Source organism: Gemmatimonadaceae bacterium, from assembly GCA_019752115.1.
Lineage (GTDB): Bacteria > Gemmatimonadota > Gemmatimonadetes > Gemmatimonadales > Gemmatimonadaceae > Gemmatimonas.
In genome coordinates this window covers 1-57,671 of sequence record JAIEMN010000038.1, presented here as the reverse complement: position 1 = coordinate 57,671, position 57,671 = coordinate 1, and the positions used below count along the sequence as shown (strand labels likewise).

Here is a 57,671-nt window from a genome sequence, read left to right as displayed (position 1 = left end):
GCTGACTGTTGAGCAAACCGATGCGCCGCCCGTTGCGCGTGGCGTTGAGCGCCACCGCGACCACGGTGTAGGCCGGCTCCTGATACGACGACAGCCCCTGGCTGGTAAAGCGCCACGCCGCACCGAATGGGTCACGCACCTCGGCCACCTGCCCGATGTCGAGCCCCGTGGTGAGTTCGCGCCGCCATGGCGTGGCGATGAGCGCCACCGCGGTCACCGCCACGCCGACCAACGTCAGCAGGCCGCCAACGCCGGCGCGCGAGGCGGCTCGCGTCGCCGTCCCCTGCCGAGACGCCAGCCAGCCCGTGAGCGCCAGCAGCACCAGCCCAGCGCCGGTGAGCACGAGAACGAACAGCGACGGCGACGCCGCCACGGCACGGATGCTCGCGGCAATGCCACTGCGCGCCCGCACGACCGCAAACACCGCCAGCAGAAACGTGAACGCCACCAATGCGGCCAACCACACCGCGGCGCGTACACGATCGGCACCACTCACCAGCAGAAACAACAGCGCCGACAACGCCACCCACGGGAGCACCGGCGCACTCGCGTACGGCTCCCAGGTGAAGAAGTAGCCGAACCAGCCGAGTTGCTGCTGCGCCCACCAACACCCGATCGTGATGGCGATCGTGAGCGCACTCCACGCGACCAGCACCCAGCGCTGCACCAGGCCGCGCCACACCTCGTGTTCCGCCTCCGCGTCAGCGTCCACCGGCGGCGAGGCGGAACGAAACCAGTGCGCCACGGTGAATCCGAACGGCACGCTCGTGAGGGCGAGGCCGAGCAGCATGAGCGGGGGCTGCCACAGCATGGCCTGATGCAGCAGCTGCGGATCGAGCCCGCGACCTTCCTGCGGCGCCGACGCCAACCGCGCGAAGGGCGACACACCGAAACAGAGGGCCGCGAGGCCGGCCACACTCACCGCCGCCACCGTCGCGGTGCCGATCGGAAGCAGCGGGCGTCCGCGATGCAGCGCCACCGCCGCGGCGCCGCACACGCCAACGAGCGCAGTGAAGAGCAGCAGCATCCCCGCCTGCCCGGCCCAGAGCGCGGTGATAGCGGGTTGGGTATCGAGCATCAGACTCGTGAACTGCGCCACGTAGCGCAGCGTGAAGTCGTGCTGCACCAGTGCCTGCCCCAGCGCCAGCACCGCCAGCACCGAGGCACCGGCGCCGGCCACATAGCCCACCAACCCTGCCGGTCCCGCCCGCCGCGGCCCCACCACGAGCAGCGCGGCCGAGGCCACCATCATCAACAGCGCAAACCAGAGCGCTGCAGCGCCCACCGCCATCATGCGGTATCGGTGTCGCGGGCCCAACTCAGCGCGGCGCGCACGGCACGGCGCCATCCGCCGTAGCTTGCCGTCGCCGCCGCGGCACCCGACGCCGTTGGCGCAAAACGCGCGAAGTGGCGACTCGCCTGAAATTCCGCGCCGTTCGCCCAGACGCCGACGGCCAATCCAGCGAGCCCCGCCGCCCCCAGCGCCGTTGTCTCGACGAGATCGGGACGTTCCACGGGCACGCCAAGCACGTCGCTCTGGAACTGCATGAGCCAGTCGTTGGCCGACGCACCACCATCGACGCGCAACCGCTCGAACGCCACCCCGCCATGCGAGCGCATGTCACCGAGCACATCGCGGGTGGCGTAGGCCATCGCTTCGAGGGCGGCGCGGGCCAGATGCGCCCGCGTCGTGCCCCGCGTCAGCCCCACGATGGTGCCACGGGCGTTCGGTTCCCAGTCGGGCGCGCCCAGACCCACCAGTGCGGGCACGAAGTACACCCCGTCGTTCGACGCGACCGAGCGCGCGAGCGCTTCGGTTTCGGCGCTCGCGTGAATGAGCCCCAAGCCATCGCGGAGCCATTGCACAGCCGCCCCGGCAATGAAGATCGATGCCTCGAGCGCGAAGACGGGCGCCCCCTGCTCATCGCAGGCGATCGTGGTGAGCAATCCGCCGCCGGGCGCGGGCCGCTGCGCGCCCGTGTTCAGCAGCAGAAACGCCCCGGTGCCATAGGTGTTCTTCCCCGCCCCGGGCGCCCATCCCCCCTGTCCGAACAGCGCCGCCTGCTGATCACCGGCGATCCCGGTGATGGGGATCGTCGAACCCAGCGTTGCCGCCGTGGAGCGCCCGCATTCGCCACTCGACGCCACGATCCGCGGCAGCACTTCCATGGGGATCCCGAACAGCGCGCACAGCTCCGGTGACCACGCGCGGGTATCGAGATCGTACAGCATCGTCCGCGAGGCATTCGTGTGATCGGTGACGTGCGCCTGCCCGCCGGTGAGATGCCAGATGAGCCAGCTGTCGATCGTGCCCGCACACAGTTCGCCGCGTTCCGCACGCGCGCGATGATCGCCCTGCGCCAGCAACCACTCGAGCTTCGTGCCGCTGAAGTACGGATCGGTCACCAACCCCGTGCGCGCGGCGATCATCGCGGCGTGGGGCGCGAGCTCGGCGCAGCGCGCGGCGGTCCGGCGATCCTGCCATACGATGGCGTGATGCACCGCACGGCCGGTCGCGCGTTCCCAGAGCACGATCGTTTCGCGCTGATTCGTGATGCCGATGGCCGACGGCACGTCGCCGGTCGCTGCCTTGGCGTGCGCCATGGCCTCGCGCGCGGCGTCGAGCGAGCGTTCGAGAATCTCGTGCGCGTTGTGCTCCACCCACCCCGGCTGCGGGTAATGCTGCGTGATCTCGCGATAGGCCCGGCCAATGACGGCGCCGTCGCGCGCGATGACGAGGCACGTGGTGCCGGTGGTACCCTGATCGATGGCGAGGACGCAGGTCATGACGGGGTCCGCATGTCGGTGAAGGGAGGCGTGACGAAGCCGCGATCGGTGAGATAGCCGGTCACGAGCGCGCGGGGGGTGACGTCGAAGGCGGGATTCCAGACCCCCGCACCAGCGGGGAGTTCGCCGAGCTCGGCGCTCGCGCGATGCTCGATGACGATGGCGCTGCCGGTGGGCGTGGCCGGATCGATCGTGCTCCAGGGCGCCGCCACATAGAAGGGGACGTGATGCGCGTGCGCCGCGAGGGCGACGCCGTATGTCCCCACCTTGTTGGCGACATCGCCATTCGCGGCGATACGGTCGGCACCGACGATGACCAGATCCACTGCGCCGGAGGCGAGCAGCGAGGCCGCCGCGCCATCCGGCAGGACCTGCACGGGAATGCCGGCCCGGCTCAGCTCCCACGCCGTGAGGCGTGCCCCCTGCCGCAACGGGCGCGTTTCGTCGGCGTAGACATGCACCGATCGGCCGGCAGCCTTGGCGGCGTACACGGGCGCGAGGGCGGTACCGGTGCCCGCCGTAGCGAGCGCGCCGGCATTGCAGTGCGTCAGCACCTGCGCGCCGTCGGGGACGATGGCCAGCCCGTGGGCACCGATCGCGGCACACATGGCCGCATCCTCGGCGCGGATCGCCTCGGCTTCCAGGGCCAGCGCGGTAAGCAACGCGGTGTCGGGGTGCGCCGCCGCGTGCGCCACCAGCCGACGCACCGCCCAGGCGAGATTCACCGCCGTCGGGCGGGCCGCGATCAGCCGCTCGGCGTAGCCCTCCAGCAGTGCCCGCGCCCGGGCGCCATCGCCGTCACTGTCGCGGGTGAGCGCCACCGTGAGGCCGATGGCGGCGCCCACCCCAATGGCCGGCGCGCCGCGAATGGCGAGGGTGACGATGGCGTCGATGGTCTCCTCGAGCGCCACCAAATCGCGCACCACCTCCTCCGAGGGGAGGCGGCGCTGGTCAAGGATGCGCAGGGCGCGCTGGTCGGGGGACCACCCGACGGCAGGAACCGGAAGCACGGCTGGAAGGTAGCGCCGGGACCATGCCGGCGTGGGTAGATTTCCGCCTCCCCATTCCCGCCGACGCCGAGCCATGTCCTACCAGTTCCTGCTCTTTGATGTCGCCGATCGTCTTGCCACGATCACGGTGAACCGCCCCGACAAGCTGAACGCGCTCAACGATGCGACGATCGCCGAACTCGGGCGCGCCATCGACGAGGCCATCGCCCGTACCGATGTCGCCGGCATTCTGCTGACGGGCGCCGGCCGGGCGTTTGTGGCCGGGGCGGACATTTCGGAGCTCGAGTCGCAGTCGCCGCTCGAGGCGCAGCGTCGTGCGCGGGCTGGCCAGGTGATCTTCCGGCGTTTCGAAACGAGCCCCAAGCCCACCGTCGCCGCGCTGAATGGCTTCACGCTGGGTGGCGGCTGTGAACTGGCGATGGCGTGTCACTTGCGCATCGCCAGTGAGAAGGCCAAGCTCGGCCAGCCGGAGGTGAAGCTGGGGATCGTGCCGGGCTACGGCGGGACGCAGCGCCTGCCGCGCCTCGTGGGGCGCGGGGCGGCACTCAAGCTGCTGCTCACCGGCGAGATGATCGATGCGGCCGAAGCGTATCGGCTGGGGCTGGTGGATCAGGTGACGGCGCCGGAGGCGTTGCTCGACACGGCGCGGGCGCTGTTGCAGACCATGATTGCCAACGCACCGCTGGCGCTCGCCGGATGCATCGAAGCACTCGACCGCGGGCTCGATACCGACCTCGACGCGGGGTGCACGATCGAGTCCGATTTCTTCGGCTTGCTGTCGTCCACGGCGGACATGAAGGAAGGGATGCGCGCGTTCCTGGAGAAGCGCGCCCCGACGTTCACCGGCCGCTGAGGCAAGCGACGCCGCCGGCCCGCCCCACGTGCTCGTTCGCCTCATCGCCCGGGAGTATCGCAACTTCGCGGCGCTCGACCTCGCCATTCCGGCGAGCGGGCTCGTGATCATCGGCGAGAACGGCCACGGCAAGACCAATCTGCTCGAGGCGGTGGCGTATCTCGCGCTGCTGCGGTCGTTCCGCGGCGCGCGCGACGCGGACGTCATCCGCTTTGGGGCGCCGGCCTTTCACGTGCGCGCGTCACTCGCCGCGCCGTCGGCCTACGACGCGGTGAGCATCGGCTACGAACGCAGTACGCGTCGCAAGCGCACCACGCTCGACGGTGTCGAGCAGCCACGGCTCACGAACGCCCTTGGCGCCTTGCCCAGCGTGACATTCTCGCCGGCCGACGTGGCGCTTGTTTCGGGCAGTCCCGGCGAGCGCCGCCGGTATCTCGATGTGTTGCTCGCCCTGTCGCAGCCGGCGTACCTGCAGGCGCTCCAGCAGTATCGCGCGGCGCTGCTCCGTCGCAACGCGGCGCTCCGCGTGGCGCAGCGCGATGGCGGGCGCGGCGACCACGCCGCGCGGGTGAGCGTCTGGGAACCGGCGCTGGCGGAGAACGGCGGCTTTCTCGTCGCCGCCCGTCATGCGTTTGTGCGGAATCATCGCGAGCGCTACGTGCAACTGTGCACGGCCATCGGCGAGCGGGAGGCGGCGCTGCTTCGCTATCAGAGCGTGGGCGGTGAGAATGGCGACGCGCTGGCGGCGAGTGCCACGGCCCAGGGCGACGCGCTGGCCCGGGCATATGCCCAGCAGCGGAGCACCGAACTCCGTCGCGGCACCACGCTCGTGGGGCCGCATCGCGACGAACTGCTGCTGCATCTGGGCGGGCGCGAACTCCGGACCTTCGGCTCCGCGGGACAGCAGCGCAGCGCCGCGATCGCCCTGCGCCTGCTCGAACTGGCCACGCTGCGCGACGCGCTCGGCTACGCCCCATTGCTGCTGCTCGATGACCCGTTCGCCGAGCTGGATCTCGGCCGCGCGTCGCGCGTGCTGCATCTGCTGGAGGACGCGGGTGCCCATCAGGTCCTGCTGGCGGTGCCGCGCCAGGAAGACATCCCCGGGGCGTTCACGCGGCTGGCCCGCTGCACCATGCGCGACGGTGTCGTGTCGGAGGCCGCATGACGCGCATGGGGGACGGCCCCAAGCGGGCGCCCACGAAGCTGAGCGATGTGGTGGCCAGCGTGCTGCAGCATGCCGGGCTCACCGATCGCGTCGCGCAGGCCAGCGTGATTCCGGAGTGGCCAGCGCTGGTGGGCGTGCAGATCGCGTCGGTCACGGAACCGGTGTTGTTGCAGCAGGATGGCACGCTCTGCGTCGCGGTGACGACGCACGCCTGGATGCAGGAACTCACGCTGTTGGAGCCCCAACTGCTGGCCGCGCTGAACCGCGATCCGGCCCGGCCGCCGATCGCCCGGCTCCGCTGGATGCTGCGCCGCTGAGCCGGGGCCGCCGGCCGCCGTGTAAGTTGTTGTTTTTCAATACCTTACACATTGACCCGCGGGTTGCTTCCCAAGGCCGGGTTCAGTACATTTCGGGGTTGTGTTTCCGGGCCAGTTTTTGGCCGTCCAACCTTCGGGAAAAGTCCCACCCATGGCGAACAGCAGCGAAGAGCAGAACGAGTACGGCGCGCAAAGCATCACCGTCCTCAAGGGGCTGGAAGCAGTCCGCAAGCGCCCCGGCATGTATATCGGGTCGACGTCGGCGCGCGGCCTGCATCATCTCGTGTATGAAGTGGTCGACAACTCGATCGACGAAGCCCTCGCGGGGTACGCGAATCGGGTCGTGGTCACCATTCATGCCGACGATTCGATCAGCGTCGAAGACAACGGTCGCGGCATTCCCGTGGACATGCACCCGATCGAAAAGATGCCGGGTGTCGAGTTGGCCATGACGGTGCTGCACGCCGGCGGCAAGTTCGACAAGGACACGTACAAGGTGTCCGGCGGTCTGCACGGCGTCGGCGTGTCGGTGGTGAACGCGCTCTCCGATGTGCTCAAGGTGTGGATCAAGCGTGACGGCAAGGAGCACTACATGGACTTTGCCCGGGGCACGACCACCACGAAGCTCAAGGTCATGCGCTCGGTGCCGAAGTCGGAGACCGGCACGAAGGTCTGGTTCAAGCCCGACGGCACGATCTTCCAGGAGACGACCCGCTACGAGTGGACGACGCTCGCCAGCCGCCTGCGCGAACTCGCGTTCCTGAACAAGGGCATCCAGATCACGCTCCGCGACGAGCGGCCGGATGAGTTCAAGGACGGCCAGCCGCGCGAGGAGGTCTTCTTTGCCCGTGGCGGCCTCAAGGAGTTCGTCACCTTCCTGAACGGCAACAAGAAGCCGCTGCACGCCGACGTGGTCTACATCGACACCACGCGCGAAGACATCGGCATCGAAATGGCGCTGCAGTACAACGACAGCTACGCCGACACCGTCTTCTCGTTCGTCAACAACATCAACACGCACGAAGGCGGCACGCACCTCACCGGCTTCAAGAGCGCGCTGACGTCGGTGATCAACAAGTACATCCAGGAAAAGTCGAATCTCAACAAGAAGGACAAGGAGACGCGACTCTCGGGTGACGACGTGCGCGAAGGGCTCACCGCCGTGCTGTCGGTGAAGGTCCTCGAGCCGCAGTTCGAAGGGCAGACCAAGACCAAGCTCGGCAATTCGGAAGTCGAAGGGGCGGTGCGCAGCGTGATGAACGAGCTGCTCACGCAGTACCTCGACGAGCACCCCAAGTCGGCCAACGCGATCATCGACAAGGCCATGTCGGCGGCGCGCGCCCGTGAAGCGGCCCGCAAGGCCCGCGACCTGACGCGCAAGAAGAACGCGCTCGATGTGGCGGCCCTCCCCGGCAAGCTCGCCGACTGCTCGCTCTCCGACCCGCAGCTCTGCGAGATCTACCTCGTCGAGGGTGACTCGGCCGGCGGTTCGGCCAAGCAGGGGCGCAAGCGCGATTTCCAGGCGATCCTGCCACTCCGCGGCAAGATCATCAACGTGGAGAAGGCGCGCTTCGACAAGGTGCTGAACAACGAGGAAATCCGCACCATCATCACGGCGATCGGCACCGGCATCAAGGACGAGTTCGACCTCGCCAAGACGCGGTACCACAAGATCATCATCATGACCGACGCCGACGTCGACGGGGCGCACATCCGGACGCTGCTGCTGACGTTCTTCTACCGGCAGATGCCGGAGCTGATCGACGCCGGCTACATGTACATCGCGCAGCCGCCCCTCTACCGCGTGGCGAAGGGCAAGGAAGAGTTCTACGCCTACTCCGAGAAGGAGCGCGACGCCTTCGCCGAACGCCTCGGTGGACCGGAGGGCAAGGGGAACATCATGATCCAGCGCTACAAGGGTCTCGGTGAGATGAACCCCGAGCAGCTTTGGAAGACGACGATGGACCCCGAGACGCGCACGATGCTGCGCGTCACGATGGAAGACGCGGTGCTCGCCGACCAGACGTTCCAGACGCTCATGGGCGACGATGTGGAGCCGCGCCGGTTGTTCATCGAGTCGAACGCGAGGTTCGTGTCGAACCTGGATATCTGACGAGTTTTTTTGGCCCTTGAGAGGCGAGAGGCGAGGGGGAGTTCGAGTGATGTGACTGAGTACTCAGTCTGCCCACTCCAACTCCCACTCGCCTCTCGCTTCTCGAAGGCAACCCCTCACCACTCTCCTCACACCTCACCACTCACCGCCCAAACGGCGACGAAAACTTGGAATTCGTCAGAAACGCCGTATCGGTGAAGGTTTTCATGAACGCCACGATCGCGTTGCGTTCGTCGAGCGACAGGTTGAGCCGCAGCGGCTGACCGCCGGGAGCGCGGAGCCGCGGATCGAGCCCGGCGTTGTTCTGGACGCCCGTGTTGTAGAAGTCCACGACTTCCTCGAGCGACCGGAAGCGGCCGTCGTGCATGTAGGGCGCGCGGACCGCGATGTTGCGGAGCGACGGGGCCTTGAAGCGGCCGTTGCCGGCACCCGCATCGGTGATGGCCGCGTCCAACCCGGTGTTGTGGACCTGATCGGACACGTGCGCGCTGGTACCATGACAACGGGCGCAGCCGGCACGACCAGCATACAGCGTCTGTCCGAGTTGCTCCTGCGCGGTGAGCACGCTGAAGTCCGGGCCGGCGCCATTCGCGAAGGCCTGATCGAACTTCGCGGTGGCCGACACGAGGCTCCTGACGAACTGCGCCAGCGCGCGGCTGATGCGATCGCTCGTCACCTCGCTCGTGCCGAAGGCCGCGGAGAACAGGGGCGCATAGAACGGCGTGGCCTCCACCTTGGCGACCAGCTGATCGAGCGTGAGCCCCATCTCGGTCAGGTCCTGGATGGGCCGCAACACCTGATCTTCGAGTGAGGAGGCACGCTCGTCCCAGAAGAAGCGCGCGGGCTGATACCAGCGCGCGTTGCTGAGCCCCATGCTGTGGCGACCGGTGAGCCCCCCGGCAAAGCCGCGGCTGAGGCGCGCGGTATCGCTGAAGGCCAGCGACTGTATGTGGCACGACGCGCACGCCACGCGATCGTTCGCCGAGAGCCGCCGATCGTAGAAGAGCACTCGTCCGAGCGTGGCCCCCGCGTCGGTCGTGGGGTTCGTGCTGGGCATGTTGTCAGCGGCGCGCGTTGCCGCGTCATTCAGGAAGTGACGCGGCAGCGGGGCACTCACATCGCTGTAGGCAAAGGTCGTCGCCGGGAGCGTCGGCGTTGCAACATCGGCGCTGAAGACCGCGATGCGAAACGTTTGCGAGGCGGTGCGATTCGTGGTGTCACGGGCGGTGACGGTCGCGGTGATGACACCCGGCGTGGTGGGCGTGCCGGTGATGTCGCATCCCACCGCCGTGAGACCGTTCGTCGCGCCGCTGAACGTCACGGTGTAGGTGAGCCCCGTCCGACGCGGATCCGAAAAGACCGTGTTGCCGCGGCTCGCGTCGTAGCGGAACGGTTGCCCCACCACCCCCGCCTGGGTGGGGTTCGGCGTGTTGACCGCGATGGGGTCCGTGCTCACCGCCGGCGTGGTCGGCGTGACCGGCGTCGTCGGCGTGGTGGTACTCGTATCGGACGCCGTTGGCGAATCACCGCCACACGCGGCGAGGACGAGAGGTACCGCGAGGGCAAACACGCGCGCCGGACGGGCGCGCCGGGTGGTCACAGGAACAAGGGCCATGATCGAATCCTCATCGATTCCGAAGCGATTCTGCGGGACGTGCTCGGATTTGCGAAGAGGACACCAGTGGCGGCCGACACCCCAGCCCGGCAAAAAAGAACGCACCGCGAACAAATCGCGGTGCGTGACCCAACCCGACTCGAACGCGATTACGGCGTCGTGTACTGCCCCTTCGCCTGGCGGCTCAGCTGGCTCGAGAAATTGAGCGCCACCGTGATCAGGGCGCTGAAGAGCACCGTGAAGGCGATGTAGCAGATCGTCGCGACGGTGGGCTCCATGCCGCCGGTCGGCTTCGGCGTGGCGGCCATCATGAGAACGGCGTACAGGCCGAGCAGCGGCAGGACGGCAGCCGCGCACACCATGCTGAGAAGGCGATTCGTCGACGGAGAAAGCATCGCGGGAAAAGCGGGGGCGCCAGGCGCCGTGGAGCGCAGGCCGCCCGACGGCGGCTGCGGGAGCAAAGTTATGCGGGTCTGGGCTCAACTGGGAGTGGGGCCCGGACGGTTCCGCCGAGCGGTCCGCTCAGGCGTCCTCGTACCGCTCGACCCCGGCCTCGGTCACCCGGTGCGAGATCAGCGGGAGGGGCGGATCCCCCTCGTCGGCGATCCGAATGGCCTCGGCGAGCGCCGCCCGCCCCTTGGCCACCCCGACGGCGTCTCGGGCGAGGATCGTGGCCAGGGGCTCCCCGGCCCGCACGATATCCCCAGGCCGGGCGGTGATCACGAAGCCGACCGACGGGTCCACCAGATCCTCGACCCGGGTGCGCCCACCGCCGAGCGCCGTGATGCCCCGCCCGACCGCGCGCGGTTCGACCTGGGCCACCACGCCGTCACGGACCGCCCGGAAGATCTCGCACTCGTTGGCCTGGGGCAGCAGCGACGGGTCATCCACCACGCGCGGGTCGCCCCCCTGCGCCTCGATGATCTGCTGAAAGCGCACCGCGGCCTTGCCGCTCGAGATCGCCACCTCCATGCGGCGGCGTGCGTCATCGCGGGTGGTCGCGACGCCGGCGAGCACGAGCATCTCGGCGCCGAGCGCATAGGTCACCTGCATGAGATCCGACGGCCCTTCGCCACGGAGTGCCATGATCGATTCTTCGACCTCGATGGCGTTGCCACAGGCGCGCCCCAGCGGGCGGTCCATCGCGGTCAGCAGCGCCACCACCGGGCAGCCGTGATCGGCCCCCAGCGCAATCATGGTTTCGGCCAGCGCGAGGCCGCGCTCGAGCTCGGGGAGGAACGCGCCCGAGCCGCGCTTCACGTCGAGCACGAGCCCGGTGAGCGACTCGGCGAGCTTCTTCGACATGATGCTCGCCGAGATGAGCGGAATGCTTTCGACCGTCGCGGTCGCATCGCGCAGCGCATAAAGCTTGCGATCGGCCGGCGCGATCTCGCGCGTCTGGCCGATGAGGGCGCATCCCAGCTGCTCGAGTTGCGCCGTGGCGGCGGCAAGCGTGAGGTCGGTGCGGAATCCCGGAATGGACTCGAGCTTGTCGAGCGTTCCGCCGGTGTGCCCGAGCCCACGCCCCGACATCATGGGCACCGCCGCGCCGCAGACGGCCACCAGCGGGGCGAGCACCAGCGACACCTTGTCGCCCACCCCGCCGGTGGAGTGCTTGTCAACGCGCCCGGCACGCAGGTGCGTGAGGTCGAGCGTCGCCCCACTGGCGAGCATCGCGTTGGTGAGGGCGACAATCTCATCGCGGTCGAGCCCGACGAAATAGATCGCCATCGCGAGCGCCGACATCTGATAGTCCGGCACGTCGCCCGCCGCATAGGCACGCATGAGCGCGTGCCACTCGGCGGACGTGATGCGGCCGCCGTTGCGCTTCCGTTCGATCAGCCCACGAGCTTCCATGGGCAGAACTTACCGCGGGTGCCTACCCTCGCCACCCCTCCACGATCTTTCGCCCGCGGCGCATCTTGCGCCGGAGCAGGCGCCGCGCCTCGCGGTCCGCGTCGTCCCACCAATCGGTGACGGCCGCGCTACCCGTGCGCGCGAGTCGCTGTGCGCCGCGCCGCAGTCGCTTGCGGGTGACGGTCCCGCTGTCCGGCGCCAGCAGCAGCGCCGCGCCGGCGCCGATCACCGCGCCCAGCAGGAGCCCCAGGCCAAGGGTGCGCAGGTGCTCCGAGCGCGTGTCCTCCTCCTCGGGGCCCATCACCATGTCCTCACGCTCGTCTTCGTGCGCGTGCATCGTGTCGTGTGTCGCGTCGTCCATCGTGCGCTCCTCCGTGAGGCCGGGCCTCAGCGAACCCGGCGTACTAGATTGTGCCGCATGCCCACGCCCACCGCTGCCCAGATGCAGCGCGCCGCCGAGCTGCGGGAGACGCTCGCCCGCGCGCAGTACGAGTACTATGTCCTTGATCAGCCCACGCTGGACGATCAGGCGTACGACCGGCTCTTCCGTGAGCTGCAGGGTCTTGAAGAACAATACCCCACACTGCGCACGGAAGATTCACCGACGCTGCGCGTGGGCGCGCCCGTGCAATCGGCGTTCCATACCCATCGGCATCTGGTGCGCATGCTCTCGCTCGACAACGCCTTCGATCAGGGCGAACTCGAAGCCTTCGAGCAGTCGATCGAGCGGGTGGTGGGCGATGCCGTCCACAAGAGCGGCTACACGGTCGAGCTCAAGATCGACGGGGCGGCGGTCGCGCTCACCTATCGCGATGGCGTCCTGGTGACCGCCGCGACGCGCGGTGACGGGACCGAGGGCGAGGACATCACGGCCAATGTGCGCACCATCAAGGGCGTGCCGCTCCGGCTGCGCGGAAGTGACCATCCCCCACTCATGGAGATCCGCGGGGAGGTCTATCTCCCCTTCGCCGGCTTCGAGCAGATGAACGAGGCCCGCGTGGCCGCCGGCGAGCCCGTCTATGTGAACCCGCGCAATGCGGCCGCCGGCTCCATGCGCCAGCTCGATCCGTCGATCACGGCGCAACGTCCGCTGCGCTTCTTCGGTTACGCGGCTGTGCTCCCCGATGGGACCGCACCGGCCAGAACGCAGTGGGCGCTCCTGGAACAGCTCGCCACGTGGGGCATCCCAGTGGCGCCGCATCGCGCGCGCTGCCACACGATTGCCGACGTCGCCGCGTGGGCGCACACGATCGAACATGAGACGCGCGCGGTCCTGGGGTTTGCCATCGATGGCGGCGTGGTCAAGGTCAACGACATGGCCCTGCAGGACGAGCTGGGCATTCGCAGCGACCGGACGCCGCGCTGGGCCATCGCGCGGAAGTTCGCGCCGGACATGGCCGTGACGCGCCTCAACCAGATCGATGTGAACGTCGGCCGCACGGGGGTCCTCACCCCGTTCGCGGTGCTCGAACCGGTCGATGTGGGCGGCGCCACCGTGACGTACGCGAGCCTGCACAACGCCGATCAGATTGCCGCCAAGGATCTGCGCGAAGGCGATCAGGTGCAGGTGGTGCGCGCCGGTGATGTCATTCCCTATGTGCTCGGGCCCGTGCCGGAGAAGCGCACCGGCGAGGAACGCCCGTGGGCGATGCCGTCGCACTGCCCGCGCTGTCAGACGCCCGTGGTGCGCTACGGCGACGACGTTGCGATCTACTGCCCGAATGTCGCCTGCCCCGGGCGCCAGCTCGAAGGGCTGGTGCACTTCGCGAGCAAGGACGCCCTCGATATCGACGGGCTGTCGTACGCGCGCATTCAGCAGCTGCTCGCCGCGGGCTACGTGCACGATTTCGCGGATCTGTTCGACGTGACCGTGCCGCAGCTGGTGGCACTCGAGCGCTTCGGGCAGAAGAGCGCCGAGAACCTGGTGGCGGCGATCGCGGCCGCGAAGGCGCAGCCCCTGTCGCGCCTGCTCTTCGGCCTCGGCATCCGTCACGTGGGCGCGCAGGCGGCGCAGCTCCTTGCCCGCCATTTCGGATCGCTGGATGCGCTCGCCGCCGCCACGCCGGAGCAGTTGGGCGAGGTGCGCGGGATCGGTGACATCATCGCGCAAAGCGTGGCGAGCTACTTCTCCGACGACACGGCCCGGGCGCTCGTGGAACGGCTGCGCGTGCGCGGCCTCACCTTCACCGAGCCCAATGCGGTACAGGCCGACGGCGCCCTCACCGGGGCCACGGTGGTCCTCACCGGCTCGCTCCCCACACTCTCCCGCGGGGATGCGACGGCGCTGATTGAACGGGCCGGCGGCCGGGTGACCAGCAGCGTCTCGAAGAAGACCACCTTCGTGGTGGCCGGCGAAGAGGCGGGGAGCAAGCTCGACAAGGCGGCCGAGCTGGGCATCGAAGTGATCGACGAGGCGGAGCTCATACGGCGGGCATCGATCGTCACAGCGCCGGTGTCTTGACGTGACCGCCCCAGTGGGCGAGCGTCACAGGGACATGACCCTCTCCGCCACGCTTCCGACTGCCCCCGGCGGCGCCTCGCGCGCCGTGAGCATGCCCGTCGAATTCCTCGCGGCGCTGCGTCAGGGGGTGCTGACCGCCCACGCCGGGTCCGCGGGAATTTCCGTGGACGCCGTGCGCGACGCCGGCTATCAGGCCGGTCAGGCGCTCTACGACCAGTTCGTGCACTGGCTCGCCGGCCAGGGTGAACCGAACCCGACGGAGCTGGCGGACACCCGCTTTCCGATGCTCTTCGAAGCGTTCTTCCACGCCCATGGCTGGGGGCGCGTGGAAGTCACCCCGTTGAGCGATGCGGTGGTGATGCTCGATGCCGCGGAGTGGGGCGAAGCGACCGATGCCGATGGGGGCTGCCTCGTTTCCACGGGACTCTTCGCGGGCTTCCTCGGCAAGCTCGCTGGGGCGCCGCTCAGCGTGCTCGAGGTCGATCCGGGGAGCACCGCGCCCGGCCGCTGCCGCTTCCTGGTCGGCTCGGTTGACGTGCTGGGCTACGTCTGGGAAGCCATGCAGCGCGGCATTCCCTACGACCGCGCCGCCCACTCCGCCTGACCAGGACAACGCACGAGATCGGGGACAACAACGAGGGTCAACGCGCGCGTCAGTCCTCGTCAGTTGTCCCTTTTTTCGTTCGTTGTCCCCTTCAGAGCAGCCCCTCGTACTTCGGGTTGGGCTGCAGCTCCCCGTCGATCAGCACTTCCCGATCCCAGGGGAGCACGATCATCGCCTCGGTCGCGAGGGCGTGGTAGTCGGGGGCAAAGCTCCCGGTGCGGAAGCTGACGGCCGTCCGCACTTCACGCGCGCCGGCATTGACCACCGAGCCGACTGCCAGCCGCAGCGTCTGCCCCGAATCGCACGTCTCATCGACGATCAGCACACGCTTGCCGCGCACGTCGGCCGGCGCGGCCCCGAAGACGGCCGGTGTCTCCCGCACCTGCTCGGCGCTGTAGCGACGCGAGATCAGAATCGAGTGGAACGGCACATCGAGGATCGCGGCGACGGCGGCCCCGGGCACAACACCGGCGGTGGCGACCCCGACCACAAGATCGGGCATCCATTCACGCGCCACCCGCACCGCCAGAGCACGCGCCAGCTCACCAAAGAGTGGCCAATCAACGATCATGACGCCCTTCGACGGATCGGGGGCGTACGGCTGCGGTGTCGGCATCGAGGACTCCAGTGAGGGGCTATGCGGAGTGTAGCCCCCGCAGGGTCCCGCTCGCAACGCACGAACCGCCGACAGCGCCTTGTAGTGAACCGGACCCACCGATAGGTTTGCTTACTTGCCCGAGTTTCCTCTCGTCTCCGATCCTCTTGCATCGGTCGCGGTGATTCGCATTTCCACTCAACATCCAGCGCGCGCATGAACTGGCTGCGGCGTCTCGTGGGTGGCTCGTCCGGTCGTGATGCACGACAGCCGGACTTCCTGACCGAGGCTCTCGATCTTGAAGCGCGTGGTGATTACGCCAACGCGCTGACGTCGTATCGACTCGCCCTGCGCGAGCGACCGGACGATCTGCGCGTGCTGCAGAACATCGCGATTGCGTTCTCCAAGACGGGGCAGCCCGAGGAGGCCATCCGGACCTATCGTCGTGCGCTGCAGCTCGATCCGGATCTCGCCGGCGCGCACTACGGCCTCGCCTTCCTGCTGCTCAAGCGTGGCGATACCGCGCACGCCGCGATGCACCTGGAAGGCTTCCTGCGGGTGAACACCGGCAACGACGCCGAGTCGGCGAAGTTCCGCGCCCACGCCGAGCGCACGCTGGCCATGCTGCAGGAGCAGACCCACGCCGGTGATACGGCGGCGATGGATGCGCTGCCGGACGGGACGGCGGACAGCGACGCGCCCTCGCACGACGCCGTCGACGGCGAGGGCTGACGTGGGACGCGTGCTGTCGGTGGTGAGCCAGAAGGGCGGTGTCGGCAAGACCACCACCGCCGTCAATCTTGCGGTCGCGTTCGCGCGGCGCGGGCTCAAGACGCTGCTCGTCGACACCGATCCGCAGGGCGCGGTGCGTTATGGGGTGGGGCTGCGGCGTGGCCATCCGACCGTGGGCTTCGATGACTACCTGCGCGGCGAGAAGACGCTGCGCGATGTCATCCTGCCAACCGCCCTCCCGTGGCTGCGCGTCATTCTGGCCGGCAGCGTGAGCGATGCCTCCGATCACACGGCGTTCCAGGAGGCTGTGGGCGCATCGAACATGTTGGCTGATCTGCTCGCCATCGCGCGCGAGCGCTGCCACGTCGTCGTGGTTGACACTCCGCCCGGGCTCGGCGTGATCACCCGCCGCGTGCTCGCGGCGAGCCAGCATGTGGTGGTACCGCTGCAGTGCGAGCCACTGGCGCTGCATACGACGCCGCAGATCCTGCGCGCCATTCAGGATGTCATCGCCGAAAACGACGAGCTCACGCTCGAGGGCGTCCTGCTGACGATGCACGAGGCGGGGAACCCGGCGACCGAACGGGTCGTACACTACGTCCGGGAGCATCTCCCGCAGCATCTGGTGTTCGATACGCCGATTCCGCGCACGCCGGCGACCTCCGACGCATTCGCCGCCGGACAGCCCGTGGTCCTGCGCGCACCGGCCGATGCGGCCAGCCAGGCGTACATCAACATCGCCACGCAGCTCGCCGAACGGTTCGCGTAGCGGTGGCCAAGGGAAGCGCCGTATGAACCCGAGCGAGGTCACCATCACGCGACGTCGAACGATGCGGGCCGCCGCCTGGCTGCTGGCGCTGTCGGCGGCGGCGCTGGGGGCCGCCTGTGCCGATGTGAGCTCGTCACCCGAGTCGCCGGCGTCGATCGAGATGGTGGACTTCCCGTTTCCGTCGGTCGTGGTGGGCGATACGCTGCGCGATGTGAACGGCGCGGTCGCCCGCGTTCGCGCCATCGTGCGCAACGCCACCGGGGACACACTGGCGGCGGCCGGTACCCGCTACCTGTACGCCGACTACAATCGCGACTCGGCGCTCGCCGTTGACTCCCTCACCGGTCTGGTGGTGGCGACGCGCGCGGCCACCGGGGACGCCCGCATTGCCGCCCGCGCCGGCGCCTCGCTGCAGGTCATCAAGAAGCTGCTCGTGACCGTTCGCCCCGACACGGTCAGCGCGGGCAAGGTGTCGGCGGTGCTGACGACCGCCTTTCCGGACACGGGCCGCGCCAAGGCCTCGGCGAACACGACCGACGCGCTCCCGGTCCTCGTACAGAACCGGCAATCAGCGACGCCGGCGGGCGTGAACGGATGGATCGTGCGCTTCACGCTGGTGCGCCCCGCCAATCCCACGAACGACACCACGCAGGCGGCCTGGCTCGTGAATGACAACGGCACGGCCAGCGTGATCGACACCACCGACTCCGGCGGCAATGCCGGCCGCAAGGTCCGCATCCGCGCGGCCCAGTTTCCCGCCGCCGGCACGGATTCGGTGGTCGTGCAGGCCACGGTCACGTACAAGGGCAAGGCGGTGCCCGGGTCGGGCGCGGTGGTGTCCGCCCAGGTGAAGCGCGGCACCTCGTAACTGGGCCCTCGCGCCGCCGATCGCGTCGGGCGAAGTTTCGGAGGACCGCGTCCCTGCGGGGACGCCCTGCCCTTCCCTGATTTCGCCCGCCCTCCATCCTGGCGCGGCGTCCGATCGATTCAGCCTTGCTGGAGATGGCGATGACATCCGTTGCGGCACCCGCATCCACTCCTGTTGCGCCTTCGGCCGGGTCGGCGCCTCTGCCCTACGCCCGTGGCGGCCAGCGCCCCGCGCCGGGCACCATCAACGCGCTCTTCTTCGATGCCGTGGAGCGGCATGACCGGAAGGATGCGCTCCTGGCCAAGCGGAACGGCGTCTGGGAGCCGATGTCGCACCGGACGATTCTGGAGCGGGTGCGTCGAACGGCGCTCGGGCTCGCCCGGCTCGGCATCGTCGCGCAGGACCGCGTGTCGATCCTGTCGGAGAATCGCCCGGAGTGGCTCATTGCCGACTACGCCTGTCTCTGCAGCTCGGTCACGGATGTGCCGATCTATCCGACGCTGCCCGCCGAGCAGATCCCGTATCTGCTGAACGATTCCGGCGCGCGTGCGATCTTCGTCTCCACCGCCGATCAGGCACGCAAGATTGCCGCGATTCGCGCACAGGTCCCGAAGCTCGAGTATGTGATCGGCTTCGCGGCCACCAAGGAGGACGGCTGCGACATGACGCTGGCCGAACTCGAGGCACTGGGGGCGCAGGACGACAGCAGCGACCGCGCCACGGCCTTCAAGCAGGCGGCGCTCGCCGTGTCCCCCGATCAGCTCATCACGCTGATCTACACCTCGGGCACCACGGGCAACCCGAAGGGGGTGATGCTCACGCAGGACAATGTCTACTCGAACTGCATCGCGGTTCGCGATGCGCTGCATGTCAGTTCGAGCGACCTCGCGCTCAGCTTCCTGCCCCTGAGCCACATTTTCGAGCGCACCGGCGACTACTTCCTCTTCTCGATGGGCGTTCGCATTGCCTACGCGGAGTCGATCGACACGGTGCCGGTGAACATGTCGGAAGTGAAGCCGAGCTTCATGATGTCGGTGCCGCGCCTCTACGAAAAGATCTATGCGCGCGTTCTCGAGAATGCCGTGGCCGGCGGCGGGCTCAAGAAGCAGATCTTCTTCTGGGCAAAGGCGGTGGGTGACCGGTGGGCCGACGAGCGCCTCGCCGGGCGCGAGCCGGGCGGTCTGCTCGCCTTCCAATACGGCCTCGCGAAGAAGCTGGTCTTCTCCAAGCTGCAGGAACGGACCGGCGGCAATCTCAAGTTCTTTGTGTCCGGCGGGGCACCCCTCTCGCCGGAGATCGCCAAGTTCTTCTACTCGGCCGGTCTCACCATTCTGGAAGGCTACGGGCTCACCGAAACGTCGCCGGTGATCTCGTGCAACACCGAGAGCGCCATTCGCATCGGCACGGTGGGCAAGCCCATCGCCGGCGTGGAAGTCATGATCGCCGCCGATGGCGAGATTCTCTCGCGCGGTCCCCACATCATGCGCGGGTACTACAACAACCCCGAGGCCACCGCCGAGGCGATCGACGCCGATGGCTGGTTCCATACGGGCGATATCGGCGTCCTCGAAGATGGCTTCCTGCGTATCACTGATCGCAAGAAGGACATCATCGTGACGGCGGGCGGCAAGAACATCGCGCCGCAGCCGATCGAGAATCAGCTCAAGACGAACAAGTACGTCTCGCAGGCGGTGATGATCGGCGACAAGCGGAAGTTCCCGATCGTGCTCGTGGTGCCCAACTGGGACAACCTCGAGAAGTGGGCGGCGTCGCAGAACATCGTGTGGACGTCGCGCGCCGAGCTGCTGCAGATGCCGACGATCAACGCGAAGATGGAGAAGGAGGTCAAGGCCCAGCTGGCCGGCCTCGCGAGCTACGAAACGCCCAAGAAGATCGCGTTGCTCGAGCACGACTTCAGCATCGAGCGTGGCGAGCTCACGCCCAAGCTCAGCGTGAAGCGCAAGGTCGTGACCGAGCGCTACAAGGCCGTCATCGACGGCCTGTACGCCGGCGCCGACTGACGTCTGACGTCTGACGTCGCCCTTACGCGCGCCGGCGGAGTTCGATCAGACCGCTGGCGCGGGTGGTGGTCTCCGCCACCCACTCCTGGTCATCCCGGGCCAGCAGGGTGAGCGTGGCCGGGAGCGGGACCGAGGCGGGGGCAACGATGCGCCCGCCCACCCGCACGGCGCGCACGATGCTGGCGAGCATGGCGTCGCCGGCGTGGACCGCATCCACCGCCGCCGCGGCCAGCGTCTCCACCCCCAGCGGCAGTCGAGGCGCCCCCCGGAGGCGTGAGAGCAGCGGCACGGTTGGGGCTGCGTCGGCCGGCGCGTCCAGCCACAGCTGCGGGGCCTCGATCAGAGCCGCCAGCCCCGCGCCGGCCCGCGCGTAGGCGCCCGTGAGCAGCACGGGCAACGGGCTCCCGGTCACTCCCAGCAACGCGGCCAGCCGGTCCACCTCCGGCGCGCCGGCCCCGATGGCAGGCACCGGCCCCGCGAACTCGGCGATGCCGTCGCGGATGGCGACATCCGCCCCGCACACCGGGCAGGCCAGATCGGCGGTCACCAGCTGCGGGCCGTCCGCCCGCGTGACCATCGCCACCAGCCACGACTCGTCGTGCGGGTGGGGGCAGCGGAGGGCGTCCAGCAGGTCGCGGTGCATGCCGAACGATAGAGCCGGGTGACGCGCGCGACGAGCCGTCGTGGTCGTCGGCGCGAGCCGTCAGGACCGGCTCAGGCGCAGTTCGTCCACATTGACGTGCGCCGGGCGCGTCACGGCCCACAGCACCGCCTCCGCGACATCATCGGGGCGCAGCATCGCCGATCGCGGCGGGAAGCCGGGCGTGTTGTCGGGATCGACGGGATCCCAGATCGGCGTATCGGTGGCCGCCGGAGACACCAGGGTGCAGCGCACCCCACTCCCCGTCAGCTCCTCGCGGAGCACCTCGTGCACGGCGCGCCCCCCGAACTTACTGGCGGAATACGCGCCATTGCCGCCAAAGATGCGGCGGTCGGCGACCGAGCCGATGGTCACGACATGGCCGGTCCCGGCCGCGCGCATGGCCGGCAGGACGGCGTGCAGCACGCGGAAGGGCGCCACCAGATTGGCCTGCACCGTGGCCTCGAACGAGGCCGGTGTGGTGTGCTCGATGGACGCGAGCGGAAAGATGCCGGCGTTGCTCACCAGCACGTCCACGCGCCCCCCCAGCGCCGCGATGGCCGCCGGGATCACCGCCGCCACCTGTTCGGCATCGGTGAGGTCCACCACGTGCACCGACGCCGCCTCGCCCAATTCGGCTGCGAGCGCGTCGAGCTCCGCGCGCGAGCGTGCGCACAGCGCGACCTGCGCGCCGGCCTGCGCCAATCGCCGGGCGACCGCGCGGCCGATGCCGCGCGAGGCGCCCGTGACCAGTGCCGTCCGACCACGCAGGCTCACGCGGGCCTCAGTACCCCGTCGGCGCGTGCGCCAGGCGGAGGAACTCGCTGCGCGTCTTGCTGTCCTCGCGGAACAGTCCGCGCAGCGACGAGGTGATGGTGCGCGAGCTCTGCTTCTCCACGCCACGCATCATCATGCACAGATGGACCGCCTCGATGACCACGCCCACGCCCTTCGGCTGGAGCACGTCCTCGATGGCATCGGCGATCTGCTCACCGAGACGCTCCTGCACCTGCAGCCGGCGCGCAAACACTTCCACGACGCGCGGCAGCTTGGACAGCCCGACGATCTTGCCATTCGGGATGTAGGCGACATGCACCTTGCCGAAGAAGGGCAGCATGTGATGCTCGCACATCGAGTACATCTCAATGTCGCGCACCATGACCATGTTCTCGTGATGCTCCTCGAACAGGGCGTCACCGATCACCTCGGCGGCCGTGAGCTCATAGCCGCGCGTCAGCCACGCCATGGCTTTCGCCACGCGGCTCGGCGTCTTGAGCAGCCCATCACGCGAGGGGTCTTCGCCCAGCAGCTCGAGCTGCTTGCGCACCATCTCCTCGTACTCCACCAGGCGATCGTCCACAACGACAATATCGTCGGGATCACTCATCGCGAGGCCGCTCCGCGGTGACACGGCGGCACGGATCACGTCACTCCCCCTCGTAGTCGACATAGTTGTTCTCGGTTTCCCAGAGGCGCAGGCGCACCAGCGTCGCCGGTGCAATCGCGGGCGCGAGGACGCGCCACATCTGCACCACCACGTTCTCGGTGGTGGGGTTGATTCCCTGCATGTAGGGTACGTCGAGATTGAAGTTCCGGTGATCGGTCAGGCTGATCACCTCGCGCTCGACGATGTCCCGCAGGTGTCCCAGGTCGATGACATATCCGGTCGTGGCATCGATCGTCCCCTTCACCGAAACATCCAGGTGATAGTTGTGACCGTGCCAGTTGGGATTGTTGCACTTCCCGAACAGCCGGGTATTCTCGGCGTCCGAAAGGGCGGGGTTATGCACGCGATGAGCCGCGTTGAAGCGCAGCCGGCGTGTCACCGTGACGTTGGGCATGGATATTCAACCGGTGAGAAAGAAGACGAGTTCCCTCCCCTTAGAAACCGGCCGCCCGGGAAAGACAAAGGCCCCGCCACTGGGACGGAGCCTTTGCTGAAGAAACGGGAACGAAGAGGTGATCTTGAAGCCCAAAGAGAACAAATAAAGCGCTCACCGTGCTGCCGCCTTCCCCGCACTGGGGCATGACGTTGACCCGTTTGTTGCACCTTGTCTAAGGACTTATCGGCTCAAGAAGTAAAGCTCTCCGAACCCGCGTTTCATCAGTACGACGCCCAAGCTAGACCGGGGTCACACCCCGCGCAATACGAGATTGCACTAGATTGGGGGATGGACCTGACGCTGATCGCCGGAATTGTGATGCTGGTCGCGTGGGCGACCCTCACGCTCACCACCGAAGCACCGGGCTTCGTTCACCTGTTGCTGACGGCCGGTGTATTTCTGGTCATCTGGCGCATTGTCGTGCGCGGCACCCCGAACGGTCCGGACGCGAAATAGGGCGTCGGCGGCCGCCCGCTCAGATCTCCCAGTTTGACAACACCATCCCGTCAGCAGGCGGGACTTCGCTCCACCCGTGCACACTCATGCGCAGGTCGGTCCAGCGAACACGGGCGCCCAGCGCCATCAGCGTGCGGTACGCCTCCGGATAGTCCCCCTGCAGCCGGATGGCGACGCGACGTGTCCCAGCCCGGCGCGCGGTATCGGTAAGGGCGCCCAGCATGCGCGGCAGTTCCGCGCGCCGGCTCAACACGAGCTTGAGCACGCGCAGTTCGTCGCGGACGCGCCCCTCCACCAGCGGCGCGGTGTGATACACGGCAAAACCGGCGGGCGCGGCCGCATCACCCAGCAGCACCGTATCGCCGAGTTGCAGCTGCTCCGTGAGTTCGAGTTCCCTCGAGAAGTCGTACCCCGGCATGACCTGCGCGGTCAGTGCGCGACAGGCCTCCACCGTGGCGATCTGTTCCGCAGACGATCGCTGTGACAGCAGCGGCGCCGGCCGGTCCCCGAGCTGCGCATCCAGCGTGAGCGTGACGGTGAGGTGGCCGGGAACAAAGCCGAGATTCGAATAGAAGCCGATGTTGTCCATCGTGCGCGGCATCGTCTCGAGGCCAATGACGCGCACCTTCTGCAGACGCAGCCAGCGCATGCCGCTCTGCACGACGATCTTGCCGAGCCCGGCCCCCTGATGATCCGGGCGCACGCACAGCGGCCCCATCCATCCTTCGGTACCGGAGTGATGCGCCATGTTGAACGCCGCAATGCGCCCGCGCTCATCGCGCCAGCAGAGCGCGCCGTCGCCCGCATCGGCCAGCGCGTACCGCCAGATACTCGGGTTGAGCGGCGGCACCCGCACGCCGGTCATCCCATCCTTGCGATAGCGCTCGGTGAACGCCTCGGCGAACACCTCGTTGAGTTGCGGGATGTCCTCGGCAGTGGCGACGAACGGGCCCTCGAGCGGGCGCGAGGCGCGAAGCGGGCGGGAGGTCACGGCCATCCGGTCAGGCTCCGGCGAAGAGCGAATCGACCAACGGCTCCGGCTCGATGAGCGCCTCATCGGCCGCTGCCCGGCCGGTGGCGGTCGAGACCACGCTGCACCCGCGCGCCTCGTCGAAGCGCACCTGCACGAGACGATCGAGCCCCTCACGCACCTGTTCGATGTGCGTGATCACGATGACCTGTTCGAAGCGATCATTGAGCCTCCGCAGCAACTCCACCACATTCGCCCGTCGCGTTTCGTCGAGCGATCCGAAGACCTCGTCGAGGATCAGCAAGGAGAAGGCCTGCCCGGCCCGTTCGGCGATCATCTGCGAAATCGCCAGCCGCAGCACCAGGTTGCACAGGTCCTCCTCACCGCCCGAGATCACCGGCTTCGGCACGCCGTTCTCGATCACCAGCAGGCGATATTCCTCGTCGAACTCCAACGAATTGTACCGCCCGTCGGTGAGGTCGGCGAGAAAGCCGCTGGCGATCTCGGCGAGCTCGGGACGCAGCTGGAAGTTGAGATCGGTCCGCAGATCGGTCAGCGCCCGATCGAGTTCATCATGCAGGCGCTTCTCGGTTTCGAGCACATCCAGCGCGCCTTGCAGTCGCGCCAGTTCGCGCCGCCCGTGCTCGGCGGCATCGAGCGCCATCCGGGCCCGCTCCGCTTCGGCCGTCGCGGCCACCGCTTCGAGCTCGGCGCGGCGCGCTTCCGCGGCGGCCGCTTCGTACGTCTCCCGCACCCGCAGGTAGGCCGGCTCATCGATCCCGAGGCTGCCGTGCTGATCCTGCAGCGCCAGCACGCGCGTGCGGGCCGCCTCCTGCGCCGCCAACGCCCGCGTCTGCTCGGCCCGCACCTGAGGCTCACGCTCGAGGAGCGCGCTCAATCGGGCCGACCGCGTTTCGAGCGCCTGCAGCTCGGCGACCTCGCGGCGAAGCGCCGCGTGGCGGTCGGCATCATATCCGGCCGGGACCTCGGCCAGCTGACGCGTCGCCTCCGCCATGCGCTCCGTGACACGCACCCGCTGCTCCGCCACGGTGGCCGCCTCGGCCAGCGCCGCCTGGATCTTCGCGTAGCGTCGTTCGGTGGCCGCCAGCTCCTGCTGCTGCGTGCGTCGGCTGGCATCGAGCCCCTCGACCGTGGCCGGGACGGCGCTCAGCTGCTCAACGCGCTGGCGATAGTAGTTCCCATCGATGCGCACGGTTTCGAGCTGCTCGCGCACGAGGTCGAGCACCCCCTGATAGCTCGCACCGAGCGGGCGATTGCAGGTCGGGCACGGACTGTCTTCGCCGAGCCCCTCGAGTGTGTCACGCTGCTCGGCCAGTTCGGTGTACTGCGTGCGGAGCGCGTCGAGACGGGTTTCGGCCTCCTGCCGATCACGCGCCCATGCGGTGCGTTCTTCATCGAGCTGCCGCTCGGTTTCGGCGAGCGCGTTCCGCAACGCCTGCAGTTGCTGCTGCGTTTCCCGCTCCAGCGCGGGCGCGCTTTCGAGGCGACTCGCGCGTTCGGTGAGCTTGGCCTCTTCCTCGGCCAGCCCCTTCACGCGCTCGAGCAGGGCCAAGCGCCCCGATTCAGCGGCCGCCAGCTCATCGAGCTGGCGCAGCGCCTCGCGGACCGGATGGAGTGCCTGCAGCTGTTCGCGGACCGGCACGAGATCGGCATGCGCCGCCGCAATCGTGGCGAGATCGCGCTCCAGCCGCTCGATGTCACGCGCCGCGGTTTGCGCATCGTTCTCCGCCACGCGCAGCTCCGACAGCAGCTGCTGCGCCTGCTCCCGCTGCGCCTGCGCATCGCGCCACTGCGGCGCCACGGCGTCGAGCGCCTCGGCGGACACGGTACGCGCCTGCACGGCCTGCTCCGCCCGCAACCGACCGGCCGCCACGCGCGCTTCGGCATCGGCCATGGCCCGCCAGATCGCATCGGGATCGGGCATCCCCTGGCGCACGCCGTTGATCTCGGCCACGAGTGCCCGTCGCCGTTCCCGCGCGAGCTCCTGCGCCCCACTCAGGCGATCGTAGCCGAGCACGCGCGAGAGGAAGCGCGCGCGATCGGCCGGCCCGAGCGTCTTCATGACGTCGAGTTCTTTCTGCTCCGTGAAGTACGTGTGAAAGAACTCCGTGCGCGTCATCCCCAGCCGACGCTGCAGCAGCTCGGTCACGCCGGTGATCGTGTTCGCGATGGGCGTGTCGGCACCATCGAGAAAGCACTCGGCGTTTGTCAGGCCGCGCACCACGCGATACCGATGGTTCGCCAGCTCGAAGACCAGCTCGACCTTCACCGACGCGCGGGGGGCCGCACCGGTGAAGCGAATCGAGTCACGCGTACCGCGCGCCGCCGGGTTGCCATACAGCGCCCAGGCGATGGCTTCGAGAATCGTGCTCTTGCCGGAGCCGTTGGGCCCGATGATGCCGGTAAGGCCGCGCTCGAAGGTGAGCGTGGTGTCGGCGTGCTGCCGGAAGTTCTGCAGACGGAGCGAGAGAAGACGCACGCTCAGCCCTCCAGCACGGGCATCGCGGCCATGGCCGCGTCTTCCGCCTGCTGCAGATACTGCAGCCCGAGCGTCACGAGCGGTTCCCGTTCCACGCCCGCGGGCAGCACGCGCTCGCGCAGCCGTTCCGCGAGCACCTCGTGCAACGTCTGGCGACGCCCCGGCCCGCCGTCCCCCGAGCGGCGACGGGCAATGGGGTCGGGGCGACGGGCATCGAGATGGAAGTGCATGGCGCGCTTGCGATAGTCGCGCAGCGCGGCGTGATCGAGTTCGCGAACGATGTGCCGCGGCACGTTGCGGACGGTGACGCGCACGACGCGATCGTCGATGCCCCCCGGTGCCGTGTCCACGCGGGCCAGAATCGCCTTGTCGAGATCGGCGGCACTCATGCCGCTGGCATCGATCGGCTCAAGGTCGAGCAGCGGACGCGCGGGCGGCACCGGGTGAAAGTGATGCGCCCCCGATACCAGATCGTGTTCGATGAATCCCTTGCCGGGGACCCGGTGCTCCCGCTCCTCGCGCAGTTCGCCCCACGGATTGCTGCTCGTGTAGTCGAGTGACCCGCTGTAGTAAGCGCCGGGCGCGACTTCCCGATACACGTGGTAATGCCCGAGCGCGACGTAGCTCCAGCGGTCGGCGTGCAGTTCGTCGGGCGGAATCTCGATGGCCGCACGATCCGCCGGCGCCGCATGGGCCGGCAACACACCAGCGACTTCACCATGCAGCAGCAGCACCGTGTGCTCGTACCCCTCCGGGGGGAGCAGTGGCGGGCGATCGATGCCCGGCACGTCGGGGACCGCGAGCACGGCCAGAGACCGATCGGCGAAGGTGAACAGCTCCGCCTTCGCATCGGCCACATACACGCCAATCTCACGGAAGAGGCGCAGGATGCACCCGGTTTCCGCGGTCCGCGGGGCATCGTGGTTGCCGGCGACCATGACGATCGGCGTATCCGGCAAGGCCTCGCGCAACAGGTTGAACACGCGGTACGCGTGCAGGATGGCCGGATTCGACGGCCGCACCGAGTGGAAGATGTCCCCGCCGATGACGATGAGCTCGGGGGCGAGCGCCACGATCTGTTGCGCCGCCCGCTGCACGGTTGCCGCCACATCCGCCTCACGCTGATTGATCCCGGTGGGCGTGAGTCGCTGGTATTGGCGGAAGCCGAGATGCAGGTCGGCGAGGTGCACGAGGCGCATGGCCGGAAGATAGCGGGGGGGCGCTCGGCGCCACCGGGCTGATCATGCGGCCGAATGCCTGCGCGGACGCGTTCGCGGACGCGTTCGCGGACGCGTTCGCGGACGCGTTCGCGGACGCGTTCGCGGACCCGTTAGCGGACGCGCACCCGCTGCTCGATGCGGAGGTCGAGGAGCATCGGGGTGGTGCGGGCGGCCGGCCCCGACACGACCTCCGAGACGACGTCCATCTCGGTGGTGGCGTCCATGATCCAGGCACGCACCCGATCGACGCGCATACTGCCGCGAATGGTGCCGGCCGTGATCACCCGCGTCCCGGGCGGCAGTTCCCGGGCGGCGCCGTCGCGGCGCAGGCGCCCCGTGATCGAGATCCAGGCCTCACGCCCGCCCCGGGTCAGCGAATCCAGTCGCAGCTCTGCCTGCACCACGCCGTCGGTGTGATAGCCGGTGAGCGGGAGCGACGGCAGCGGGAACTCGCGCCGCCATGTCGCGCCGGTCCGAACCGGCCCCTCGGGGAGCAGCCCCGGCAGGCTTCCCAGCGTCGCACCGAGATCCCGGGCGCCGGCCGGGGGGTCGGCAATGCGCATCGCGCCCGCCGGGGTCACCTGGACGCGCACACGCCGGGCCTCGTCGGCGAGGGGCATGCGCTGCCAGGCCGGATCGGCGGCGTCCACACTGGCCGGTGGAATGGGCGGCGCGCCCGCCCACATAGCGATGGAGTCGGTCGTCGCCACGAGCGTGGTGCGCTGCAGGTCACTCGATTCCACAAACGAGTGCGCGTACAGCTGCACCCGCGTCATGCGGGCACGGTCGGCGCGTGGCCCGTACTCGGGCGCGTTCCCGCGCGCCGGACGATCCGTACTCGGGCTGCCGAGGGCCGGCGAGCTGGCATCGCCACGGCGCGCCCGCATCGTGACCGCCTGCTCCACCTGCAGACGCAGCGTATCGCCCACGCGGGGGCGCACGACGAGAGCGACGGGCCCCGTCGCCGCGCCCTGCGCAGAGACGGCGGCGCCCGGTACGAGCACTGCGCAGAGGCAGGCCCAGACGCCAGCCGCGCTGGCCGTGCGCCGTTCAGCCACCGTACTCGTCGGGGGTAAAGGCGCGCAGCGGGCGCGGACGCGGCGTCACCGATTCGGCCTCCGTGGCCGTCGGCCGGGCGCGGCGCGCCAGCTCGCGCGTGAAGGCCGCCTTCACGTCGTCGGGGCGCAGCCGCAGCACCGCATTGCGCGCCGCGAGCACTACCGGCTCATCGTAGAGCAACGTGGTCTGCTGCACCCACCCCAATTCCACGCGGGCGTCCAGCCGCCGCAGGTCACGGGTCACGGCCTGCGCGACGGTCGGCTCCGGGGCCTGCGGATAGCGTTCGACACCGGTACGCCCGGACATCACCGCCGGCCGCGGAAAGCGCACGAACACGGGCTGCGTGAAGTGCGGATGCCGCACCATCAGCTGCCCCTTGTCGAGCGTAGCGAGCCGCGCCTTCACCGCGGGACTCAGCACCTGATACCCGGGATGCGCGAGCTCGTCGGCATCCATGCGCCCGTACACCGTGGTCCCCGCATTGCCCGTCACGCGGCGATGCACCTGCGACCGAAACTGTTCGGCGCCGAAGAGCACGAGGCCCAGGTAGCGGCCGCGCTCCGCGATGTCGAGCAGCATCTTGCGCACGTAGGTGTCCGGACCGTCATGCGGCGCATACTTGTTGAGCTCATCCACAAAGACGATGACGTGATCGACGCCGAGATCGCGGCGCTCGAGATGCTCGCGCAACTTGGAGACGACCCGCGCGAAGACGAGATCCTGCGCGTCCTCTTCCACGTTGGCGACATCCACCACGTACACCGTGCGGTCGGCAAAGCTCCCGAAGGGGAGATCCGACGCCAGGCCGTCGTCCGTCACCAATCCGGCGCAGCGCGTGGAGAGGTTCGACAGGCGGTTGCGCACCTTGCGGATCGTGGCCGCATGGTGGGTCCGCCAGGTGTCGCCATTGGATTCCTCCAGCACGCGCAGCACGTCCCGGAACCACGCATCCAGATCGGCAAAGCTCTGCACGCGGTGCGTGCGGGTGAAGCGCGGATCGGTGAAGTCGCGCCCCACCACGCGCTCCCGAATGAAATCGATCAGCGCGTCGGCCTTGGCATCCACATCATCCTTGTTGAGCAGCACCTCGGCGAACTGCAGCACTTCGGTGAGCCCCCACGTCAACGGCGTCACCGACTCGGCGAGATCGGGATGCGAACGCAGCGTATTGAGCGCGTGCCCGCGTGCAGTGTAGGGGGCGAAGTACTGCACCTGCTGGAAGGGCGTGGCCGGCACCTGCAGCAGGTCGTACAACTCGCGATCGGCATCGTCGATCTGGCCTGGCTGATCGAGGAAGCAGAGGTCCGGCCCCTTCACGTTGAAGCAGACGGCCGCAATGCGGCCGCGATGGGCCGGAAAGTGGGCGAACGTCGCCTGCAGCAACCACTCCACGGCACTCGTCTTGGTGGCGAGCCCCGACACACCGGAGATGTTGAGATGGGCCGCTTCGGGGCCCACCAGAAAATCCGCATCCACGAAGATCGGCGAGCGCATCCCCCCCGCCTTGTACACACCGATCGGAATACCAGTCGGCGTCGCGCCGCGCAGATAGGCATCCATCCGCAGCGCCACCGCCACGTCGGCATCGTCGGCGAGATAGACCGCACCCATCGGCACCGGCTGCAGCGGCTCTTCGGGCACGTGACGCAGCACCTGCGCGGTGTAGAGGCGGATCTCGGTGCGCGCGGTGGGCACCGGCGGCCCATCGGCGGGCACCCCGTCGTATCCCAGCACATCATGCAGCGGCGACTGCACATCGGAGTAGCTCACCGCCTCGGTGACCACGCCGTAGACGCGCGGGATGGCGGCCTCCACCGGAATGGTGCCCTCCACCCGCACGATCGTCCCGATGCCGATGGGGGCATCGAGCGCGGTCCAGAAATGAAACGCGTGCGGCGTGTTGGGCTGACGCTCGGTGGCAACCACCCGCCCCAGTGGCGCGGGGTTCACGGGCGTCGGGGATGCGTGAGAAGCAGTCACAGCGCGCTACCGAAGAGGCGGAAAACCGCGGACGACAGATCAGACACCGAGCACGGCCTGCAGATACGATTCAACCGCGTGCACGCCGTAGCTGAGCGTATCCCAGCGCGCGTCGGGGAGCGAGAGCGGCGCACGTTCCAGCAGAATGCCCGCTGACAGCCGGTCACAGTGCGCCGTGAAGGCCTCCCAGTCGGCGTCCGCCACCGGCGGGGCCACTTCGACGCGCACCAGGCCAAAGAGCGGATCGGCCGCCGCACCATCGCGCAGTCGCAGGTACCAGCTCGCGACCGCCCGGCGCGCGGCGTGCCCGACGAGAAACGCGGGCGACCGTTCGCCACTCCGCAGCGAGAGCACGGCGGACACGGCCGCCTCGTCGCCGTAGAGCGTGGTATGAGACTTCACCACGCCAAACGCGCGGGCGCCGGCATCGATGGCCAGATTGCCGGCGATGCCCCCGTCGATCCAGAGCCACGGGTCGGGTGACGCGGCCGCGCCAGGGTGCAGGCCCTCCGCCTCGGCGACCCAGGCGGCGGCGAGTTGGCGCTCCAGGCGTTCGCGCTCCAGTGCCACCAGTTCGAGGGCGCGGGCGCGCAGGGCATGGGGGTGCAGCAGCACCGGTCCGTTGCCGGCGGCGGCTGATGCATCAATCACCGGCAGGCCACTCTCGGCGAGCTGGGCAAACGCGGCTTCACCGACGCGATCGCGCGCCACGAGGAGCATCCGCGCCACCCGTGGCGCATGCCACGTCTGCAGCTGGCGGTCCACCCGTTCGCGAATCGCGGCCGCCACACTCGCAAAAATGACGGGGGCATGCCCGACGTGTCCGAGCAGTCGACTCCGCTGCACGCCATCGAGGAACGCCCCAACCAGCGGTGCGGCGGCCGGCGTGAGCCGGCGGGCGCCGGGGGGCTCGAGCGGGGTACAGGCCGCGATGACCGGCGGCTCACCGCCCGACAGACTCAGGCGTTCGAGCGACGGGCCATCGAGTACTGGCGCTCCGCCCGCGAGCAGCGGCCGAAGGGCCCGCAGGGCGTCCGGCAGTGACGGAAGAGGCGGGGCAGCGGTCACGTGGGGGAGGCTATCGCGCCCCGTCCCCGCGCACAACGGCGCGCACACCCGGCGGCGGCGCGGCCGTAGACTTCCGGTCGTTGTCGGACGAAACTGCCTACTGTGATGATTCCCCTGTTCCTTCGCCGGCGCCCTGTGGCCGCCTGGCTTCGTATCACCCTCACGCCCGCGCTGCTGCTGGCGTCCGCCGGGCTGAGCGCCTGCGACAGCCTCAAGGCGCGTCTCAACCCACAGACCGGGGATCCGGTCTGGCAGGGGGACAGCTCGCTTGTGGCGGGGCGTCCGGATGTCGTGTATCGCGTCGTGCGCGACAAGGCCGGGACCAAGATCATCCCGGTGGCGACCGGTGGCACCACCGGGTTCGAGCCGATGCTCATGAGCGATCGCGGGTGGCGGCTGTTCGATCTCGAGTACATGCACAGCAGCAAGTCGGTCGTCCCGGTACGCGGTGGCGATCTGTTGCCGCCGGTGCCGATCCGCCGGGGCATGTGGGAGGGCGCGGCGCTCGACACCCTCGCCGGCTGTCAGGTGATGCCGCCGGCGGCGCTCGTCGATCTGCCCGCCGATGTGCAGCTGGTCGCGAGCGGCAAGGATCTCAAGCCCGCCGCGGTGGCGCCGCTGGAAGGGAGCGCGCGCGATGTGGCTCTCAGCTCCATCGCCACGCTCATCGCGCCCTCCGCCGGCATCGCGCCGTCGATGATCGGCCGCTACCAGCGCAACGTCTTCATCGTGCCCACCGGCGCATCACGCACCGAAACGATCGTCGTCACCTACGACGATCCCGATGCGCTCCCCGACAGCATCCCCCCCATCGCGCAGCGCCCGCGTCACCTCATCGTGGTGCTCGACAAGGGCGTCTACGGCTTCAAGCCCACCTACGTGTTCAAGACCGTGGGCAACGCCAAGGACCAGCCGCGCCGCCGCTTCCTGGGCGCCTTCGATGCCGATCATGACGGCAAGGCGGAACTCTTCTTCGGCCTGCAGGATCCGAAGTGGACGCTCGTCACCTATGCCCTCAAGTGGGACATCGATGCGTGGCATGAGCAGTTCAAGTACGAACGGGCGCGATGCCACGGGTGAGGAGAGCGGGCGGACAGTCCGCATTCTAGGAGCCAGGGGGAAGGGCTAAGGGGGGAGTGATCGGACTTCCCCCTCAGCCCTCCCCCCTGGCTCCTGAATTGCGATGCCAGCCCTACTCTACTCCTATGTCCCATGCCTGCTCGAGATCCCGCTTGCTGTAGGCGCGGAACGCGGTGAGCGTCTGCGTGCGGATGATCCCGGGGACCTTGGCAAATTCCTGCGTCACGACCGTGGCGATCTGCTCGAGATCGGGGACGCGGACAATGGCCACGAGATCCCAGGCGCCTGAGACCGAGTAGACCTCACTCACGCCGCCGATACCGGCCAGCGCGGTGGCGCAGGCGGTGATGTGCTTGGGATCCGCCTGAATGAGAACGATGGTGGTGATCATGCAGCCGACTCCGGTCAGGCAGTGAGACAGCGAGCCATGCGCGTCACCCCGTCGACGGCAACCGACTCGGTCGTGGCATAACTGGCGCGTACCCAGCCAGGCGTGAGAAACGCACTGCCCGGCACGCACGCGACCTGATACTCGTCGAGCACCGCCGCGGCGAACGCGGCCCCGGGATCGGCGGCGCCGCGAAAGCCCTCGACGTTCATGTACACGTAGAAGGCCCCCGCCGGGTGCACGTAGCGCACGCCGGGGAACGCCGCGAGGGCGCGCACCACCGCGTCGCGACGCTGACGGAAGCTCGCGACCATGGCGTTCACCGCCGCGTCGGCTTCCTCTACCCGTGACATGGCCGCCAGCGTGGCGTACTGCGAAATCGAACTCGCGTTCGATGTGGTGTGCCCCTGGAACGCCGTCATCGCCTTGCTCACCGCGACCGGCGCGATCGTCCAACCGATCCGCCACCCGGTCATGGCGTACGCCTTCGCGACGCCGTTCACCACGATGAGATTCTCGCGCGTCGGCGCCAGCTCGAGCGACGAATGTGCCCCACCCTCATACGCGATACGGCGGTAGATCTCGTCGGCGATCATCCACCATCCCCGCTCGGCGGCGAGCGCGAGAATCGCGCGCAGCTCGTCAGCGGTGTACACCGCGCCGGTGGGGTTGCTCGGTGAGCAGAGCATCACGCCCTTCGTGCGCGGCGTGGCGGCTGCGGCAAGCATGTCGGCGGTGACCTTGAGCGAGTTCGCCGGATCGCCGTACACGGGGACCGCCGTCGCGCGCGCCAGATCGACCATCTCGTAGTAGCTCATCCACGCCGGCGTCGGGATCAGCACCTCATCACCGGGGCCAAAGCAGCACACGCAGGCGTTGTAGAGCGACTGCTTGGAGCCATTCGAGACCACCACCTCGGCGGCGGTCACCGGGGCGCCCTGGGCCTGCAGCCGGTTCGCGTCGGCGGCGATCGCCTCGCGAAGGGGCGGGATCCCTTCCGTGGACGTGTAGTGCGTGTGGCCGGCGTTCATGGCGTCCACGGCCGCATCCCGGATGAACTGCGGGGTATCGAAGTCCGGCTCCCCCGCCCCGAGGTCAATGACCGGCTGGCCGGCGGCGCGAAGCGCGCGGGCCTTGGCCGCCACGGCCAGGGTGGCTGACTCCTTCAGGCGGGCGATGTTGGCCGACGGCTGGAACAGCAGCGACATGAAAGGGACGACATCGAGGGTGATTTTCCCGACGGAACCAGCTAGGTTCCATGGTTCGGCCGGTGGATGGACCAGTCCGGACGAGTGTCGCCCGCAATTAAGCGTGCGCCACGGGAGGGCGCCACGCGTGGGTTCCTCAGGGAAACGCGGGCGATCGAGAGGCGTCATTGGGACGCGCAGCGCCGACCGTTGGGCGGTCGGCCTTTTCTGACAACTGACGGAGCGGGACGTGAGCGAGCAGGAACGGGAAGAGACGTCGCCAGGGGCGACGCGGAGCCAGCACGTGGTGCTGCAGGGACCCGCCGATGTGCGGATGATGGCCGCTGCCATGCGGCCGGGGATTGAACGGAGCCGTGCGGGTGGCCAGGACGCCGCCCCGACCTGCCTGGTGATCACGCCCACGCCCGATCAGGCGCTGACCGCGGCCGATCAGGCCCGTCGCCTCCTCAGTGATGATGCCGCCCGCGTCGTGCCCGTCTCGGGCGTGACCCGCGCCCGCCGCGTTCTCGCCGCCGGTCCGGTGGCCGTGGTGACCGGCGCGCCGAGCGACCTGCTCGCGCTCCGCCGTGATGCGGCCCTCGACCTCGAGCAGTTGCAGACGGTGGTCATCATCGGCCTCGACGAGATCCTTGCCAACGGCGGCGCCGACACGCTGCAGACGCTCCTCGGGGATGCCCCGGGTGACGTCGGCCGTGTCGCCACGCTCGACAGCGAGTCGCCGGAGACCGAGGCGTTCCTCGAGGCGCAGATGCATCGCGCCCGCCGCATCGCCCCGCCCCTCGTGGGCGATGCGCCGCTCGCCGTCACGCCGCGCTTCGTGATCACGTCGGCCGCCGGCCGCGCGGAAGCGCTGCGCGCGGTGCTCGACGAGACCGACCCGCCGTCGCTCGCCGTGGTCGCCCATACCGATCAGGGGGTCCAGCAGGCCACGGATGCGCTGACGCGCCTCGGGCTTACGGTGGACGGTCTGCTCGTGCAGGTGGTGCGCCAGCCCACCGCGCAGCACGTCGCGATGACGGTGCTCTGGGAAGCGCCCACGTCGTATGAAGCCCTCGCCGAAGCGCTGGCCGTGCGTCCGGTCGATGCCGTCGCGCTGCTCCTCCCCGACGAGCTGCCCGCGTTCCGGCGCATGACGCACAATCTGGCCGAAGCGTGGACGCCGGCGCCGAAGAAGGCGCACGCCGAAGAGCGTGTGCAGCAGCTGCGCACCGCGGTGCGCTCCACGCTGCTCAACGGCGGCGCCACGGCGAGCGAAATGGCGCTGCTCGCGCCGCTGCTCGATTCGTACGATGCCCTGGAGATCGCCTGCGCCGCCCTGCGCCTCTACGAAGGCGCGAAGCGTGACGTGGCGGCGACCAAGGCGCGGGCCGCCGCGGCCGGTGCCAAGCCCACCGCTCCGCGCGATGCGCGTGGGGAGAGCGCGGCGACGCCAGCGTCGGGACGCCTCAAGGTGTTCCTGGCGGCCGGCAAGCGCGACGAGGTGCGCGTCGGTGATATCGTGGGCGCCATCGCCAACGAGGCGGGAATCCCGGGCGAGCGGATCGGCCAGGTGGAGCTGTACGAATCGCACACGACCGTGGAACTCGCGGCCGATGATGCCGCCAAGGTGGTTGAGGCACTCAGCGGTGCCACGCTGCGTGGCCGTCGCTTGAGCGCCCGCATCGATGAACGCGGCGGCGAGCGTGGTGGGGCGCGCGGTGGTGACCGTGGCGGTGATCGCGGCGGCCGAGGGTTCGGTGGGCCGCGTGGCGGTGGTGACCGCCCGCGCTTCGGTGGCGATCGGAGCGACCGCGGTGACCGCGGGGATCGCGGCGAGCGGCCGCGCTTTGGCGGTGGCGACCGGTCGGGCTCGCGCGGCGAGCGTCCGGCGCGCAGCTTCGATCGGGGCGACGATCGCGGGGATCGCGGTGGGCGGGGCTTTGGTGGCCCGCCGCGCGGCGGGAACCGTCCGGTGCGCGCCGACGATGAACGTCGCGCGTTCGGCGATCGTCCCATTCGCGAACGCACCGAGAATCGCGCTGAGTGGTCGGAGCGCGCCGAGCGCATGAAGCATGCGAAGCGGCCGCCGCGTCGTCCGTTTGGCCAGGACAACCAGGAGTAAATCGTGCAGGGCAGCTTCCAGGCGTCGGGCGGCTGGATCGAGGTGGTGGCGGGCGTGATGTTCAGCGGCAAGACGGAGGAGCTCCTCCGTCGCGTGCGCCGCGCGAACATCGCCCGCAAGCGGGTGCAGGTGTTCAAATCCCATCTCGATGACCGGTACGCCGGCCTGTGGGCCGTCTCCAGTCACGACAAGCGCACGTTCGATGCGACGCCGGTGGATTCGTCGTCGCAGATCATGCTACGCCTCGATCCGATGGCGCAGGTCATTGCCATCGACGAAGCGCAGTTCCTGGATGCCGGTGTGGTGCAGGTGGCCACGGCGCTCGCGGAACGCGGGCGCCGCGTCATCTGCGCCGGCACCGACACCGATTTCCGCGGCGAGCCCTTCGGCGCCATGCCGCAGCTCATGGCCGTGGCCGAGGTCGTCGACAAGCTGCACGCGATCTGCGTGCTCTGCGGCTCGCCGGCCAGCCGCAATCAGCGGCTCATCGACGGCAAACCCGCCCCCTACGATTCGCCGGTCATCATGGTGGGCGCGGCGGACTCATACGAGGCCCGCTGCCGGGCCTGTCATATCGTGCCGCGGCGCGACGAGGCCCAGCAGCAACTGCTGTAGCCACGGCGCCTAACGCGCGCTGTGCGCGCACGCTGTGCGCGTGCGCGATGCGTGTACGCTCTGCGCGCGGGTTACCCGCGCGCGTTGGCGATCAGGCGCGCGAGATCGGGTACGGCAAAGGGCTTGGGGAGAAACGGCACGCCGCGCGCATCCAGTCGCGCGCGCGCGTCCGGATTCACCACATAGCCGCTGATCGCGGCCACCGGCAGCCCGGCGTACTGCACCTTCACCGCATCGATCAGATCGAGCCCGGACATTCCCGGCATGGTGAGGTCGGTGAGCATCAGGGACACGTCGGGCGCGCGCTGCGCCAGGAATTCCAGCGCTTCGGCGCCGGAGCCCACGACGTAGACGACCTCGCCCAGCTTCTCGAGCATGCGGCGCCCGAGATCGCGCAGCATCAGGTCATCATCCACGAGCAGAATGCCACCCGTACGCGTATCCGCCGGTTCGGTGCGCACCATGGGCATGCCCAGCGGCGGCGTCCCCGCGGCCGGCAGATGGAGGCGTACGGTCGTGCCTTCGTTCGGGGCCGACTCGCACTCGATGAAACCGCGGATCTGGTGCACCATGCCGTGCACCGACGCGAGCCCCATCCCGCGATTCGCGCCGAACGGCTGCGTGGAGAAGAAGGGCTCGAAGAGCCGCGCCCGAATCTCTTCCCGCATCCCGAGGCCGGTGTCGGCAACGGTGAGCACCGCAAACGGACGCGGGCGCGCATCCTCACGCGACTCGTGCGGATGCCGCACGGAGGTCATCGCGGTCCGCAGCGTGAGCGTGCCACCGGTGGGCATGGCCGCGCGCGCATTGTCGGTGAGTGCGCGCAGGGCATCGAGCAGACGCGTGCGGTCAACGGAGGCGATGACTGGCGTCGGACTCAAATCCAGCTTGACGGCGATCGCGAGCGGGAACTCCTGCCGGATGATCGGCAGCTGATCCTTGAGCAGCGCACCCAGATCCACCGGCTCGGTGCGCAGCAGCTGGCGCCGCCCCACCGCGAGCAGCCGACGCGTGAGCTCTTCGGCGCGCGTGGTGGCCCGATCGATCGCAGCAACATCTTCGATCTGCGGATTGTCCTCACCCAGACCGTCGCGCAGGAACATCGTGGCGCCACGAATGACCGTCAGCAGGTTGTTGAAGTCGTGCGCGATGCCGCCTGCCAACTGCGCCACCGCTTCCAGCTTCTGCGCCTGCCGCAACCGTTCTTCCGACGCGCGTTCATCGGTGACATCGGTGAACACCGCCACCGACGCATACGGACGCTGCTCCCCCGGTCGGGTCAGCGGATCGGCCGTGACGCTGAGCCACGCGAAGATGTCATCGCCGCGCCGAACGCCCATGATCTGCCGGGGCTGACTCACACCGCTGCGGAGCGCCACCATGGCCGGATGCTCGGCGGCCGGCCATTCGGAGCCATCTTCACGCACCGCCTGCCAGTCGCGATCGACCGGCTTCTGTCCCATGAGCTGCGCGGCCGTCAGACCGAGAATACGCTCGGCACTGGGATTGCAGATGCGAATGGCGCCGGTCTCATCGTGCAGCACCACGCCTTCGCGCATGCCCGCAATCACGGCGCGGAACCGGACTTCCGACTCGCGCAACTGCCGCTCGGCGCGCACGCGGTCGGAGATGTCGTGAATGATGAGATGCAGCACGCGGCGCTGCGAAATCCGGGCGACGCCAATGAATGCTTCGACCTGACGCGTCTCGCCGATCGCGATGCGGTGCTCCCGTTGTACGCGGAGGCCGGTGCCCACCGGGATGCTCGCGGTCAGCTCGCGCCAATGCTCCAACGAGATCGTCTCGAGATCGGTGACGAACATCGTGGTCAGAATCGCGCGCGGCCATCCGTAGAACGCCTCGGCGGCCGGGTTGGCGTCGACGATGGCGGCGGTTTCAACATCGGCCAGGAGCTGAATGGCGCCGTTGTTCTCGAACAGCTGGCGATGCCGGGCTTCACTCGCTTCCAGCGACAGGCGCTCGAGGTGCTGCGCCGTGACATCCCGCGAGCTGATGGCCACACAATCGGTATCCACCGGCACCAGCTGGCGCTGGAGCCAGCGGGCCGGCTGATCCGCGGTGGGGGCGAGCTGGGTGGCTTCCAGTGGCTGCTGCGAGATCACCACGCGACAGCACTGGTCCCACAGCCCCCAGTCGAGACTGCGCGGGAATCGCTCGAAGAGCGAGGCGCCAATCAGCGCTTCCCGCGTCCCCTCGACCATATCGGCCGCGCGCTGATTGGCGTGCAGGATCCGGAAGTCGGCGATCCGGCCATCCTCCGCGCGCACGGCACGGGCGAGCACGAACGCGTCAAAGCCCGCGTCGAGCACGCCGCGCAGACGGGATTCGGAGGTGGCGAGGACTTCGGAGGTCGCCTGTTGCGCACGACTGGCCCAAACCGTCACATCGCTGGCACGCCAGAGCCACTCCCGGCCAAAGGGCGAGCGCACGAAGGAGCAGGCGTAGACGCGGGCATCGGCGCCGTCACCCACGCGCAGCTCGGTTGACTCGGACGCGGTGGCGGCGGGGTCCGTTGGCGGATCGAGCAGGCGCGGTGGGAGGACCCCGCCGGCGAAGAGGCGCTCGGCGCTCTGATTGATCCCGAGGATCTGGCCACCCTCGTCGACGACGAGCAACGGCTCGCCCAGCGCGTCATGCGCGGTCAACAGGTCGGCGAGCCGAGAATCCACGGGCGGCGGCGGAACGGGGAAAGGGCGGGTGGGATGCCCGAATGTTAACGGAGACAGCGAGTTGCGGCACCATCACCACCCCCGGTGACGGGGCGCCCCAGACCCGGGCTGTGACGCTGAAACCCATCGCCTCGTCAAGGGGGTGATGTCATCGGCCCTTTCTCTCACTTCCTTCGAACGGATCGTCGCATGGGCGTAATCGCGACGCTGCTCGCGCACGAATCACGGCTGGCCCGACTTCGCTCGGCCGCCCGTGACCGCTATCGCTTCGTGCCGTGCGAAGACTGGACCTCGTTGACCCGCGCCTGTGAGCGCGGGCCGATCAACGTGGTCGTCTTCGACCTCTATGTCGACGGTCGCGCTGATTTCGAGCGTGTCCGCCAACTCCGCGTGCGGGTTCCCCGCGCAGCGCTTGTGGCCTATGTCGATGTCTCGCGCGAACGCGCGAAGGACATGTTCGACGCCGGCCGCTGCGGCATCGACGTGCTCGTCGTCGCCGATGAAACCGACACGCCGCAGATCCTGGCGGCGCTGCTCGATCAGGCCGAGGCGCGCAGCGTCTCGAGCTTGCTCAAGCCGCACCTCGCGGGCCTGCGCAGTGTGGTGCGCGACGCCGTCATGCTGTCGGTGACGCGTGCGCATGAGCGCCTGACGCCAGACAGTCTGGCCCGTCTGATCGCCGTGTCGCGTCGCCTGCTGTCGAAGCGACTCGAAGGCGCGCAGCTGCCGCCGCCGCATCAGCTGCTGACGTGGGGGCGCCTCATCGTGGCCGCCAGCATGCTCGAAGACGGCTCCCGCAGCGCCGACGGCGTGGCCAGCGCCCTCGACTTCCCGTCGGGCTCGGCCTTCCGCAACACCTGCCAGCGCTACCTGGGATGCACACCGCACCAGATCCGCCTCCGCGGCGGTGCGCAGTGGGTGATTCAGGAGCTGCTCGTGAATCGCGAGAAGCGCCGGCAAGTCGCCGATCACGAAGACGACGTGCACGACTCGCAGGCCGCCTGAGCGCGACGCCGCGAATCGGTACCAGCAAAGGGCCCCGGCAACGCCGGGGCCCTTTGCTGTTCCCCCCGGGCCCGAAGCTGATCGGCCGCCACGCAGTATCTTGCGACCATGCTCAGCCTCGCCCTGACCGGCAACATTGCCTCCGGCAAGTCCACGGTGGCCCGTCTGCTGGCGGCGCATGGCGCCACGATCATCGATGCCGATGTCCTGGCCCGCGACGCCGTGGCGCCGGGCACGGCGGGGCTGGCCGCCGTGGTGCAGCGCTTCGGCCGCGGCGTGCTCGACGCCGATGGGGCCCTGGACCGCGCCGCGCTGCGGGCCATTGTCTTTGCGGATCCGGCGGCGCGTGCCGCCGTCAATGCCATCGTCCACCCCGAAGTCGCCCGCCTGCGCGAGCGGGCGCTCGCCGCCGCCCGGACACGCGGCGACCGGATCGTGATCTCCGACATCCCGCTGCTGTTCGAGGTCGGGCTCGAGCGCGCCTTCGACGGCGTCATTCTGGTGGATGCGCCCGAGGCGGAGCGCGAAGCCCGGCTGGTGCGCGACCGTGGCCTGACCCCGGCCGATGCGCAGGCGATGATCGCCGCCCAATGGCCGGCCAGCCGGAAGCGGCCGGGGGCGCGCTGGATCCTTGAAAACGACGGGACGCCGGAGGCACTCACGGCTCAGGTCGAGGCGCTCTGGCGCACGCTTCAGGCGCTCGCCCCGCTTCCGGAATCGGGCTCCGTGGCGGATACTTCGGCCTGAGATTTCTTCCACCCTCTGGAGCCCCTGTGTCGAACATCCCCAGCGACCTGCGCTATACGAAGGAGCACGAGTACGTCCGCTCGACCGCCGAGGCGGGCGTCGTCTACATCGGTATCACCGACTACGCTCAGGGCGAGCTCGGCGACATCGTGTACGTCGAACTGCCGAAGGTCGGCGCCACGTACGGGTCGCACGACGTGTTCGGTACGGTGGAAGCGGTGAAGGCGGTCTCCGAGCTGTTCATGCCGGTCGCCGGCGAAGTGCTCGAAGTGAACGGCCGCCTCGACGGCGAGCCGGCGCTCATCAACACCGATCCGTACGGCGATGGCTGGATGATCAAGGTGAAGGTGACGGGCGGCGACGCCGACCTGATGTCGGCCGACGCCTACAAGACGCAGCTCGGCGAATAAGCGGCGCGCTGCGGTCGCTGCATCGAGGGCGCTCCCGAGTCGGGGCGCCCTTTGGCGTTCTTGCGGTCCGTGCGTGGGTCGTGACGGCGGTCTCGTGGACGATCGCCTCTCCCGGGTTGGGCAATCGCCTGCGGCAATTCCCAAGCCGGGAGAGCTCGACCGTCCACGAGACCGCCGCCACTCCCTAGGCCCCCGACCTCACACGCACACCTGGGGGCGCTCCCCACCTCCGGCCCAGTTGGCGCGCTCCGCAGGAGCCGCGCCCCGCAGTGCAGCGCGGTCGGGAATGCGAAGCGGGCGGCGGTGTCGCGACCGAGGGAAGCTCTCCGGGCTTGGGAAGCGCCGCAGGCGGTTCCCAACCCCGGAGAGGGCCCTCGGTCGCGATACCGCCGCCCGCCCCCGCTCAGCCGAAGCCGAGCCCACCACTCACCACGCGCGACTCACACCGTCGGCGCGTACTCCTCCACCGGCGGACACGCGCACACCAGGTTGCGATCGCCAAACGCGCTTTCGACGCGACGCACCGTCGGCCAGAACTTGCGGTCGCGCGTCCACTTGGTCGGATACGCCGCCTGCGAACGCGAGTACGGATGCGTCCACGCGTCGGCCGTGCAGTGCGCGGCCGTGTGCGGCGCGTTCTTGAGGACGTTGTCCTCGCGATCCGCTTCGCCACGCTCGATCGCCGCGATTTCTTCGCGCATGCCGATCATCGCTTCGATGAAGCGATCCAGCTCCGCCTTCGACTCGCTTTCCGTGGGCTCGACCATCAGCGTGCCGGCCACCGGGAACGACAGCGTCGGCGCGTGGAAGCCGTAGTCCATGAGCCGCTTGGCCAGATCTTCCGCTTCGATGCCGGCGACCGTCTTGAGCGAGCGCGTATCGAGAATGCACTCGTGCGCCACCAGGCCGTTCTGGCCACGATAGAGCACCGGGTAGTGCCCTTCGAGCTTCTTGGCGATGTAGTTGGCGTTGAGGATCGCGACCTTCGTGGCGAGGGCGAGCCCTTCGCCGCCCATCAGCTTGATGTACACGTACGAGATGGGCAGGATGCTCGCGCTCCCCCACGGCGCCGCCGAGATCGGACCGATGGCGGTGCTGTCACCGAGCGACACGACCGGATGCGTAGGGAGGAACGGCACCAGCTGCTTCGCCACGCCGATCGGCCCCATGCCCGGGCCACCGCCGCCGTGCGGGATGCAGAACGTCTTGTGCAGGTTGAGGTGGCACACGTCCGCGCCGAGATCCCCCGGGCGCGACACGCCGACCATGGCGTTCATGTTCGCGCCGTCCATGTACACCTGCCCACCGTGCTGATGAATCAGCGCGGTGATGTCCTTGATGCTCGCCTCGAACACGCCGTGCGTGCTCGGATAGGTGACCATCAGCGCCCCGAGGTTGGCCGAATGCTGCTCGGCCTTCGCCTTGAGATCGGCCAGATCGATGTTGCCGTCGGCGTCGGTCTTCACGACCACCACCGAGAAGCCGGCCATGACCGCCGACGCCGGGTTGGTGCCGTGTGCGCTCTGCGGGATGAGACACACCGTGCGATGCGCCTCGCCGCGCGCCTGATGATACGCACGAATGACCAGCAACCCCGCATACTCGCCCTGCGAACCAGCGTTCGGCTGCAGCGAGACACCGGCAAAGCCCGTCACCTCGGCCAGGTCCTGCTCGAGCTCGGCGAACATCTGCGCATAGCCCTGCGCCTGCTCACGCGGCGCGAACGGATGCAGCTGCCCGAACTCGGGCCACGTCACCGGGATCATCTCGGCGGTGGCATTGAGCTTCATCGTGCACGACCCGAGGGGGATCATGCCGTGCACCAGCGAAAAGTCCTTCGCCTGCAGCGAGTAGAGATAGCGGAGCATCTCCGTCTCACTGTGGTAGCGATGGAACGTCGGGTGCGTGAGGAACGGCGTCACGCGGCGGAAGCGCTCGTCGTAGCGCGCATCCACGCTGGCCGCCACATCGGCGTAGGTGAAATCCACCGCCGCGCCCGAATTGAAGACCGTCCAGAGGTCCACGATGTCCTGCTCGGACGTCGTTTCGTCGAGTGCGACCGTGAGCGTGCCGGGCTCGAGCACCCGCAGATTCAGCTGGTGCTGCGTGGCGGCGGCGAGGATGTCATCCTGGCCATGCGCCCCCACTTCCACGCGGATCGTGTCGAAGAAGTGCTCGTGCGTGATGGCGAAGCCGAGCTTCTCGAGCCCCGCCGCGAGCGTGACGGCACGCGTGTGCACCCGCTCGGCGATCTCCGTCAGTCCCGCCGGGCCATGGTAGACCGCGTACATGCTCGCCATCACGGCCAGCAGCACCTGCGCCGTGCAGACATTGCTGGTCGCCTTCTCGCGGCGGATGTGCTGCTCGCGCGTCTGCAGCGCCATGCGCAGCGCCGGCGCACCTTCGACATCGCGCGAGAGCCCGATGATGCGCCCCGGCAGCAGCCGCTTGAACTCGTCCTTCGTGGACAGAAACGCCGCGTGCGGGCCGCCGTAGCCCATCGGCACGCCGAAGCGCTGCGAGCTGCCGACCACGATGTCGGCGCCCCACTCCCCCGGCGGCGTCAGCAGGCACAGCGCGAGCAGATCGCTCGCCACGATCACCATCGCACCGGCCCCATGCACCTGTTCGGTAATCGCGCGATAGTCCACGACCGCGCCATCCGTGCCGGGATACTGCAGCAGCACGCCGAACGTCGTCTCGTCAGCCGTGAGCGTGCGCGGATCGACCACCTTGACCTCGACGCCGCGCGCGTGGGCGCGCGCTTCGACCACCGCAATCGTCTGCGGGTGGCAGTCGTTCGCGACGAGCAGCACGTTGCGCGTGGCGCTCCCCTTGGCGCCGTAGGCCAACGCCATCGCCTCGGCGGCGGCGGTGCCTTCATCGAGCAGCGACGCGTTCGCGATCTCGAGCCCGGTCAGGTCGATGATCATCGTCTGATAATTCAGCAGCGCCTCGAGACGCCCCTGCGCGATCTCGGCCTGGTACGGCGTATACGCCGTGTACCACGCCGGATTCTCCATCACGTTCCGCAGAATCACGTTCGGCGTGTGCGTACCGTAGTACCCCATGCCGATGAACGAGCGATACACGCGGTTCTTCGCCGCGATCGCCTTGAGCGACGTGAGCACCTCCGCCTCGGTGCGCTCGGGCCCGGTGGCCAGCGTAGCGCGGAAGCGGATCTGCTCGGGCACGACCGCGTCGATGAACGCATCGAGCGAGTCGTATCCAAGCGCCGCGAGCATCTCCCGCTGTTCAGCGGAGCTCGGACCCACGTGGCGCGAAATGAACGAATCGACCGCGGAGGGCGCGGACGAAGGGGTGCGCGTGGCCATGACCATCCTCGGGGGAGAAAAGCAGACCGGGCAGGCGCCGGTCGGTGCAAGCGTCGGAGCGGTGGGCCGATCGCGTCGCACGCGACGGCCGGCTGATAATTTAACGCCGATGCACGCCATGCCGATGACCGATCTGCCCACCACCTGGGCCATCTGGCGCGATGGCGCGGCCGACGGTGCGACCAACATGGCCACCGACGCCGCGCTGCTGGCCACAGTCCAGACTGACCGCATGGTGTGGCGCTGGTACGCGTGGGAGACCCCGACCATTTCGTTCGGGCGTCACGAAGCCACGTCCGGACGCTTCAGCGCGGCGAGCGTGCGGGCGGCCGGTCTGGACGCCGTGCGTCGCCCCACCGGGGGGCGCGCGTTACTGCATGCCCGCGAGGTCACCTACAGCGTCACCGGTCCGCTGCCCGCCCACGTGGGATGGCGGGCCGCCTACGACGCGATCAACCGCCTGCTGCTCGCCACCTTGCACGCGGTGGGTGTGCCCGCCGAGCTGGCCGGCGCGGCACCGGCCCTCCCGCCGGATGGCCCGGTGTGCTTCGAAGCACCGGCCGAAGGCGAGATCGTGGTGGACGGGCGCAAGCTGGTCGGGAGCGCCGTCTGGCGGCAGGGCGGCGGCTATCTGCAGCACGGCAGCATTCTCTGGCACGACGATCAGGCGCGCCTCGCCGACGCGGCACAGCACCCCCTCCCGCTCGCGCCGCCGGCCGCGGCCCTGGCGCAGATCGCCCCCCTGGTCACCGCGGCGACACTGGCGGACGCGCTCGAAGCCGTGCTGCCGACGTGGGCGCCGCACGCGCGCGATGTGACATGCCAGCCCTTTGCGCCGTCTGCCGACGTCCAGCGCGCCATCGCATCACAGCGCGGGCACTTCGCCGATCCGTCGTGGCTCTGGCGCCGCTGAGGCGCAGCGGGCATCGTACCTCGTCGGCGTCACGCCCGTTGTCAGCCCGGTGATGGCCGATTCCGTTCCGCTTCTCGCTCCGATCCTCATGCGACTGTCGCCCCTCCGGTCCCTCGTTCTGCTTCTGGCCCCGGTCCTGGCTGCCTGTCGTGGCGACGGGGCGCCCGCCGGTGGCAGCGATATCGGCGGCACCCTCATCGCCGTCTCGGCGCGTGAGCCGGCCACCCTGATGCCGCCGCTGGTCAGTGGCAGCGAAGGCGGGGCCGTGGTGAGTGCCCTCTTCGACAAGCTGGCCAACCTCGGGCCGGCCCTCGAGACCCATGGCGACTCCGGCTTCGTGCCGCGACTCGCCCGCACGTGGCAGTGGGCACCGGACTCGCTGTCCATTGCCTTCCAACTCGATTCCACCGCCCGCTGGCACGACGGCCAACCCGTCAGCGCGGCCGATGTGCGCTTCACCTTCCGCGTGTACAGCAGCGACTCGGTGGGCGCCGAAGCCGCGTCGTTTCTGGGCAACATCGATTCGGTCACCACCCGCGACGCTCACACGGCGGTCTTCTGGTTCAAGCGCCGCATGCCGCAGCAGTTCTACGACGCCACCTACCACATGTATGTGCTGCCGTCGCATCTGCTCGACAGCGTGCCGCTCACCCGTCTCGCCGAAAGCGCCTTTGGTCGGGCCCCCGTCGGGACCGGGCGGTTCCGCTTTGTGCGGTGGGATCCCAAGCAGCGCATCGAAATCGCCAGCGATACCGCCAACTACCGCGGTCGCGCCAAGCTCGATCGGGTCGTGTGGACATATGTGCCCGACTTCGGGGCGGCCACTGTCAAGTTGTTCTCCGGAGAGGCGGACTTCTTCGAGAACATTCTCCCGGAGAATCTGCCGCAGGTGGCGCAGACCCCGACGCTGCGGGTCGTGAACAATCGCGATCTGCGGTACTACTTCCTGGGCTTCAACCTGCGGGATCCGAAGAACCCGGCGGCTCCCAATCCGATCTTCGCCGACCTCCGCGTGCGGCGCGCGCTGTCCATGGCGGTGGATCGGCAGACGCTGGTGCGCAACGTGCTCGACTCGCTCGGCGAAGTGGCGCTGGCCCCGGCGCCGCGCGCGCTCATTCCCGATACCACAGCCATCAAGCCGCTCCCCTACGATGTGGCCGCCGCCAAGGCGCTGCTCGATTCGGCGGGGTGGCGTGACTCCGACAACGACGGCGTACGCGACAAGGACGGCATTCCGCTCGCCTTCGAGATGCTGTCGCCGAGCAGCAGCGGACCGCGGCGCAAGTATGCGGTGCTGTTGCAGGAGCAGTATCGCGCGATCGGTGTGAAAGCCACGCCGCTGGATCTGCCGGGCCCGGAGTTCGGCGCCCGCACCGAACAGAAGAAGTTCGACACCTACCTCGGCGGCTGGTCCCCCATCCCGGGCAACGTCGGCATGCGGCAGACGTGGGCGTCGACCGGGAGCGGCAACGACCCCAAGTACGTCAGCAAGGCGTTCGACGCGCTGCTCGACAGCGCCCTCACCACATTCGACCGCACGCAGAGTCGCGTGTACTGGGGCCGCGCCTTCCAGCAGATCATCGACGATGCGCCGGCCGTGTGGCTCTATGAACAGCACACGCCGCTCGCCGTGCACACGCGCTTCGTGCTGCCGCCGCTGCGTCCCGACGGCTGGTACACGGATCTCGCCGAGTGGCATCTCGATCCCACCAAGCCGCGGCTGGACCGCGACAACATCGGGCTCGGAGCGAAGCGCTGAGTACGCTCGCGCGACAGCTCGCGGCCCGCGTGGGCCAGGTGGTGGCCGTGACCGTGGCGGCCGCCACCTTTGCGTTCGTCGCGCTGCATCTGGCCCCGGGCGACGCGGCCAATGCCCTTGGCGACACCGCGACGCCGGCGATGCGCGAGCAGCTGCGACAGACCTATGGGCTCGATCAGCCCCTGCCGACGCAGTATCTGCGATGGGTGCTGACGCTGGCCCGGGGTGATCTGGGGATGTCGATCAGCGAACACCGCCCGGTGACAGCATTGCTGGCCACGGCGCTGCCGGCAACGGCCATGCTGGTGCTCCCCGCCTTCGCCCTGAGTGCGCTGCTGGGGATGGGCGTCGGCGTGTGGCAAGCGGCGTGGCGTTCACGCCGGCGTGACCGATGGACCGATCGGCTCCTGCTGGTGGTGTACTCGGTGCCGGAGTTCTGGCTCGCGATGACTCTGGCCCTGCTCTTTGCGCGACACTGGCATCTGTTGCCGGCGAACGGCGTGACCAGCGACACCTACGAGTACCTCGGTCCGCTCGCACAACTCAAGGACCGACTCGCGCACCTGGTGATGCCGGTCGCGGCGCTCACCGCCGTGGGCGTGGCGACGTTTGCGCGCTATCAGCGCGACAGCATGGACGACGCCCTCCGGCAACCCTTCGTCCAGACCGCCCGCGCGAAGGGGCTTGCCCGTCGGCGCGTGCTCTTCAGCACATGGCGCGTGGCCGCACTGCCAGTCGTCACCCTCGCCGGCTTGCTCCTGCCCGCCTGGCTCGCTGGCGTCGTCTTCGTGGAACAGGTCTTCGCCTGGCCAGGCGTCGGCACGCTGCTGCTGCACGCCGTGATGGCGCGCGATTACCCGGTGGTGAGCGGCATCGTGGTGGTCGGCAGTGCCCTCACCGCGACCAGTGCGGCCGCGGCGGAACTGCTGCGCGCCGTCGTCGATCCGCGCGTGCGCACCGCCACCGGCGCGCCGCGCACGGGCACCACGTGAGTGCCGCCGTGCTCCGCTCCACGCGACGTGCCGAACGACAGGCGATCGTGTTGCTCTCCCTGCTCGCCGGCGTCGCCTTGGCGGCACCGCTGCTGTCACCGTATCCGCCGAACGAACAGTTGGGACTGCTGGCCTTGCGCAGCCAGGCCCCGTCGCTCGCGCATCCGTTCGGCACCGACGCGTTCTCGCGCGATGTGCTGAGCCGGGTGCTCCACGGGGCGCAGATCTCACTCGCCGTCTCGCTGGCTTCGGTGCTCGTCGGGCTCGGGGCGGGGACCACCTATGGCGCCATGACGGCCCTCGCGAGCGGTGGATGGAAGCTGCTGCTGCGCCGCTTGCTCGACGTGGGGCTGTCCGTACCGCGCCTGCTCATGGTGCTGGCAGTGGGCGCGGTGACGGGCAAGCTCTCACTCGTGGGGCTCGTCCTGCTCCTCGGGCTGACCGGCTGGTTTGCTACGGCCCGTCAGGTTGCCGACGCACTCGACGCGCTCCGCGAGCGCGAGTTTTCGGTGGCGGCCCGGGCCACGGGGGTGCGCCCCCTCCGCCTCATCGCGCGACACCTGCTGCCGCACGTCCTCCCGATCCTCATCATCAACGGCACATTCGCCATCGCCGGCACGATCGGGCTCGAGGCGGGGCTCAGTTTTCTCGGATTGGGCGTGCAGCCGCCCACCGCCAGCTGGGGGACCATCATCGGCGACGGCGCCCCGGTCATGGACACGGCCTGGTGGATCACCGTCTTCCCGGGGATGGCTACCCTGCTGGCCGTTCTCGCCTGCAATGTGGCGGGGGATGCCTTGCGCGACCGGTTCGCGCCGGGCCACGTTGCTGAGCCGTGACCACCCCCACCGACTCCTCGCCACTGCTCAGCGTGGCCGCCCTGACCGTGACCTTTCCGGGGGCGGCGGGCCCGGTACGCGCCGTGGACACGCTGCAGTTCACCGTGGACGCCGGCGAGACCGTCTGCCTCGTGGGCGAATCCGGCTGCGGCAAGTCACTCACCGCACTCTCGCTGCTGCGCCTCGTGCCACCGCCCGGGTCGCTGGCCACCGGGAGCCGCATCGCGTTCGACGGCCGCGACCTGCTCGGGCTCGATGACGAATCGCTGCGCCAGATTCGCGGCCAGCACATGGCGATGATCTTCCAGGAGCCCATGACGGCCCTGAACCCCGTGCTGACCGTTGGCGATCAGATCGCCGAGGTCGTGCGGGTCCACACGAAGGCGTCGCGGAGCGAGGCGTGGGACCGCGCCGTCCGCATGCTGCAGCAGGTGGGGATCGCCGATGCCCCCACCCGCGCCAAACAGTATCCGCATGAGCTGTCGGGGGGCATGCGTCAGCGCGTGATGATCGCGATGGCGCTGGTGCTCTCGCCCAAGCTCGTGATCGCCGATGAGCCCACCACGGCGCTCGACGTCACGATTCAGGCGCAGATCCTCGAACTCCTGCGCGACCTGCGCGCGCGCACCGGCATGGCGCTGCTGCTCATCACCCACGACCTCGGTGTGGTCGCCGAGATGGCGTCGCGCGTGATCGTGATGTACGCCGGTCGCATCGTGGAGGAAGCGCCGGTCGGCGACCTCTTTGCCGCGCCGTCGCATCCGTACACCGAGGGGCTGCTGGCCGCCGTGCCGCGTCTCGGTGAGGAACAGGAGCGCCTCACTACCATCAGCGGATCGGTGCCGCCCCTCGGCCAGTTGTCCTCGGGCTGCGCGTTCCGCGACCGGTGCGCGCACGCGTGGGACCGCTGCGCGACCGAAGTGCCGCCGCTGTATCCGGTGAGTCCGGCCCATCGCGCCCGCTGCCATCTGGTGGATGAACCGCAGCGCCGAGCGGCGGCCGCGCACGGAGCGACCCCGTGACGACGCCGCTCGTCTCCGTCCATGGCCTGACCAAGCATTTTCCGATCCGCTCGGGACTGCTCCAGCGCGTGACCGGCGCCGTGAAGGCCGTGGACCAGGTGTCCTTCGACGTGGCCCGCGGGGAAACCCTCGCGCTCGTCGGCGAATCCGGATGTGGCAAGACCACCACCGGGCGCTCGCTGCTCCGCCTGATCGAACCCACCAGCGGCTCGGTGCACTACGACGGCACCGATCTCATGGCGCTCAAGGGCGAAGCCCTGCGCAAGATGCGCCGGCATCTGCAGATCATCTTCCAGGATCCCTATGGCTCGCTCAATCCACGGATGACCGTGGGCGCGGCGATCAAGGAAGGGCTGCTGGTGCATCGGCTGGCCGAAGGTGCAGAGGCCGACCGGCGCGTCGCGCGGTTGCTCGATGAAGTCGGCCTGCGCCCGGAGTATGCCGCGCGCTATCCGCACGAATTTTCCGGCGGCCAGCGACAGCGCGTCGGTATCGCGCGCGCCCTCGCCGTGGAACCCGGCTTCATCGTGTGCGACGAGCCGGTGTCGGCGCTCGACGTCAGCGTGCAGGCGCAGGTCGTGAATCTCCTGCGCGACCTGCAGCGGCAGCGCGGGCTCTCCTATCTGTTCATCGCGCATGACCTCGCCGTTGTCGCCCACATGGCTGATCGTGTGGCGGTGATGTACCTGGGGCGCATTGTCGAGTTGGCCCCGCGCAAGGCGCTCTTCGCGACGCCACGCATGCCGTACACGCAGGCGTTGCTGAGTGCGGTGCCGGTGCCGGTCCCCGGCGCCGAGCGTCCGCGCATTCTGCTCCCCGGCGATCCGCCGTCACCGGCGAACCCGCCGAGCGGCTGTGTGTTTCACCCACGGTGCCCGCATCCCCGCAAGGATGCGGCGTGCACGCAGATCGTTCCGCCGCTGGATGAAAAGGCGCCGGGACACTTCGTCGCCTGCATCAAGGAACCTCCCACCACCGTGTCTCCCCCGTGACCAACCCCAACGCACCGTCTACCGATCGGTCCTTCTTTGGCCATCCGAAAGGGCTCGGCCTGCTGTTCACGACCGAGATGTGGGAGCGGTTCTCGTACTACGGACTGCGTCCGCTGCTCGTGCTGTTCATGGCGGCCGCGCTCAACGAAGGCGGGTTCGGCTTCGAGCGCACGCAGGCCTCGGCCATCGTGGGCATCTACGCCGCGTGCGTCTACCTCGCCTCGCTCCCCGGCGGGTGGATCGCCGATCGCTGGCTCGGACTGCGCCGCGCCATTCTGAGTGGCGCGGTGCTCATCACGAGCGGGCACCTGGCGATCGGCTTGTCCGGCTTTGCCGGCGCCGGACTGGGCAAGACGTTTTTCTTCCTCGGGCTCGTGCTGATCGTGTGCGGCACGGGGCTGCTCAAGCCGAACATCTCGGCGATCGTGGGTGATCTGTATCCGGAAGGCGGTGCCCGTCGCGACGCCGGCTTCTCGATCTTCTACATGGGCATCAACACCGGCTCCTTCTTCGGGCAGCTGGTGACCGGGTACCTTGGCGAGAAGGTGGGGTGGCACTGGGGCTTTGGCGCCGCCGGCGTGGGCATGGCCCTTGGTCTCGTGTCGTTCTGGATCGGTGCGCCCAAGCTGCTCGGCAAGCTTGGCGAAGACATCGTGCGCGACCCCAATCCCGCCGTGCAGGCCAAGCGGGAAGGCACCGTGAAGATGGTGACGGCGGCCGGTGTCGCGGTGCTCGCCCTCGTTTTCGTGCTCGCCTACACCGGCGTCATCACGCTCGACCCGCTCGCGATCGGCGGCGCGATGACGTTCATTCTCGTCGGCATCGCGGTCGCCTTCTTCGCGTTCATCTTTGCCTTCGGCGGGCTTACCACGCAGGAGAAGAAGCGCTCGGCCGTGATCTTCGTCCTGTTCGTGTTCGCCGCGATCTTCTGGGCCGCGTTCGAACAGGCGCCGACGTCGCTGCAGCTCTTTGCCAAGGACTTCACCGACCGCCACATGTTCGGCATGGAAGTGCCGGCCACGTGGTTCCAGTCGGTCAACTCGCTGTTCATCATCATCTTCTCGCCGATCTTCGCCGCACTCTGGGTGTGGATGGCGAAGCGCGGGCTCGAGATCTCCAGCCCGTCCAAGTTCGCCCTCGGCCTCGCCTTCGCCGGCGTGGGCTTCCTGCTCATGCTGTTCGCCGCCAACGATGTCGTGGCCAGCGGTGGTAAGACACTCGTCTCCCCGTGGTGGCTCGTGGCGAGCTATCTGCTCCAGACGTGGGGCGAACTGTGCGTGAGTCCGGTCGGGCTCTCGTCCATGACCAAGCTTGCCCCACGCCAGTACGTCGGGCAGATGATGGGCATCTGGTTCCTCGCCGCCTCCGTCGGCAATCTCGTCGCCGGCCTCGTCGGCGGCCGCGTGGACCCGACCAAGCTCGAGCAGACCCCGATTGTCTTCAACGGCACCGCGATCGCGCTGTTCGTCTCGACGGCGATCATCGCCGCGATGATCATCCCCATCCGCAACATGATGGCGGGCGTGAAGGACGAGGGCGCCGCGTAGGGAGAGCACGGCGAACGGCTCGCACAGGGACCACAGGGAAACACAGAGGGCACCGTGGACCACGCCTCCACGGCGCCCTCTGTGTTTCTTTGTGGGCCCTGTGCGAGCCGTTTGTTGATTGCGTTACGGCCAGTTGAACAGACTGGTCGGCGCCGTGCGCTCGCGCGACCACTGCACATCCTGCGGGTCCATCCAGAAGACGCGGCTGCGATCGATCCCGGAGAAGCGCACCTGAAAGCGCCGGTACGGATCGCCACTCACCGGCAGCGCGAAGTCCACACGCCAGAGACGGCGTGAGCTCGGCGGCAGCGCCGCGAGCAGCGACACGCCGACGGCGCCGCGCCACGCGGTGTTCACCGTGAACGGTACGGTGGGCGAATCCCACAGGCGACCGGCTTCGGCGAACCCCGCGAAGCCGATATCCGCAATATTGAAGCGCGTGGGGACCACCAGCCGTTGATCGGCGCGGAAGAGGAGGCGCCCGGAACCGGCGTCGATCGAACGGCGATGCCCGAGCAGACCGCCCACACGATCGGCGAGCGTGAGCTGCATCGGGCTCTCCATGTCGCGACCAAAGGCCCATTCACTTTGCACGATGGTCGTCTGGCGCACGGCGGGGCGGAAGTACCACGCAGCGCGCCCGCTCGCGACCATGTTGCGCCATCGCCCGGTGTTGCGATCGTAGCGTCCTTCAGTGATGCCCTGGGCCCCCACAAACCACTTCTCGTTGCCGGCGCCGAGGTACACCCCGGTCGCGACAAACCGATCACGATCGAGTCCCGACGACAACGCGAGCGACTGGCCGGCCATCAGCCCCAACTGGGCGCCCACGCGAACGTCCTGCGCACCAGTGAGAGCATCGAACCCCTGCACGCGCACGAAGCGAATGGCGCGCAGCCCCAACAGGGCGTTGATGCGCGCCACATTCTGCGCACGAAATGGCGGGGGGCCGCTTATCGACCGATCGGGCACCAGCGCGGTATCCGTGTAGCGCAGCCAGTTCGGCTCCTGCCGCTCGCGCTCCCGCGTGAACGACAGCCCGAGGAGCTTGAGGCGCCCCACACTGCCGAAACGCGTCAGACCGCCGATCTGGCCGTATTCACGGGAGGTGAGCACGACGCGCGCCGAATCACTCTGTCGGCCGAAGAAGTCGGGCTCGCGCGCTGCGCCGTAGCTCATCAGCCATGCCGAGCGCTGGAGATCGGTGTAGTACGGGCGGACCACCTGCGCTTCCGAGTTGTACCCGAACTCGGTGCGTTGCGCATTCACCCGTAATTCATTGCGCGCGGCGCCGAAGAGATAGTTCGCGTACTCGAGCCCGACGCGATCGCGATACCCCATGCCATCGCGCCAGCGCGCCACGACCCGCTGCGCCTCCCCGCCCAGGTTGCCGTCGCCGATCTGCATCGCGCGCAGATACGGCGACTTCCCCACGATGACCGGCGAGAAGAGCAGGCTCACGTCATCGCGGGTTTCGACCTCGAGCCGTACGCCGCCATTCTCGTCATCGTACACGCGGATGCGCGCATCCACGAAAAAGGGCTGCGCCCGCAGAATGCGCTCCGATTCCGCGCGCTGGATCTGATTGCACGCGTCGCCGACCCGCAGCAGCAGAAAGCGGCGCACCAGCTCCTCGCGCGTATTCGCGTGCAAGTCACGCACCGTCTTGCGCACGAATTCGAGCCGCGCTGGCAGCTTTTCGGCGAACGGCGGCTGTGTGATGACCACGATGTCGCTGATCGGCTGTCCGGCGCAGCCGGTGACGGCGAGACGCCCGCGGCTCGACTGCACCGCCGGCCGTGGCGCGTTCTGCGCGGGGAGCGTCGCCGTCGCCGCCAACAGGGCCACCGCACAGCCGGCACCGCCGCCGACACGCCAGCCGAGGCGCACGCACCGCGGGCGCCACCACGACTCCGGACGGGGACGCATCACATGCCGAGTCGGCGCTTCATGTCGGCGAGCCTTGCCTCGGCATCCGCCTCGCGCTCCGCCCGCGTGCGACGCACCGGCGGCTCCTCGCCGCGCCCCGCGGGGTCGAGTGGTTCATCCGACAGCAGCGCGTCGATCTCGCGTTTGGCGTCCATCTCCGGCGTCGACGCCTGCGGCGCCGAGCCGGACATGATGCGACGCAACTCCACCGACATCGACTCGTACTCGCGCTCCGCCAGATCGAGCTCCTGCTGCTGCACCATGCGCTTCGATTCGAGGACGGCGACACGCTCCGCATGCTGCTGCGCAAACCGCTCGGCGATCGCGACCGTCTCAGTATCGCCGATATCCGCCGCGTAGCCCTGACGACGGCGCACGGTGTCGAGCTCGGTGCGTTCCGCCGTCAGCCGCGTGTCCGTGAGGGCCAGCGCCGCCTGCAGCTCCTTGATGCCGAGCTTGGCGTGGATGAGCGCCTCCCGCATGCCCGCCGTCATGCGACGGCGTTCATCGGGATCCAATCGGCCGGACAGGTTGCGCAGCGTCTCGCGAAGGTCATCGAACATGCCGGAAAGGTGAGTGGTGCCGCCGCCGCTCGCCACCGGTCCGGTCCGGTCGCGTCAGGTCATGTCCCGCACCTGACGCATGAGCCGTTCCGGCGTGTGGACATGCGGAAACAGCAGCCGGTCGCTGACGCGGTTCAGGGCCACCCGCAGCGTGGGAAAGCGCTCCGCCGCCACGGCGAACAGCGGCGCGAGGCCGTGCTCATTGGCCAGGCGATGATCCGCGGCCAGGCGGAACCCCCGCTGACCCATCTGCTCGAAGTACCCCAGATCCGGCCCACCGCGCCGCCAGCGCCGCTGCTCGATGTGATCCGGAAAAAGGCCGCTCAGCCAGAGGGCGTAGTTCCCCAGGTGCGCACGCGCGAGGAAGCTGCGAGTGGCATCCGAGGCCTCGACCTCGTCCCCGAGCGACGCGAGCGTGTCGTAGGTCGCGTCATCGTGATCGGCGATCTGACGGGCGCGTTGCCGCTGGCCAAAGTGCAGCAGCAACGACGCCACGTAGTCGGCAATGACCCGCTCCTCCACCCCCGACTGGCGCAGCGCATGCCGCACCACCACGTAGCTGAAGAGCGGGAGCGAGGCGTGCGCCCCCTGCCGGGCATGCAGCAGCCCATCGAGCAGCCGCGGATCATCGAGCAGGGGATCGAGCCCCTGGTCGGCCAAGGTGCCCTCCGCCTGCTCCTGCGCCCGGGCCGAGCCCTGCGCCACCAGGCGCAGCACCAGCTGGGCATCTCCCCGGCCAAGCCGGGCCCGCGTATTTGCGAGAATCATGCAGCGATCTCCGAAGACGAACGGTGCCTGTTTCCCTACCGCCCGGGGTGATACCCCACCACCGGACGCCGGGCCCCATTTGGAGCCCCCTATCTGTTATTATCGGACGCACACTGCTCCGCCAGACTTTTGGGTCCGGCGCGTTCGTCCCTTCACCGGTTCCCGTGCTCTACCTGGCCATTCCCGCGCACAACGAGGTCGCCACCATCGGGGTGCTCCTCTGGCGCATCCGGACGGTGCTCGCCGAGTTCCCGCGCGAGTACGAAGTCGTGGTCTACGACGACGCCAGCACCGACGCGACCGCGGATGTGGCGAGCCAGTACGAGCAGGCGATGCCGGTCACCGTGATCCGCGGCGACAAGCCCCTCGGCTACGCCGGGGCCGTGGACCGGGTCCTGCGCTATGTGGCCCAGCAGACCCGCTACCCCCGACGGGACGCGGTGCTGCTGCTCCAGGGCGACTTCACCGATCCGCCGGGAATCGTCCCGGAGTTCGCGCGTCGCTTCGAGGGCGGCGCCGATCTGGTGGTCGGCGAGCGCATGGGCGTGGCCGATGCGCCGGTCGCGGTGCGCCGCCTCTTCAAGGCGGCCCAGTGGGCCATGCGCCCGTTTGTGCGCGTCGAAGGCGTGAAGGACACCACCGCGTCGATGCGGCTCGTCCGCATCTCCGCGCTCCGTGACGCGATGCGCGCCGTGGGCGATGCGCCGCTTGTCACCGGCGATACCTGGACCACGAACGCCGATCTGCTCCTGCGCCTCGCCCCGCACGCCCGCCGGGTGGAAGCGGTGCCGATGGAACCCACCTACGGCGTGCGCATGCGCGAAACGCGCCGGGTGGCGCTGCGCGATGCCCTGAGCGCGCTCAAGTGGGCGTGGGGCGCCCGTGGCCGTCGTGCCGTGGTGGGCTCGAGCGCCGAACCGCTGCCGGAGAGCGAACGCCGCGCCCAGCGTGGGCAGGGTGGCAAGCGCCGCGAGGAAGCGCCGGAACTGTCGGTGGATCGCCTGCGGGAGAAGATCCGCGAACGCGATGGCTCGCGCGGCATCGATGGCGAACCGGAGAAACCGCGTGGCCGCCGTGGACGGGAGCGCGACCGGGAGCGCCCGGAGCGCCCGGAGCGCACGGACCGTCCGGCCAAGGCGGAACGCCCGGAGCGTGCGCCACGGCCCGAGCGCGCGGAACGAACCGAGCGGTCCGAGCCGCGCGCCGAGCGCCCGGCCAAGCCGCG

General features: G+C 69.0%; 50 protein-coding genes (1 of these 50 running past the window's edge). 25 read left to right on the top strand and 25 right to left on the bottom strand.

Annotated features, from left to right (window positions below; all coding sequences use genetic code 11):
- The 3 genes in view from ccsA to mtnA are tightly spaced (each overlapping or abutting the next) and all read right to left on the bottom strand, a layout consistent with a single transcriptional unit that may run on beyond the window.
- Positions 1 to 1,294 carry the 5' portion of a cytochrome c biogenesis protein CcsA gene (gene ccsA, locus K2R93_16990; GenBank protein ID MBY0491536.1) on the bottom strand. The gene continues 389 nt to the left of window position 1, outside the view, so the window shows 1,294 of its 1,683 coding nt (coding positions 1-1,294); its start codon is at positions 1,292 to 1,294; its stop codon lies off the left edge, out of view.
- The gene (gene glpK, locus K2R93_16985; GenBank protein MBY0491535.1) at positions 1,291 to 2,787 is read right to left on the bottom strand and encodes a glycerol kinase GlpK; all 1,497 of its coding nucleotides are present in this window, start codon (positions 2,785 to 2,787) and stop codon (positions 1,291 to 1,293) included. The genes ccsA and glpK overlap by 4 nt, the downstream gene beginning before the upstream one ends.
- The gene (gene mtnA, locus K2R93_16980; GenBank protein MBY0491534.1) at positions 2,784 to 3,797 is read right to left on the bottom strand and encodes an S-methyl-5-thioribose-1-phosphate isomerase; all 1,014 of its coding nucleotides are present in this window, start codon (positions 3,795 to 3,797) and stop codon (positions 2,784 to 2,786) included. Before mtnA ends, glpK begins: the two co-directional genes overlap by 4 nt.
- 73 nt (positions 3,798 to 3,870) lie before the next feature.
- On the opposite strand from mtnA, the gene K2R93_16975 reads away from it, so the two are divergent.
- The 4 genes from K2R93_16975 to gyrB all read left to right on the top strand — a co-directional run bounded on the left by K2R93_16975 (position 3,871) and on the right by gyrB (position 8,245).
- Entirely contained in the window at positions 3,871 to 4,650 is a 780-nt protein-coding gene (locus tag K2R93_16975; GenBank protein MBY0491533.1) for an enoyl-CoA hydratase/isomerase family protein, read from the top strand.
- A gap of 28 nt (positions 4,651 to 4,678) precedes the next feature.
- The gene (recF, locus tag K2R93_16970; GenBank protein MBY0491532.1) at positions 4,679 to 5,815 is read left to right on the top strand and encodes a DNA replication and repair protein RecF; all 1,137 of its coding nucleotides are present in this window, start codon (positions 4,679 to 4,681) and stop codon (positions 5,813 to 5,815) included.
- A complete protein-coding gene (locus K2R93_16965; protein ID MBY0491531.1) occupies positions 5,812 to 6,132 on the top strand; it encodes a DUF721 domain-containing protein in 321 nt (106 codons plus the stop codon). Before recF ends, K2R93_16965 begins: the two co-directional genes overlap by 4 nt.
- A 151-nt stretch (positions 6,133 to 6,283) precedes the next feature.
- Positions 6,284 to 8,245, top strand: coding sequence for a DNA topoisomerase (ATP-hydrolyzing) subunit B (gene gyrB / locus K2R93_16960; protein ID MBY0491530.1), 1,962 nt, complete (start codon positions 6,284 to 6,286; stop codon positions 8,243 to 8,245).
- Between the two features lie 142 nt (positions 8,246 to 8,387).
- On the opposite strand, the gene K2R93_16955 is transcribed toward gyrB, so the two are convergent.
- The 4 genes from K2R93_16955 to K2R93_16940 form a co-directional block, all read right to left on the bottom strand.
- A complete protein-coding gene (locus K2R93_16955; GenBank protein MBY0491529.1) occupies positions 8,388 to 9,860 on the bottom strand; it encodes a c-type cytochrome in 1,473 nt (490 codons plus the stop codon).
- A gap of 149 nt (positions 9,861 to 10,009) precedes the next feature.
- Positions 10,010 to 10,255 carry a hypothetical protein gene (locus tag K2R93_16950; GenBank protein MBY0491528.1) on the bottom strand — a complete coding sequence of 82 codons (246 nt, stop codon included), beginning with the start codon at positions 10,253 to 10,255 and terminating at the stop codon, positions 10,010 to 10,012.
- 127 nt (positions 10,256 to 10,382) lie between these two features.
- Positions 10,383 to 11,717: a thymidine phosphorylase gene (locus K2R93_16945; GenBank protein ID MBY0491527.1), complete on the bottom strand. Its 1,335-nt coding sequence runs from the start codon at positions 11,715 to 11,717 to the stop codon at positions 10,383 to 10,385.
- 22 nt (positions 11,718 to 11,739) lie between these two features.
- Positions 11,740 to 12,078: a YtxH domain-containing protein gene (locus K2R93_16940; GenBank protein MBY0491526.1), complete on the bottom strand. Its 339-nt coding sequence runs from the start codon at positions 12,076 to 12,078 to the stop codon at positions 11,740 to 11,742.
- Between the two features lie 57 nt (positions 12,079 to 12,135).
- Here K2R93_16940 and ligA point away from each other — a divergent pair, with 57 nt between their 5' ends.
- Positions 12,136 to 14,178 carry an NAD-dependent DNA ligase LigA gene (ligA, locus tag K2R93_16935; GenBank protein MBY0491525.1) on the top strand — a complete coding sequence of 681 codons (2,043 nt, stop codon included), beginning with the start codon at positions 12,136 to 12,138 and terminating at the stop codon, positions 14,176 to 14,178.
- Between the two features lie 34 nt (positions 14,179 to 14,212).
- Positions 14,213 to 14,782, top strand: coding sequence for a hypothetical protein (locus tag K2R93_16930; protein ID MBY0491524.1), 570 nt, complete (start codon positions 14,213 to 14,215; stop codon positions 14,780 to 14,782).
- 91 nt (positions 14,783 to 14,873) lie between these two features.
- On the opposite strand, the gene K2R93_16925 is transcribed toward K2R93_16930, so the two are convergent.
- Positions 14,874 to 15,398 (bottom strand): phosphoribosyltransferase domain-containing protein, encoded by a 525-nt coding sequence (locus tag K2R93_16925; protein MBY0491523.1) that lies wholly within the window; start codon positions 15,396 to 15,398, stop codon positions 14,874 to 14,876.
- 195 nt (positions 15,399 to 15,593) lie between these two features.
- Between K2R93_16925 and K2R93_16920 the strand changes: the two genes are divergently transcribed.
- The 4 genes from K2R93_16920 to K2R93_16905 all read left to right on the top strand — a co-directional run bounded on the left by K2R93_16920 (position 15,594) and on the right by K2R93_16905 (position 19,767).
- Complete coding sequence (locus K2R93_16920) at positions 15,594 to 16,109, top strand: tetratricopeptide repeat protein (protein MBY0491522.1); 516 nt, start codon at positions 15,594 to 15,596, stop codon at positions 16,107 to 16,109.
- 1 nt (position 16,110) lies between these two features.
- Positions 16,111 to 16,878: a ParA family protein gene (locus tag K2R93_16915; GenBank protein ID MBY0491521.1), complete on the top strand. Its 768-nt coding sequence runs from the start codon at positions 16,111 to 16,113 to the stop codon at positions 16,876 to 16,878.
- Between the two features lie 22 nt (positions 16,879 to 16,900).
- Positions 16,901 to 17,746 carry a hypothetical protein gene (locus tag K2R93_16910; protein ID MBY0491520.1) on the top strand — a complete coding sequence of 282 codons (846 nt, stop codon included), beginning with the start codon at positions 16,901 to 16,903 and terminating at the stop codon, positions 17,744 to 17,746.
- Positions 17,747 to 17,886: 140 nt separating this feature from the next.
- Positions 17,887 to 19,767, top strand: coding sequence for a long-chain fatty acid--CoA ligase (locus K2R93_16905; GenBank protein MBY0491519.1), 1,881 nt, complete (start codon positions 17,887 to 17,889; stop codon positions 19,765 to 19,767).
- A 22-nt stretch (positions 19,768 to 19,789) separates the two neighbouring features.
- On the opposite strand, the gene K2R93_16900 is transcribed toward K2R93_16905, so the two are convergent.
- The 4 genes from K2R93_16900 to K2R93_16885 all read right to left on the bottom strand — a co-directional run bounded on the left by K2R93_16900 (position 19,790) and on the right by K2R93_16885 (position 22,248).
- Positions 19,790 to 20,410 (bottom strand): hypothetical protein, encoded by a 621-nt coding sequence (locus tag K2R93_16900; GenBank protein MBY0491518.1) that lies wholly within the window; start codon positions 20,408 to 20,410, stop codon positions 19,790 to 19,792.
- Positions 20,411 to 20,470: 60 nt separating this feature from the next.
- Positions 20,471 to 21,184, bottom strand: coding sequence for an SDR family oxidoreductase (locus K2R93_16895; protein ID MBY0491517.1), 714 nt, complete (start codon positions 21,182 to 21,184; stop codon positions 20,471 to 20,473).
- 7 nt (positions 21,185 to 21,191) lie between these two features.
- Entirely contained in the window at positions 21,192 to 21,767 is a 576-nt protein-coding gene (gene folE / locus K2R93_16890; protein MBY0491516.1) for a GTP cyclohydrolase I FolE, read from the bottom strand.
- Positions 21,768 to 21,834: 67 nt separating this feature from the next.
- On the bottom strand, positions 21,835 to 22,248 hold the full coding sequence (locus K2R93_16885) for a 6-carboxytetrahydropterin synthase (GenBank protein ID MBY0491515.1): 414 nt from the start codon (positions 22,246 to 22,248) through the stop codon (positions 21,835 to 21,837).
- 330 nt (positions 22,249 to 22,578) lie between these two features.
- Here K2R93_16885 and K2R93_16880 point away from each other — a divergent pair, with 330 nt between their 5' ends.
- Entirely contained in the window at positions 22,579 to 22,746 is a 168-nt protein-coding gene (locus K2R93_16880; protein MBY0491514.1) for a hypothetical protein, read from the top strand.
- A gap of 19 nt (positions 22,747 to 22,765) precedes the next feature.
- Here the strand turns inward: K2R93_16880 and K2R93_16875 are convergent, their stop codons facing one another.
- The 6 genes from K2R93_16875 to K2R93_16850 form a co-directional block, all read right to left on the bottom strand.
- On the bottom strand, positions 22,766 to 23,743 hold the full coding sequence (locus tag K2R93_16875; GenBank protein ID MBY0491513.1) for a GNAT family N-acetyltransferase: 978 nt from the start codon (positions 23,741 to 23,743) through the stop codon (positions 22,766 to 22,768).
- A gap of 4 nt (positions 23,744 to 23,747) precedes the next feature.
- Positions 23,748 to 26,216, bottom strand: a complete 2,469-nt coding sequence (locus tag K2R93_16870) for an SMC family ATPase (protein ID MBY0491512.1) — start codon at positions 26,214 to 26,216, stop codon at positions 23,748 to 23,750.
- 2 nt (positions 26,217 to 26,218) lie between these two features.
- Complete coding sequence (locus K2R93_16865; protein MBY0491511.1) at positions 26,219 to 27,415, bottom strand: DNA repair exonuclease; 1,197 nt, start codon at positions 27,413 to 27,415, stop codon at positions 26,219 to 26,221.
- 131 nt (positions 27,416 to 27,546) lie between these two features.
- Positions 27,547 to 28,494, bottom strand: a complete 948-nt coding sequence (locus K2R93_16860) for a hypothetical protein (protein ID MBY0491510.1) — start codon at positions 28,492 to 28,494, stop codon at positions 27,547 to 27,549.
- On the bottom strand, positions 28,487 to 30,475 hold the full coding sequence (locus tag K2R93_16855) for a hypothetical protein (protein MBY0491509.1): 1,989 nt from the start codon (positions 30,473 to 30,475) through the stop codon (positions 28,487 to 28,489). The genes K2R93_16860 and K2R93_16855 overlap by 8 nt, the downstream gene beginning before the upstream one ends.
- A 39-nt stretch (positions 30,476 to 30,514) precedes the next feature.
- Positions 30,515 to 31,543 carry a hypothetical protein gene (locus tag K2R93_16850; protein ID MBY0491508.1) on the bottom strand — a complete coding sequence of 343 codons (1,029 nt, stop codon included), beginning with the start codon at positions 31,541 to 31,543 and terminating at the stop codon, positions 30,515 to 30,517.
- A 105-nt stretch (positions 31,544 to 31,648) separates the two neighbouring features.
- Between K2R93_16850 and K2R93_16845 the strand changes: the two genes are divergently transcribed.
- Positions 31,649 to 32,623, top strand: coding sequence for a hypothetical protein (locus K2R93_16845; GenBank protein ID MBY0491507.1), 975 nt, complete (start codon positions 31,649 to 31,651; stop codon positions 32,621 to 32,623).
- Between the two features lie 112 nt (positions 32,624 to 32,735).
- On the opposite strand, the gene K2R93_16840 is transcribed toward K2R93_16845, so the two are convergent.
- Positions 32,736 to 33,014, bottom strand: a complete 279-nt coding sequence (locus tag K2R93_16840) for an Lrp/AsnC ligand binding domain-containing protein (protein ID MBY0491506.1) — start codon at positions 33,012 to 33,014, stop codon at positions 32,736 to 32,738.
- 14 nt (positions 33,015 to 33,028) lie between these two features.
- Positions 33,029 to 34,219 (bottom strand): pyridoxal phosphate-dependent aminotransferase, encoded by a 1,191-nt coding sequence (locus K2R93_16835; GenBank protein ID MBY0491505.1) that lies wholly within the window; start codon positions 34,217 to 34,219, stop codon positions 33,029 to 33,031.
- Positions 34,220 to 34,448: 229 nt separating this feature from the next.
- On the opposite strand from K2R93_16835, the gene K2R93_16830 reads away from it, so the two are divergent.
- Both K2R93_16830 and K2R93_16825 read left to right on the top strand, forming a co-directional pair.
- Positions 34,449 to 36,320, top strand: a complete 1,872-nt coding sequence (locus tag K2R93_16830; GenBank protein ID MBY0491504.1) for a DEAD/DEAH box helicase — start codon at positions 34,449 to 34,451, stop codon at positions 36,318 to 36,320.
- A gap of 3 nt (positions 36,321 to 36,323) precedes the next feature.
- Positions 36,324 to 36,935, top strand: a complete 612-nt coding sequence (locus K2R93_16825) for a thymidine kinase (GenBank protein MBY0491503.1) — start codon at positions 36,324 to 36,326, stop codon at positions 36,933 to 36,935.
- Positions 36,936 to 37,006: 71 nt separating this feature from the next.
- Here K2R93_16825 and K2R93_16820 read toward each other — a convergent pair whose 3' ends face one another.
- Complete coding sequence (locus K2R93_16820) at positions 37,007 to 39,625, bottom strand: PAS domain S-box protein (GenBank protein ID MBY0491502.1); 2,619 nt, start codon at positions 39,623 to 39,625, stop codon at positions 37,007 to 37,009.
- Positions 39,626 to 39,814: 189 nt separating this feature from the next.
- Here K2R93_16820 and K2R93_16815 point away from each other — a divergent pair, with 189 nt between their 5' ends.
- The 3 genes from K2R93_16815 to gcvH all read left to right on the top strand — a co-directional run bounded on the left by K2R93_16815 (position 39,815) and on the right by gcvH (position 41,787).
- Positions 39,815 to 40,630: a helix-turn-helix domain-containing protein gene (locus K2R93_16815; protein MBY0491501.1), complete on the top strand. Its 816-nt coding sequence runs from the start codon at positions 39,815 to 39,817 to the stop codon at positions 40,628 to 40,630.
- A gap of 108 nt (positions 40,631 to 40,738) precedes the next feature.
- Positions 40,739 to 41,377 (top strand): dephospho-CoA kinase, encoded by a 639-nt coding sequence (coaE, locus tag K2R93_16810; protein ID MBY0491500.1) that lies wholly within the window; start codon positions 40,739 to 40,741, stop codon positions 41,375 to 41,377.
- Positions 41,378 to 41,403: 26 nt separating this feature from the next.
- Positions 41,404 to 41,787: a glycine cleavage system protein GcvH gene (gcvH, locus tag K2R93_16805; protein ID MBY0491499.1), complete on the top strand. Its 384-nt coding sequence runs from the start codon at positions 41,404 to 41,406 to the stop codon at positions 41,785 to 41,787.
- A gap of 440 nt (positions 41,788 to 42,227) precedes the next feature.
- On the opposite strand, the gene gcvP is transcribed toward gcvH, so the two are convergent.
- On the bottom strand, positions 42,228 to 45,128 hold the full coding sequence (gene gcvP / locus K2R93_16800; GenBank protein MBY0491498.1) for an aminomethyl-transferring glycine dehydrogenase: 2,901 nt from the start codon (positions 45,126 to 45,128) through the stop codon (positions 42,228 to 42,230).
- A gap of 103 nt (positions 45,129 to 45,231) precedes the next feature.
- On the opposite strand from gcvP, the gene K2R93_16795 reads away from it, so the two are divergent.
- The 7 genes from K2R93_16795 (at position 45,232) to K2R93_16765 (ending at position 53,186) form a co-directional block, all read left to right on the top strand.
- A complete protein-coding gene (locus K2R93_16795) occupies positions 45,232 to 46,035 on the top strand; it encodes a hypothetical protein (GenBank protein ID MBY0491497.1) in 804 nt (267 codons plus the stop codon).
- Positions 46,036 to 46,123: 88 nt separating this feature from the next.
- Entirely contained in the window at positions 46,124 to 47,794 is a 1,671-nt protein-coding gene (locus K2R93_16790; GenBank protein ID MBY0491496.1) for a peptide ABC transporter substrate-binding protein, read from the top strand.
- 29 nt (positions 47,795 to 47,823) lie between these two features.
- Entirely contained in the window at positions 47,824 to 48,786 is a 963-nt protein-coding gene (locus tag K2R93_16785) for an ABC transporter permease (GenBank protein ID MBY0491495.1), read from the top strand.
- Between the two features lie 8 nt (positions 48,787 to 48,794).
- Positions 48,795 to 49,625 carry an ABC transporter permease gene (locus K2R93_16780; GenBank protein ID MBY0491494.1) on the top strand — a complete coding sequence of 277 codons (831 nt, stop codon included), beginning with the start codon at positions 48,795 to 48,797 and terminating at the stop codon, positions 49,623 to 49,625.
- On the top strand, positions 49,622 to 50,647 hold the full coding sequence (locus K2R93_16775) for an ABC transporter ATP-binding protein (GenBank protein ID MBY0491493.1): 1,026 nt from the start codon (positions 49,622 to 49,624) through the stop codon (positions 50,645 to 50,647). The genes K2R93_16780 and K2R93_16775 overlap by 4 nt, the downstream gene beginning before the upstream one ends.
- Positions 50,644 to 51,639 carry an ABC transporter ATP-binding protein gene (locus K2R93_16770; GenBank protein ID MBY0491492.1) on the top strand — a complete coding sequence of 332 codons (996 nt, stop codon included), beginning with the start codon at positions 50,644 to 50,646 and terminating at the stop codon, positions 51,637 to 51,639. Before K2R93_16775 ends, K2R93_16770 begins: the two co-directional genes overlap by 4 nt.
- Positions 51,636 to 53,186 carry a peptide MFS transporter gene (locus K2R93_16765; protein MBY0491491.1) on the top strand — a complete coding sequence of 517 codons (1,551 nt, stop codon included), beginning with the start codon at positions 51,636 to 51,638 and terminating at the stop codon, positions 53,184 to 53,186. The genes K2R93_16770 and K2R93_16765 overlap by 4 nt, the downstream gene beginning before the upstream one ends.
- 123 nt (positions 53,187 to 53,309) lie before the next feature.
- Here K2R93_16765 and K2R93_16760 read toward each other — a convergent pair whose 3' ends face one another.
- The 3 genes from K2R93_16760 to K2R93_16750 are packed head-to-tail and all read right to left on the bottom strand — an operon-like array spanning position 53,310 to position 56,446.
- Positions 53,310 to 55,118 carry a hypothetical protein gene (locus tag K2R93_16760; protein ID MBY0491490.1) on the bottom strand — a complete coding sequence of 603 codons (1,809 nt, stop codon included), beginning with the start codon at positions 55,116 to 55,118 and terminating at the stop codon, positions 53,310 to 53,312.
- Positions 55,115 to 55,678: a hypothetical protein gene (locus K2R93_16755; protein MBY0491489.1), complete on the bottom strand. Its 564-nt coding sequence runs from the start codon at positions 55,676 to 55,678 to the stop codon at positions 55,115 to 55,117. Before K2R93_16755 ends, K2R93_16760 begins: the two co-directional genes overlap by 4 nt.
- Positions 55,679 to 55,732: 54 nt before the next feature.
- A complete protein-coding gene (locus K2R93_16750) occupies positions 55,733 to 56,446 on the bottom strand; it encodes a hypothetical protein (GenBank protein MBY0491488.1) in 714 nt (237 codons plus the stop codon).
- A 164-nt stretch (positions 56,447 to 56,610) separates the two neighbouring features.
- On the opposite strand from K2R93_16750, the gene K2R93_16745 reads away from it, so the two are divergent.
- Positions 56,611 to 57,671: glycosyltransferase family 2 protein (locus K2R93_16745; GenBank protein ID MBY0491487.1), on the top strand; the 1,061-nt coding region annotated here is incomplete at its 3' end.

What these genes read in the sequence shown, in the direction of transcription:
- K2R93_16845 (MBY0491507.1), top strand. Translation starts at nt 31,649, where the DNA reads ATGATTCCCCTGTTCCTTCGCCGGCGCCCTGTGGCCGCCTGGCTTCGT.
- gcvP (MBY0491498.1), bottom strand. Translation starts at nt 45,128, where the DNA reads ATGGTCATGGCCACGCGCACCCCTTCGTCCGCGCCCTCCGCGGTCGAT.
- K2R93_16815 (MBY0491501.1), top strand. Translation starts at nt 39,815, where the DNA reads ATGGGCGTAATCGCGACGCTGCTCGCGCACGAATCACGGCTGGCCCGA.
- K2R93_16835 (MBY0491505.1), bottom strand. Translation starts at nt 34,219, where the DNA reads ATGTCGCTGCTGTTCCAGCCGTCGGCCAACATCGCCCGCCTGAAGGAG.
- K2R93_16950 (MBY0491528.1), bottom strand. Translation starts at nt 10,255, where the DNA reads ATGCTTTCTCCGTCGACGAATCGCCTTCTCAGCATGGTGTGCGCGGCT.
- K2R93_16865 (MBY0491511.1), bottom strand. Translation starts at nt 27,415, where the DNA reads ATGCGCCTCGTGCACCTCGCCGACCTGCATCTCGGCTTCCGCCAATAC.
- ligA (MBY0491525.1), top strand. Translation starts at nt 12,136, where the DNA reads ATGCCCACGCCCACCGCTGCCCAGATGCAGCGCGCCGCCGAGCTGCGG.
- coaE (MBY0491500.1), top strand. Translation starts at nt 40,739, where the DNA reads ATGCTCAGCCTCGCCCTGACCGGCAACATTGCCTCCGGCAAGTCCACG.
- K2R93_16755 (MBY0491489.1), bottom strand. Translation starts at nt 55,678, where the DNA reads ATGTTCGATGACCTTCGCGAGACGCTGCGCAACCTGTCCGGCCGATTG.
- K2R93_16910 (MBY0491520.1), top strand. Translation starts at nt 16,901, where the DNA reads ATGAACCCGAGCGAGGTCACCATCACGCGACGTCGAACGATGCGGGCC.
- K2R93_16940 (MBY0491526.1), bottom strand. Translation starts at nt 12,078, where the DNA reads ATGGACGACGCGACACACGACACGATGCACGCGCACGAAGACGAGCGT.
- glpK (MBY0491535.1), bottom strand. Translation starts at nt 2,787, where the DNA reads ATGACCTGCGTCCTCGCCATCGATCAGGGTACCACCGGCACCACGTGC.
- K2R93_16750 (MBY0491488.1), bottom strand. Translation starts at nt 56,446, where the DNA reads ATGATTCTCGCAAATACGCGGGCCCGGCTTGGCCGGGGAGATGCCCAG.
- K2R93_16975 (MBY0491533.1), top strand. Translation starts at nt 3,871, where the DNA reads ATGTCCTACCAGTTCCTGCTCTTTGATGTCGCCGATCGTCTTGCCACG.
- K2R93_16965 (MBY0491531.1), top strand. Translation starts at nt 5,812, where the DNA reads ATGACGCGCATGGGGGACGGCCCCAAGCGGGCGCCCACGAAGCTGAGC.
- gyrB (MBY0491530.1), top strand. Translation starts at nt 6,284, where the DNA reads ATGGCGAACAGCAGCGAAGAGCAGAACGAGTACGGCGCGCAAAGCATC.
- K2R93_16840 (MBY0491506.1), bottom strand. Translation starts at nt 33,014, where the DNA reads ATGATCACCACCATCGTTCTCATTCAGGCGGATCCCAAGCACATCACC.
- K2R93_16945 (MBY0491527.1), bottom strand. Translation starts at nt 11,717, where the DNA reads ATGGAAGCTCGTGGGCTGATCGAACGGAAGCGCAACGGCGGCCGCATC.
- K2R93_16790 (MBY0491496.1), top strand. Translation starts at nt 46,124, where the DNA reads ATGCGACTGTCGCCCCTCCGGTCCCTCGTTCTGCTTCTGGCCCCGGTC.
- K2R93_16905 (MBY0491519.1), top strand. Translation starts at nt 17,887, where the DNA reads ATGACATCCGTTGCGGCACCCGCATCCACTCCTGTTGCGCCTTCGGCC.
- K2R93_16875 (MBY0491513.1), bottom strand. Translation starts at nt 23,743, where the DNA reads ATGGCCGTGACCTCCCGCCCGCTTCGCGCCTCGCGCCCGCTCGAGGGC.
- K2R93_16920 (MBY0491522.1), top strand. Translation starts at nt 15,594, where the DNA reads ATGAACTGGCTGCGGCGTCTCGTGGGTGGCTCGTCCGGTCGTGATGCA.
- K2R93_16900 (MBY0491518.1), bottom strand. Translation starts at nt 20,410, where the DNA reads ATGCACCGCGACCTGCTGGACGCCCTCCGCTGCCCCCACCCGCACGAC.
- K2R93_16880 (MBY0491514.1), top strand. Translation starts at nt 22,579, where the DNA reads ATGGACCTGACGCTGATCGCCGGAATTGTGATGCTGGTCGCGTGGGCG.
- K2R93_16955 (MBY0491529.1), bottom strand. Translation starts at nt 9,860, where the DNA reads ATGGCCCTTGTTCCTGTGACCACCCGGCGCGCCCGTCCGGCGCGCGTG.
- K2R93_16885 (MBY0491515.1), bottom strand. Translation starts at nt 22,248, where the DNA reads ATGCCCAACGTCACGGTGACACGCCGGCTGCGCTTCAACGCGGCTCAT.
- K2R93_16795 (MBY0491497.1), top strand. Translation starts at nt 45,232, where the DNA reads ATGCACGCCATGCCGATGACCGATCTGCCCACCACCTGGGCCATCTGG.
- K2R93_16925 (MBY0491523.1), bottom strand. Translation starts at nt 15,398, where the DNA reads ATGCCGACACCGCAGCCGTACGCCCCCGATCCGTCGAAGGGCGTCATG.
- K2R93_16930 (MBY0491524.1), top strand. Translation starts at nt 14,213, where the DNA reads ATGACCCTCTCCGCCACGCTTCCGACTGCCCCCGGCGGCGCCTCGCGC.